This window comes from Phycobacter sedimenti, from assembly GCF_038148855.1.
In the GTDB taxonomy this organism is placed as follows: Bacteria; Pseudomonadota; Alphaproteobacteria; order Rhodobacterales; family Rhodobacteraceae; genus Phycobacter; species Phycobacter sedimenti.
On the sequence record NZ_JBBVGR010000004.1, the window covers coordinates 1 to 55392 of the forward strand.

A 55392-nucleotide genomic window follows, 5' to 3' on the forward strand; every position below is an offset into this window, starting at 1 on the left:
GTCTTGATCTCCATCGCCGCATCCGAGGAGCGCTGCGCCAGCGCCCGCACTTCGGAGGCCACCACCGCAAACCCGCGGCCCGCTTCGCCGGCACGGGCGGCCTCGACGCCTGCGTTCAGCGCCAGAAGGTTCGTCTGGAAGGCGATGTCGTCGATCACGCTGATGATCTGGGCGATATGGGTCGAGGACTGCTCGATCTCGGTCATCGCCGAAACCGCGCTCTGCACCACGACGCCGCTGTTTTCGGCCTCCTGTTTGGCCTCTTCCATGATGTTCTCGACGCTGCGCGCGCCTTCAGCGGCGGATTTCACGCTTGCGGTGAGTTCATCGAGAGCGGCGGCGGTTTCCTCGAGCGTGGCCGCCTGGCTTTCGGTGCGGTGTGACAGGTCGTCCGAAGACTGGCTGATCTCGGCCGCGCCGTTGCGGATGCTCTGCGCCGATTCGACAACCTGAGCGACGGTGCCGTTGAGGTTTTCGACCGTCTTGTTGAAGTCGATCCGCAGCTGTTCGTAATCCTCCGGGAAGGTACTGTCGATGCGCACGGTCAGATCGCCACCGGCGAGAACCGACAGACGGCTCGTCAGGGTCTGCACCACCTCGGCCTGAGCGCGGTCACGCTCTTGCTGAGAGGCCTCGAGTTCCTTCTGACGGATCAGTGATTTGCGGAAAACATCCAAGGTCCGGGACATATCGCCGATCTCGCTGTGGCTCTTGATGCCCGGGATTTCGGATTCGGTGTCGCCGTCGGCCATGGATTTCATGCGCTGCTTCAGATTTTCGATCGGCTTGATCACGCTGCGCGCAATGAAAAACGCGGCCACACTCATCGCGGCAAGGCCAATAGCAAGCGCCGCCAGGGCTGCGTTGCGGAAGGCTGCAATATCCGCATCAATATGAGCCACATAGTCACCGGTACCGACAACCCAGCCCCAGGGTTCGAAGACCTTCACATAACCCATCTTGGCTTCGGGCTCTTCAGAGTCGGGCTTGTTGAAATGGTAGATCACGGCGCCTGCACCGTCTGCCTTGATGACTTTCTGGAATTCCTGGAAGACCTTCACGCCATTGACATCTTCAAAGTCGGTTTGGTCATTGCCAATCAATTGCTTGGCAACAGCATGGGCAACCATCAAGTTGTTGCTGTCAAAGGCAAAGAAATAGCCTGCTGTTCCAAATCGCGGTCTCTCTACCGCCTGGATACCGAGTTCACGGGCTTCATCCCGGCTGAGGGTCCCCGCCTAGACCTGGGCTTCAAGGTCGGCCAGGATGCTGATCACAGAGTCGGTCAGGCTGTCGAGCTTGTCAGCGCGCAAATCATATGATTTTTGCACCGACCGTGCGAGCATTGCAAAGGTCAAAACGGCGGCAAGCACGATGGCCAACCCCGCCAAGGCATAGATACGAGCCGGTAACCGGTACAGGAACGTGGGCATGTTTAACAGATCCTCAGATGGAGCGATTTGACATGCAGGGATACGCATCTTTTCCTAAGATTCCCTTAGAGTGACCATTATAGTTTTATTGTTCGCCAATGCCTTTGATTGACCAGAATCTGCCAAAAAAGTCTCAAACTGACGCTTTAAGCAACGGATGTTTTCACTATCTTGACACCGCAGCATTGAAGAGGCGCGCCTCATCAAGGCGACAAATCACTGTAAAATAAGAAAAACAGTCACCGAGCACACGCCGCATCAAGACGTTCGACGTCGTGCAATCGTCGTGAGGGCTCCCGCTTGCGCGCCGGAGATATTCGGGGTTCCAGCCATCAGGTGCCAGTGGCCCATAGGCACACCAGACGTCAGGCGACCTTACTGAAGCTCGATTAAGATACGAATCTTTGAGGATGCTGCCACATACATCCACCGGCCTTTGTCCCAGAAATGCGGCGGCGCACCACCTTGGGATGTGCGGCGAGCAACGAAATCGGCACGTTCGCCGCGGGCCGCAGGATCCATGGGAGGAGCTTCGAAATCTGCCGGGATCTCCTCGTAGATGCTGGGTCTGCTGGATGCCAAAGCAATGCCCGTCACTGCCCAGCTCGCGGATCGCTTCCGGAGCGATATCTTCATGACCTGTGACGCAAATCTGTAACTGCATGCAGCGCTGGATATGCTGCAGGACTTCGCAATCCATGATGATCTTTCCATGCTGGCGATCAGCCTGCCCTTTTCGGACCATGCGCAGGCAGCCATCGATCATCGGAACAACATGCTTCAGCGGCGGAGTCGAGTTGATGTTGGTGTATACATGCGGCGGGGTCTCGCATTGCGCATAGCTCAACCCTCCGGGGATGCGCAGCATTTCCATCCCAAAATCTGCGGTCCATACGAACCAGATCGCCCTCGCCCCTGCAGCCCGACTGTTAGAAGAACTGGATGGCTTCGGGGTTGAGAAAGACCTCTCCAAACACTTGGTGAATGCGCATGGCGCCATCATGGAGCGCCGCTGCCCATACGTATGGCTGCACCTGCCCTGCCACCGCCGCAGACCTTGGGCCAAAGGCGCCCCTGATCCAAAGGAGGGTGAAGGATCAGATGGTCTGGCGGTCCAGCCAGTCCGGGATGTGGCCAATGTTTGGCAGAACAGCGTCAGCATGCGGGTGAAGATCCTGATAGCAGGCCAAACCTGTCAGGACCCCGATCCGGCGCATTCCCGCGGCTGCCCCCGCTTGAAGATCGTGCAGACTGTCCCCGACCATCGCCGCACGCCCGGGGTCTACACCGCACTGCTCGCAGAAGGCCAGCAGGGGCGCAGGATCCGGTTTGGCGCCATGGCCGCTGTCGAACCCCGCCACAAAGGCAAAGCGATCCAGCACCCCTGACCGTTCAAGTTGGCTGACGGCAGACACTTCGGCGTCATTGGTCATAACGCCCAGGACCTTCCCTCGCGCCAGGAGCCCATCGAGAAACTCTGCCAGAGGCACGGCTTCAGCTAGGTCGGCCTCAGCCGCGTTTTGTGCCAGGTAGCGCTCAAGCTCGGGTTCCGGCATATGTGGCACATGCCGCGCGAGAGCGCTGGCGACCTCGGCATTGGTGCCTGCAATCACGAAACTTTCGGGATGAAAGGTTTCATTGGCAAGGTCAAAGCGAAGGGTCTGCGCCATTGCGGCTGCCAAGGCATCGTCCCCTGCCGAAAGCGACCTCAGCATTTTCGCGGCCCACCCGTTCCAGGTGGCTGCAAAATCGAACAGCGTTCCGTCCTTGTCGAACAGAAAGGCATCTACCGGCATGGGCATGTCCTGCGCAAAAGTTTCATCATCAGTCTGCCTGTGGTGTATCAGGTCCAGTGGATCTGCGCACCACCCGGAAGCGCCATCCGCGCCTGCAGGGGTGATTCATATTTCAGCCCGACGCAATCGCAGAATTCGATGACCCAGGCATCGTCCATCGTTAAGAAATCGAGCACGGAGCCCAAAAACTCAGGATCCGCAGCCCGGCTTTTCAAATCGTCAACACTTGCGCCAGTTGCACCCATAAACACTGGAAAAAGCTCATCATTTCCAGACAGCCAGGCGAGCGCCTGCAGTGCGATTGTCTCGGCTTGATCGGCGGAAACCTGCATATGGGCACCTTCCTGACACCTTGCGGCCATTTTAGTAAAAATACGAAACAGTTTATTAACCAGTGACTGAGAAAACTACCAGTCATCGAAATCCATGCGTTGAAAGGTTTGTGCGTGCAGGGAACCATTCTGGTCATCGACGGTGTTTCCACCAACCGGATCATGATGAAGGTCCAGCTGTCGGCGGCGTATTACGACGTCGTGCTGGCGACCAGCGTGTCTGACGTGCTTGAGATTGCCCGCAGCTGCCGCCCCGATCTGGTGCTCACCGCGAATGTCCTGCCCGATGGCAGCGCCGCCGACGTCAAGAAAGAGCTGAAACGCGACGACACGCTCGCAGATGTGCCGATCATCGCCGTCAGCCGCACCGAAAACCCCATGCGCCGCCTCGAAGCCCTGTCGGCGGGCATTGATGACGTTCTGCCTCAGCCGCTGGACGATGTCATTCTGCAGGCGCGCATCCGCAGCCTCTTGCGGGCCCGCAGCGCGAATGAAGAGCTGAACATGCAGCGCGACGCCTCGCACGGGTTTGTCTTGCCGCTCACTGATCGGACCGCCTCTGCCCAGCCTCCGCACGCCAGCATCGCCCTGGTCGCCGAAGACATCCAGACCGCGCGGGATTGGAAGAAACGCCTGTCGGGCCATGTGCACCGCGACATCCGCACCCATCAGATCGGCGACATCCAGCCCCTGATGAGCGAACCGGTCGCCGATGTCTTTATCATCGAGCTGAACGAAACCACCGCGGGAGCAGGTTTGCGCCTTTTGGCCGATCTGCGCGCGCGTGCTGCAACCCGTCAATCGGTCGTCATTGCGGTGCCCAATCCCGGCGATCCGCATGTGGCTGCCGAAGCCTTGGACCGGGGCGCCCATGATGTTCTGCAAACCGGCTTTGACGTCGCAGAACTGGCCCTGCGCCTCAACACCCAGCTGCAGTACAAGCATCGCCACGATCTGCTGCGGGCCAGTGTGCGCAATGGCCTGCGCGCGGCCGTCGAAGATCCGATGACCGGGCTCTACAACCGGCGCTATGCGAAACCATTCCTTGACCGCACCGCGCGCAGCGCAACCGAAACAGGTGACAAGTTCGCTTTGATGCTTGCTGACCTCGATCATTTCAAACAGATCAACGACCGCTACGGCCACCCGGCCGGGGATGCCGTCCTGATCGAAGCGGCACGCCGCCTGCAACAGCATCTGCGCCCGGTGGATCTGCTGGCCCGTGTCGGCGGCGAGGAGTTCATGATCGTTCTGCCCGGCGCTGACGAATTGGAGGCCGGTCAGGCCGCAGTCGCGCTGTGCAATGCCATCAACAGCAAGCCCTTCACGGTTCCGGGCATCCAGGACTCCATTGCCGTGACCATCAGCATCGGCGCAGTGATTGGCGGGGGCACCAAGGCTGACTCCATTCAGGTCAGCGATCTGATCGCCAACGCGGATCAGGCTCTTTACAACGCCAAAAACGCGGGGCGAAACCGGGCCAAACTGTCACCCCCCGGCACGGCGGCTGCCTGACCAAAGGCGGCAACAGGCTGAAAAGGCTTCTCAGCGTGTGGCTTACTCCCAAGACTTGAGAGAAAGGGCGATCCGTCAACGTCCCGGCTGATGACGCTTTTCCCAATCCCCGCGATGGTACAGCTTCGACTGAAGCCGCCGTGCATAGGTCTGGCGTTGCTCCGTCGGCATCGCCGTGACCTGAGCGATCCAGGCATCTTGAACGGACAGATGGAAGGCATGGCGGGTCTCGGCCTGACGCTGCAGGAGACCGGCCAACGCAGGTGCATCAAAGGGGTCCGCCAACAGCAGGGTTATCACGGCATCTCCTTCGGCACGCCGACGCGCAAGATAGCTGCCATGCTCACCTTCGGCGCGGCGGCGCAGATCGCGGCGGGTATCCCCGTCCAGATCCCGGTAGATCATGGAACCCACGGATGGTGGCCGACGATCGGGATGCCCCCCATCCTGCCAGCGCAGGGCCGCACCGACAGCCAGGCCCGCCACCGCCAGATTCGCCGCCAACGAGACCGCGAGAACAACCTTCAGCCAAGGCCGCATGCCCGTCTTCTGCTCTGGTTTGGACGCTGGCGCATCGGGTTGCTCAGTCGGCCCCTTGCCTCCGTTTTCGTTTTCAGTGGTCATTCGATATCCTCATCCAGGAGCACAGCCAGATCATAGCTTTCATAAGGCAAAGACTCTGTCTGAGCCGACGCCTGCACGATCTCGATCGGGTCCGGTACAAAGTCTGGCGGCGCAAGGCCGATCCAGAGCCCGGCACCGCAGGCCGTCGCCATGCCAGCCATCGCAGGCCAGCCACCGACTGCGCGCCAGAACTGATGCCACAGGCGCAAGGCAGCCGCGCGCGGCGCCTGCCCCATCGGGCCCCGCTGCACCGCCATTGCACCTTGGTGTGCGGCCTGCACCGACGCCGCATCCGCCAGGATTCTGGCGGTCAGGTTATCTGGCATCTCGGGCCGGTTCTGCCGCGCCTCGGCAAACAGGGCGTCGAGCCCGTTCAGATCATCCTCGGTATCAGCCATCGTCATACCCCAGTTCTTCGCGGCGTTCGGCGAGGATGCCCGCCAGTGCCCGTTTGCCTCGGGCGGTCAGACTTTCGACCGCCTCGACGCTGATGTCCATAATTGCAGCAATGTCAGGGTTTGCCAGTTCTTCCAGATGCCGCAGGATCACCGCCTGCCGCTGCCGCTCGGGCAATTGCATCAAGGCCGCCTGCAGAGCGTCGTGACGAGCATCCTCCTGAAGGCGCTCCGGGGCGCCCTTGGCCGGATCCGGCGGATCGGGCACCGCATCAAGATCAAGATGTCCGCGACGCTGGCGTCGCTTCTGATCGATGCAGAGGTTCATCACCACCCGATAGAGCCAGGTCGACACACGGGCCTGCCCCGGCTGCCAGTCCGGAGCCATACGCCACAGACGCAGCATGGCTTCTTGTGTGACATCCTCGGCCTCGGCCCGGTTGCCAAGAACCCGCAGGGCCACGCCAAAGGCCCGTGGACCAAGACGATCGGTCAGCAATGCGGCCGCACGCCCATCGCCCTCGGCAAACTGCGCAAGCAACGCCTCCTCATCCGGCGTCTGGCCGGTCATGGTCACCTTGGGCAGGCCTTCCGCAGAAGCCCCGCCCGGCGGTATGCTCGTGTGTTGCAGCACGCCTGATAGATCAGTTCTGCTCCATGTCCTGTTCCTGCTTCTGGCCCGGTTCTTGGCCCGGTTTCTGGCCGCACTCCCGGCCCTTGTGGTGTTTGCCGCGCATCTTGGCACGCGCGTTTTCAAACTCCTCGTTCGAAATCCCACCGCTGCCATCGCTGTCCATGCGTGCGAACATATCACCACGCTTCAAAGGTCTGGGCAACTCTTCCTGGCTCAGCACACCATCGCCATCAGTGTCATGACGTTTGATCATCCGCGCCGCGCGCTCTGCGGCGCGCCTTGCGCCTTCTGCTTCGATCTCGGCCGCCGACAGTTTTCCGTCCCCGTCAGTATCCGTCGCGGCAAAGCGGACCGCGCGGTGCGCCTCTATCTCGGCCTTGGAGATCTCGCCATTTCCGTCGGTGTCCAACTCTTCGAAAGACACCCGCGGCCCATGGTGCCCCATGCCCGGCTTGGCCAGAGCGACCGATGCGCTGGCAAGGGCTGCCACGGCCACGATCGCACCGATGAATTGCGTATGTTTCATGCCTTTGTTCCTTCTGCCCGCAGCACCCGTGTGCTGCCTGATACACAGAAGAAACGCCCCGGCCCCGGCTTTCCGTCGCAAAAAAGTGAATTAACTATTGGCTGCTAATGTTGCGGCATGCCGCCGCAGAGCTTGTGCGCCCCCCTTTTCCTCGGGCAAGAAGCGCGAGAACATGGGCACGCAACACAGGATTTTCCATGACCGAGTCTCAAGCCGTACCGGCCCCCGATATTGAAAACGATCGCCCCACCAAACCGGCCCTCATCAAGGGCTGGCGCCGCAAATGCCCCGACTGCGGGAAGGGAGATCTGCTGCATTCCTACCTCAAGGTGAATGATCGCTGCGGCAATTGTGGCCTCGACCTGTCCGGGCACCGCGCCGACGATGGTCCCGCCTATCTGACCATTCTGATCGTCGGGCACCTGATGGCCCCGATCCTGCATGTGGTCTATTTTGCTTACAGACCGGAACCTCTTGTCACCTTTACGGTTTTCTCGATTGGCTGTCTGGCCTCCTCCTTGTATCTTCTGCCCAGACTGAAGGGAATTGTCGTGGCCTACCAATGGGCCCGGCGCATGCACGGGTTCGACGACAGGGCCTGATCCCTTTGCAATAACAACAAGGGAAGAGGCAGATGAACAACGCAGAGGTTCAGGGGGTCACGAGCCAGGACAAATCGGCCATCCGCAACGCGGCCACAGTCATCGCCGTGCGCGACAGGATGTCCGACGATCCGCAGGTCCTGATGGGTCAGCGGGGTGCCAAGGCGGCCTTCATGCCAAACAAGTTTGTCTTTCCCGGCGGCGCCGTCGACCCGGCAGATGCATCGGTTCCCCTCGCCGCACCCCTGCCAGAGCTCTGCCGAAACCGCCTTTCAGAGCAGGCCCCGGAAGATCTGCACCACGCCCTTGCCGCCGCTGCGATCCGTGAATTGTGGGAAGAGACCGGCCTGCTGCTCGGCACCCCCGGCACGTGGTCCGGCAGCGTTCCCGAGGATTGGCAAGCCTTTGCCCAAAGCGGGCATCTGCCTTCGGCGCGCGCCTTGCAATTCGTATTTCGCGCCCTCACGCCTCCGGGGCGGCCGCGCCGGTTTGATGCACGTTTCTTCCTGATCGACGCGGCCGAAATCACCGGCGATCTGGATGATTTCTCCAGCGCATCGGATGAACTGTCACATCTTCAGTGGATCCCGCTGAGCGAGGTACGCACCTTCGATCTGCCCTTCATCACCGAAGTGGTACTGGCCGAGGTGACGGGCCGCATCCGCGACACCAGCCCGCCGGGCAGCGTTCCCTATTTCCGCAACGACGATGAAACCAGCCTGTTCCTGCGCCTAAAGGGCTACCCGATGCCCGAGAGCAACTGAGGCGCCCCCTCAGAGCGCCAGAACCAGAGCCAGGATCGACAGGCCCAGCAGCGCCATACCGATGATCTCGCGGGCCGAGATCTTTTCCTTGAAAAACAGGACTGAAGCCAGAAGTGACAACACCAGTTCGATCTGGCCCAGCGCCTTTACGTAAGCGGCGTTCTGCAAGGTAAAGGCCCAGAACCAACAGAAAGAGCCGGCCATACTGGTCAGCCCCACCCAGACCGCCACCCGGCGCGCCTGCCAGACGCGGGTGATCTCACCCTTTTCACGCAAAGTGAGCCACACCAGCATGAACAGCGTCTGCAGGGAAACAACGGCAGACAGGGTAATCCCCGCGCGCAGCATCGGATCCAGGTCTCCCAGTTGCAAGGATGCCCCGCGATAGCTGACGGCGGAAAAGGCAAAGAGCACGCCCGATCCGAGGCCAAGCACTGATGCCCTGTTGGTCAGATGCTGCCACCAGGCGCCCTGCACATCGGGAGTTTTCGACAGGACCATAACCGCCGAAAGACCGATCAGGATCGCCGCCCACCCCCAGGGGCTGATCCCGTCCCCGAGCACGATGAGGCCAACTATGGCGGTCTGGATCACCTCGGTCTTTTTGAACGTGATGCCAACCGCAAAATTGCGTTGCTTGAACAGCGCAACCACGCAGACCGTTGCAAGGATCTGAGCGGTGCCGCCGATGGATGCAAAGGCCCAGAACCGGGCGGACAGCGCGGGAAGGCTCTGCCCCGTAACCGCCAGATAGGTCGCCAGAGTCGCCAGAATGATAGGTGCCGAATAGGCAAATCGCGCAAAGGTTGCCCCACCCGGCGACAGGGTGACGCTGCTCAGCACCTTCTGCAGCATGAAGCGCACGGTCTGAAAGCTCGCGGCGGCGATGGAGACGGGTATCCAGGTCAACATGTGCCCGGTTATGAGCGCTAATCCTTCCCTGTGCCAGAGCGGATGCGGCACCGGATCCTTGGTTCTCACCAGATAGTGACGAAAAACCTGCAGGCAGGAGCCATCGACATGCGACTTGCTGACCTGCCTGAAGGCAGGTTCGTTGCAGCGATAAAGACGCGGCAACGCATGCAAGGGCACGCCCGGATGCACGTGATGCAAGACATGCAGGTTGTTGCTCAGCAGGAGGAAGACCAGCCGAACACGATCCTCAACCAGGACTGTTCAGGCATGAATCTCGTCATGGGCGCGGTGTTCCAGAAAGGTGCGGATCTTCAGCAGCGAAAGAGCCGGATAGACCGCCACACCACAGGCCCTGACCGGCAGGGGCGATCGCCCGAGCAGCCAGATCACCGGGCCCGCACCCGCGAGGTGCAACAGCCAGTCCGTGATCACCTGTCGGCCAACCGCCCGGATCAGGCGCCACTCCCCGGTCAGGAAACAGATCTGTGCTATCGGCGGGCCAAGGATCATCCGCCCCAGCGTTGTCTTGTTTGCCGGCAGCAGCAGTCTTTGCCATTTGGGCAGCCCAGGCTGGCGGTGCCCGTGCCGGAAACCCGACAACCGTCATCACCGAGAACCCAATTGCATTCCAGATCGCGGCTTTGACTACCGGCAGCCTGCACGTCTCCATTCTGCCCCCTTTTCAAGGGTATCCTGGCTCTTTTTGGGTGCTGCGCATGGGGATGGCAGCCGCTTACGGGGAGAATAGGTGTTCGTTCTGCTGTTCGAAATTCAGAATGCTGTTAACAAACTGCAGCACCTGTGATAATTATCACCAATGAATGTGAAGATCGACAAGCGGCTGCGCGCCCGGCAGTTCAGAGAGCGCCTGAACCGGGCGATGAGCACCCGCGGGATCAGCCAAAGCGCCCTTGCCCGCCAGGCCTGTGTGGATCGTTCGACCATCTCGCAGCTCTTGACCGATCAGGGTGCGCGGCTGCCCAACGCCCATGTGGTCGGGGCCTGCGCCACTGCGCTGGGGGTATCGGCGGATTGGCTGCTGAGCCTGTCAGAACGCCCCGAAAACGCGGCCGAGCTGCTGGCCTCCGGCATGGCGGGGAGCAAAGCGTCGCGCGCTCTGGTGGATGATCAGATCTTCGACTGGCACCGTGAGGCTGCAGGTTACAAGATCCGCCATGTGCCTGTGTCCCTGCCCGACATGCTGAAGACCCGCGCCCTGCTCGAATGGGAATATGCGCCGCATCTGGGACGCTCTGCCGATCAGGCCATCGGCGCCTCAGAAGATCGCCTGACCTGGATGCGGCAGGCCCAGTCCGATTACGAAATCGCCATGCCCACCTACGAGCTGGAGAGCTTTGCCCAGGCGACCGGCTATTACGAAGGCCTGCCGCTGGAGATCCGCCTTGAGCAACTCGATCACTTCGAGCAGATCTGCACCCAGCTCTATCCGCGGCTGCGGGTCTATCTTTTTGACGCAAAAAGGCTGTTTTCATCGCCGCTGACCATTTTTGGCCCGCTGCTCTGTGTCTTCTACGCTGGCAGTCACTACATGGCCTTTCGCGACCGCGAGCGGGTCGAAACCTTCACGAACCATTTCGACCGGCTGGTGCGCGAGGCAGACCTTACCGCCCGGCAGTTTCCCGAAAAACTGCGCGCCTACAAGGACTACACGCCTTAAACCTTGGGATCGGGGTTCTCGGTGTGGCCATCGACGGCAATCACCTGCCCCGACACCATCCGCGCCGCGTCAGACCCCAGGAACACCGCCATATTCGCGACATCCTCAGCCCGAACCCAGGACCGCATGGAGGTGCCCGCCGCGTAGCCCTCATAGACCGCATCGCGGCTCATGCCTTTCAGCATCGCTTCACGCTCCAGCACGCCTTCCATGCGCGGCCCTTCGACGGCGCCGGGACAGATCGCATTGGCGCGGATGCCATGGGGCCCCAGCTCCATCGCCAGCGTCTTCATCAAGCCGATGACAGCCCATTTCGCCGCCGAATAGGGCGCGCGGTTCGGATAGCCATAAATACCGGCAGTGGAGGACGTGAGGATAATCGCCCCCCGCCCCGCCGATTTCAACAGGGGAGCCGCGTATTTTGCCGCCAGAAAGGCGCCCTCCAGATTGACGCTGACGCAGGCACGCCAGTCATCGAGGTCGATTTCCTCGACCTTGGCGGTTGGCCCGGCAATCCCCGCATTGGCGCAGAGCACATCCAGCCCGCCCGCCGCTGCGATCTCGTCAAAGACCGAGCGCATCGCGCCTTCATCCGCCGCATTGGCCACGCGGGTGCGCCAGCGATCCGGCAGGCCCTTCAGCGCCGCAGCGTCCAGATCCGTGACCCAGACCTCTGCCCCGGCCGAATCGAATGCCTTGCCCATGGCCAGCCCGATGCCAGAGGCGCCTGCCGTGATCAGAACCCGCATCAAAGCCCCCCTAACGCGGTGCGCCAATGGCGCGGCCCAACCCTTCGGGTGCGGGCAAATCCGCATGGGCGCGCGCCAAGGTGGCAAGGTTTTGCGCAAGATGCGGCGCAGGCGGCGCGGAGCGGCGCGTCGCCAGATCCACATGCAACAGCATATGTTCCCCGGTCGCAAGCAGCCGCTCACCCTCATACATCTCATGCCAGAGGTGCATCTTCTTGCCCTCGGCCATGATCACGCGCGTTTTCACCTGAATGGGATGACCAGCGTGCACCTCATCGATGTGGCGGATGTGGGTTTCGGCGGTGAAGAAGCTGCCACCAGATGCAATATACTCCGCATCGCAGCCGATGATCGCCATCAGCCGGTCGGTGGACTGGGCAAAGGCATCCAGGTAACGGCTTTCGGTCATATGGCCGTTGTAATCGGTCCAATCCAGCGGCACCACGCGGTTCAGCGTCAGCACCGGCTGCGAGGGATCCGTGATCTCAGTCATGGTATTGGCAAGCCCCATGGCACCTTCGCGCGCCTTGTCATGAGCGTTCTGCAAGGCGCCCGCGCCCCAGTTGGTGTTGCCCAGCGCCCGCATCATGCCGACAAGGTTGTCATCGCGGATTCGCTCCAGCTCGCGGATGGAGTATGCGCCCGACTGCGCATCGGACTGGCCTGCGATCAGATCGACCAGCTCGTCGTTGAACTCGGGCACATCCATCAGCTTGGTCCAGGGCCAGGTGAGGCAGGGGCCAAACTGCGCCAGGAAGTGCTTCATGCCTGCCTCGCCGCCCGCCACGCGGTAGGTCTCGAACAGACCCATCTGCGCCCAGCGGATGCCAAAGCCATAGCGGATCGCGTTGTCGATCTCCTCGGTGGTGGCGATGCCGTCCTTGACCAGCCAAAGCGCCTCGCGCCAGACCGCCTCAAGGAAGCGATCCGCCACATGGGCGTCGATCTCCTTTTTCAGGTGCAGGGGGTACATGCCGATCTCGGAGATGATCTCTTTGGCCTTGTCGATCACCTCGGGGGTGTTCGCCTCGGTGCTGACCACTTCGACCAGCGGCAGCAGGTAGACCGGGTTGAAGGGATGGGCAACCACGATCTGCGCTGCGTTGTCGAACCCCTCCTGCAGCTGCGACGGCTTGTAGCCCGAGGTGGAGGAGCCGATCACTGCGCCGCGCGCCACGTGCTTTTGCAGCTCGGCGTAGACCTTCTGCTTCAGATCCAGGCGTTCTGGCACGCTTTCCTGTACCCAAGAGGCCCCCGCAACCGCCTCGCCAATGGTGGGATGGAAAGACAGCGCACCTTCGTCAGGCAGCGCCACATTGCCCAGCCCCGGCAGGGCGCGGCGGGCATTTTCCAGAACCTCGGCGATCTTGCGCTCGGCCTCGGGGTCCGGATCAAAGACGCGCACGTTCCAGCCGTTCAACAGGAACCGCGCGGCCCATCCGCCCCCAATGACCCCACCACCGATGATTGCTGCTGTTTTCACTGTCCGATCTCTCCGAATTCATCAGGTTTATTTGCTTGGCTGGGCCACATCGTAGAGGCGCGAAACGTCATAGCCATTACGCGCCAGCGCCGCTTCGGCATCCTTGCGATCTGTCGCACTGACCTGAGGCGTGCGCGCCAGGATCCAGCCTGTTTTACCTTTCGGGTTGCCAATGGCCGCGATGCTGTAATCAGCATCGATCCAAAGCACCCAGTAGTCTCCCCGTGCGAACGGCAACCAGGGAACGAAACTCACCGAGAGCTGACCCGGGGCGACAATCCTGGCCTCACCTTCGGCGGTGCTCACGGGACCATCCACAGCCCCTTCACGGCAGGTATTCAAGACCGAAAGCCTGCCATCGTCGCGCAGACCATACTCTGCCGTCACCCCTTCGCAGCCCCTCTCGAACCGATTGGGAAACCGCGCGATTTCATACCAGAGCCCGAGGTACCGCTGCACGTCCAACTGCGGAACGGAGGCAATCGGAACCGACCGGTCCCGATAGCGCTCCGCAGCGACTTGCGAAGCCCCCCAGAATCCAACAACCGCCGCGACCACAATTGCGGCACCCACGCGTTTTAGCATGTCACCTCACCCCTTTGCCCCAGTCGCACCAGTGCGCAAATGATCACTTTGCCACCGGCGCGCGTTTCACGAGGGCCAGCTTTTCGCGCACCTCGGCAGCGCCGATCACGCGGGCGCCCATGTTCTCGATGATGGTGCCTGCGCGTTCCACCAACTGCCAGTTTTCGGCCAGAACGCCCTTCTCCAGCCAGAGGTTATCCTCAAGCCCGACGCGCACATTGCCGCCCGCCAGCACCGAGGCCGCCACATAGGCCATCTGATCGCGCCCCAATGAGAAGGCCGACCAGTCCCAGTCACCGGGCACGTTATTGACCATCGCCATGAAGGTGTTGAGGTCATTGGGCGCGCCCCAGGGCACCCCCATGCACAGCTGCACCAAGGCGGGGCTGGTCAGAATGCCTTCAGTCACCAGTTGCTTGGCGAACCACAGATGGCCGGTGTCAAAGGCTTCGATCTCGGGCTTGACGCCCAGGTCGGTCATCATCTGCCCCATGGCGCGCAGCATGCCGGGGGTGTTGGTCATCACGTAGTCGGCTTCGGCAAAATTCATCGTACCGCAGTCGAGCGTGCAGATTTCCGGCAGGCAGTCTGCCACATGGGCCATGCGCGCGGTGGCGCCGATCATGTCGGTGCCCGCTTCCTTGACCGGCAGCGGGTTTTCAACGTCGCCAAAGACGATGTCCCCGCCCATGCCCGCCGTCAGGTTCAGCACCACATCGGTGTCGCTGTCGCGGATGCGGTCGGTCACTTCACGGTAGAGCCCCAGATCGCGGCTGGGCGCGCCTGTTTCGGGGTCGCGCACGTGGCAATGGACCACGGCGGCGCCTGCCTTGGCCGCTGCAATGGCGCTGTCGGCGATCTGTTTGGGTGAACGGGGCACATGCGGGCTGCGGTCCTGGGTGCCGCCCGATCCGGTGACGGCGCAGGTGATGAAGACGTCGCGGTTCATGGTCAGAGGCATGTTTTTGTTTTCCCCTCGATGTACAGGGTTTTGCCATGGGTTATCCCCAGACTCCCCCCCAGATTCCTGTTTGCTTTGCCGCCTACTGTGCCTCAGCCTTGGCCTGAACAGTTGACGCAAAGCGAATCTCACTTGACGAAATCCGTGAAAAACATCCTGCAACCCGAGCATCGCCCGCTGAAATGTGCGGTTCTGGTGCTGGACGAATGCAACACGCTCTCCTTTGCGGCGGCGGTCGATCCGATGCGCGCGGCCAACCGGCTGGCGGGGCGCTGCGCCTTTGACTGGGACTATATTGGCGCAACGGGTGAAGCGCCGATGTTGACCAGCGGCCTGACCGTTCCGACAACGCCCCTGTCACGGCTGGAGGGCTGCGATCTGCTGATCGTCGTCGCGGGGTTCCAGCTGGCGCGCCACGCCACCCCCAGCCTTTTGGCCGGGCTGCGCCGGATCGCGGCCACCGGCGCCACCATTGCGGGCATCGATGGCGGCCCCTGGCTGATGGCCGAGGCGGGCCTTCTGAACGATCACCCCGCGACCACCCATTGGGAGGATCTCGAGAATTTCTCGGCCCGCTTCCCCGATGTGGATTGCCGCAGCGACCGGTTCACTGTCTCTGACGGGCGACTGACCTCGGGCGGGGCAACCCCGGCGATCGAGATGATGCTGCACATTATCAGCGCCCGCCACGGCGCAGGGTTCGCCGCACGTGTGGCCGGGCTGTTCCTCTACGATGGCCCCACCAGCACGCCGCGCCCGCAAAGCCGTCTGGGCGGGCACAAGCACAATGCGCTGACCGCCAAGGCCAATGCCCTGATGGAAGCCGCGCTGGATGATCCGATGCCGCTGGCGCAGATTGCCGAAACGCTCGGCACCAGCCCGCGCAGCCTGCAGCAGCAATTCCGCCTGCGCCTCAACACCACACCGCAGGACCATTACCTGCAACTGCGCCTGGCCGAAGCACGGCGCCTGGTGACGGATACCGACCTGCCGCTGATGGATGTGGCGATGGCGACGGGGTTCACTTCGCAATCGAGCTTTGCCCGCGCCTTCCGGCTGGCCCATGGCACCTCGGCCCGCGATCTGAGGATGGCGCGAAACGATGGGCCGTCCGCCAACTACTCTGCGCAAGGGACTGGTGGGGAAAGTCATCGCCCGATCACACACTAAGGATGACAGGTTCATTCGCCTTTGAGGGACGCATCGCCTGAAAAAATGTGTCATCAGGCCGGTCTCGTTGCACTCCCGCGCAGCCTTGGCACATGTTCCATGTGACATCGGCCCCTTGGGCGAGGGGTATCGGCAACAGCCGATGCACCTGCGGGCGCGGGAGCTCCACCCGGCTTGCTTGGCGCCAGATCAGTAAGGCATCGGATGCGCACGATGGGCCGCGTCGATCTCGGCCAGCACGTCATCAGTGAGCGTCACCTCGACAGACCTCAGCGCATGTTCGAGTTGCGGCACCGTTGTCGCACCAAAGATGGCCGAAGCCATGAACGGACGTGTGCGACACCAGGCCAGCGCCATATGCACGGGATCCAGCCCATGCTTGCGCGCAATCTCAAGGTAAGCGTCCACCGCCGCATAGACGCGCGGCGAATGACGCCCCCCCAGCTCCGGGTTCAGCGTCTTGCGGGAGCCCTCAGGCACTGCCCCGTTCTGGTATTTTCCCGTCAGCAGTCCTGTTCCGAGTGGTGAGAACGCCATCAGGCCCACATCCTCGTTCATGCTGAGTTCGGCCAGGTCGGTGTCATACATCCGGCACAGGAGCGAGTATTCGTTCTGGATCGAGGCCACCCGCGGGTAGCCCTTGCCCTCGGACAGGCGCAGCCACTGCGCAGTGCCCCAGGCGCTTTCGTTGCTGAGGCCAAAGGCGCGGATGTTTCCCTTCTCGACCTGTGCCTGAAGCGCCTCAAGGCAGTCTTCCATATTGGCAAGGGTCTCTTCCCGGTTCTGCCCCGAAGGGTCAAAGGTCCAGTTCTTGCGGAACATGTAACTGCCCCGGTTGGGCCAGTGGAACTGGTAAAGATCGATGTAGTCGGTCTTGAGGCGGCGCAAGGAGCCTTCAATCGTCGGCGCGATGGTCTTGGATGAGATCGGCTCCCCGTCCCGCACTGCGGCAAGCCCCTCGCCCGAGTGTTTGGTGGCAAGGATGTAATCGCCACGCCGCCCGCTCTTTGCATTCCAGTTGCCGATGATCGCCTCGCTGTCGCCCACCGTTTCCTTGCTGACAGGGTTCACCGGATACATCTCGGCGGTGTCGACAAAATTCACGCCCGCCGCCAGCGCCATGTCGATCTGGGCATGGGCATCCGCCTCACTGGTCTGGGTTCCAAAGGTCATCGTGCCCAGGCACAGTTCGGACACCACCATGCCCGTGCGGCCCAAAGGGTTCATTTTCATATCGCGCAGTCCCTGTCTGAATTGTACCGAAAGTATCTACTCCTGCCCTAAAGGAGTGCAACCCTATGCGGCAGCGTCCTTTACTCATGCCCGTGATTGCGGCCAATATGGTGACGCTAACATAGTGAAAAAGTCCCGAACCGAAGTCACAGAAAGGACACGCTTAAGGACCCCGAGAACTGCATCATAAGCACTGAAGGAGCCCGTTATGACATTCACCACAAAAAAGAGTTTCAAGGACCTTGTCGCCGAATCCAATGCCGTGGTCCAGCACGTCTGCACAGAGGAAGCGCAAGTCCTCCTGAGCCAGAGCCACACGCAATTCGTGGACCTGCGTGACATTCGCGAACTTTATCGGACCGGCGTCATTCCCGGCGCATTCTCCTGCCCACGCGGCATGCTCGAATTCTGGATCGACCCCGAAAGCCCCTATTACAAGGAAGTCTTCGGCAGCGAGAAACTGTTTGTCTTCTACTGCGACAACGGCTGGCGCTCCTCCTTGGCGGCCAAGGCAGCGCTCGATATTGGCCTGCCCGAAGTGCGGCACCTGGAGGGCGGCTTGGACGCCTGGATGCAAGCCGGCGGCGCCTTGTCTCCTGTGAAGTGGTGACAACGTCCAGAGCGATCCGGAACCTGACATCTTTTCGCCCCGGCCTTGTTGGAAGGTCGGGGCTTTTGGTGCGCCCCTGTTGTCTCGCAACGTCTCCTGTGCCGGGGGGGGGGCTTGCCGAGGCACCCGAAATGCAAGAGCCTCCAACGGAGCTGACAAAGGAGAGCCTCATGCCACAGATCATCACCAAGGGCATCAAAGACCTTCTGGCCGAAGCGAATGCCCTGGTCGCCACCATGTCCATCGAAGAGGCCATGAAGAAGGCGCAGGATGACGCCTATGTCTTCGTCGATCTGCGCGATATCCGGGAGCTGCAACGTTCGGGCATGATCCCCGGCGCCTTTTCCTGTCCGCGCGGCATGCTGGAATTCTGGATCGATCCCGCAAGCCCCTATCACAAGCCGGTTTTCAATCAGGACAAGACCTATGTGTTCTATTGCGCCAGCGCCTGGCGATCAGCGCTGAGCGCCCGTGTAGCACAGGAGATGGGACTGTCCCCCGTTCTGCATCTGGAAGGCGGCTTTACCAAATGGGTCGAAAAGGGCGGCCCCGTGGTCCCGCGCGAGAGCTGATCCTTTTGAGAATTTCCCGGCTGTGCACGGGCCGGGTGGGATGGCGCCGCAGCCCATCGCCCCATTGAGAACAAAAGATGAACATGCTAGTATTTTCAACATGTCGATTCATCCCAGCGCCTCTCGCCTGCTGGCCGCCAGCCACGCCTTGCCTCAACCACACCAAACGCGACCGGAGGGCAGCCTCACCCTGCTGAAAGACGCCGTCCTGCTGCGGGGGCGCGCGCATGAAGCCTGCGGGGGCGCCAGATGCAGTTTTGCTTTATGGCTGGCAGGAGCGACCTATGGCCCGGTCGTGTGGATTTCAGCCCCACAGGAAAATGCTCATCTGAACCCGGACGGAATCTGCGAGTTTGCGGATCCGGCCCGGTTTCTGTGGGTCAGCCCCTCCCGACAGGATGATATCCTCTGGGTCATGGAGGAGGCCCTGCGCTGCGGCGGTGCTCCGCTGGTGGTGGCGGAGCTGCCCAGCCCCCCGGCCATCACCCCGGTGCGCCGCCTGCACATGGCCGCAGCCTCCGGTGCCACAGCAGCCCCGGACGGGCTGCCGCCACTGGGCCTGTTGCTGACACCAGGCGCGGGGGGCGCCCAGGGCATCGAAAGCCGCTGGTCCATGCAACCTGCCCATCATGCGAGGCAGCGCTGCTGGCAGCTTGAACTCCTGCGGGCCCGTGCCCAGCCTCCGCGCCAATGGAAGATCACGCAAGCCGCGCCGCGCAGGCCCCTGGTCGAGCCCCCCGGAGGGAAAGAATCGCACCAACTTGCAAATCCCCCCGCCCAGCAAAAAGCGGCAGCTCTCCCGCGTCTGCGGGGGGCCTCGGCTGCGCCGCTGCCCCCCTGACCGACTTGGGCCCAGCGCCGGGCTGCGCCCGGCGCTGGGCCCAAGGGGCGAAGGACATCGCAAAAGGACCGCCGCTGCGCGGGAGCGCCACCAGACGGAAAAGAAATGACACCCATCGCTCGAATGCGACTGCAAATGCCGAAAATCACTAGGCATCTTGAAAAAATGCCGTCACAGTCCGACCCGTCATGCACCTCATCCTGTCTTTTGCCGCCCTTTTCATGTCCGTCATTCTGCTGCAGCTCTCAGCCGGGGGTGTCGGACCGCTTGATGCCATTTCAGGGCTTACGCTGGGGTTCAGCAAAGAAGAGATCGGCCTCCTCGGCTCAGCGCATTTCTTCGGGTTTTTCCTCGGCTGCTGGTGGGCGCCCAGGCTGATGGGCGCGGTCGGGCATTCGCGTGCCTTTGCTGTCTGCACCGCCCTTGGCGCGATGGGTTTGATCGGTCACACTCTGACCGAAGCCCCCCTGGCCTGGGCCGCCATGCGGATTGCCTCGGGTCTGTCCGTTGCCGGGTGCTACACGGTGATCGAGGCCTGGATGAACGCCAAGGTCACCAATGAAAGCCGCGGCCGGGCCATGGGCAGCTACCGGCTGGCAGACCTTATCGCCTCGCTTGCCGCGCAGCTGATGATCGCGGTTCTGCCACCCGCCTCTTATGTGTCCTACAACCTCCTGGCCCTTCTGTGCTGCGCCGCCCTGCTGCCGCTGACCCTGACCCGCGCCAGTCAGCCCGCGATGCCAGCGGCCCCGCGCCTGCGCCCCGGCCTTGCCTGGCGTTGCTCGCCACTGGCGGTCGTCGGTGTGATCGTCGCAGCCATTGGCGCTGCCTCGTTCCGCATGGTCGGACCGATCTATGGCACCGAAGTGGGGCTGAAACTGAACCAGATCGCCTTTTTCCTGGCTGCCTTCGTACTCGGCGGAGCCCTGGCGCAATATCCGGTCGGGTGGCTTGCGGACAAATTCGACCGCCGCTGGATACTGATCTGGCTCTCGGTCGGCGCCATCCTGTCCTGCGGCCTGACCGTCTTGATCTCGGGCCACAGCACCGAAGCCACGATGCTGATGGCGGGCCTCTTCGGTCTCGCAGCCTTTCCGGTATTCTCCGTTTCATCAGCCCATGCCAACGACTTTGCCACATCCGATGAACGGGTCGAGCTGGCCGCGGCGCTGATGTTCTTCTATGCGCTGGGCGCGATTGCCGCGCCCTATATCTCATCGGTGCTGATCGGAAGTTTCGGCCCAAAGGCCCTGTTCGCCTTCATCGCGCTTGGCCACCTGGCTTTGATCGTCTTTGGCCTCTCCCGCATGCGCTCGCGCCCGACACCGGACGAACGCACGAACTACGTCTATGCGCCGCGCACCTCCTTCACCATCGGGCGCCTCACCAAGGGGGAGCGGGAAAACCGGTAAAGGACAAATACGATAAGGGCCGGACAAGACCGGCCCTTTGCGCATTCTGGAAGGGGCTTACCCCTTGCCTGTCTCGAGCTGGCCTGCCGCTTCCGACACCCCCGCCTCGCCCTCGATCGCCTCACCGGTGGGTTCAGGAGAAACACCAAGAGCACCACTGGCGATCCCGGCCACGCCGTCCTCCATCGACAGACCCAGCTCTTCGCCCAGTTTCTTGAGTGCGGGCATCTGCACGGCCATGCCCATGATGGAATCGAGCGCCTGGTTGACGACGGGCTTGTCACCGCCCCCCGAAGAGGCCGCCACGAAGCCAGCACCACCTGCGCCAGTTCCCATGCCGCCCACCTGATGGATCTTGATCGAGTCGATCTTTTCCGCAGGTTTGACCATTTCGGCGACGATAGCAGGCATCGCCTCGATCCGGGCCAGATCCACCTTGAAACGGATCTGCGCGTCCGAGAGGACATTGTCCGCCTCAACAATGGCGCGCTTGCCTTCGGCCTCGGCCAGCATGTCGTTCTTCTTGGCCTCCGCGCGAATGTTGAGCGCATCGGCTTCGGCCTGGGCCTCTTCGCGGCGCGCTTGGGCGCGGTCGGCGGCGGCTTCCTTTTCCGCCTGCGCGGCCAGACGAATGGCGGTCGCCTGCCGCTCCGCTTCGCGTGTGGCCTCGATCAGCACGATCTGCTTTTGACGCTCGGCCTCTGCCACCTGACGGGCCGTGGTCACAGCTTCGGTCGCCTTGGTCGCTTCGGCGCGGGCAAGGTCAGCCGAGGCGCGGGCGCGGCTTTCCTCTTCGGATTTCTGCGCGATGATGATCTGGCGCTCCTGTTCGGCCACTTCCAGTTCACGCTCCTTCGAGATTTCGGCCTCGCGGATCTTGCGCTCGCGCTCGATGTCGGCGGCGCGAATGGCCTCTTCCCGCGCGATGCGGGCGCGTTCGGTTTCGCGCACACTGTCCTCGGTGCGGGCTGCGATCTCGGCCTCTTGCGCAACGCGCAGGGTTTCAACCTTCTGCTTCTGCTCGATCCGGGCCTGTTCCTCGTCCTGTTCGATCAACAGCTTCTGACGCTGGGCCTCCATCGCGGCGCGGCGCACGGCCACATCCGCCTCCGCATCGATCTGGGCGCGTTCCTTTTTCGAGGTGGCAATCACCTCGGCGAGCCTGCGCATACCCACCGCGTTAAAGGCGTTGTTTTCATCAAGCGCCTCGAACGGGGTCTGATCCAGCGCCGTCAGAGAGACGGATTCCAGCGACAGGCCGTTCTTCAAGAGATCCTCGGAGACCGCATTCTGCACCTCCTGCACGAAGTCGGCGCGGTTTTCGTGTAGCCCGTCCATGGTCATCTGCGCCGCCACGGCGCGCAGACCGTCGATCAGCTTGCCTTCGATCATCTCACGCAGCTGCTCCACATCGAAGGTGCGGTTGCCAAGGGTCTGAGCCGCGCGAGCGATCCCTTCTTCAGTGGCATTGACCGAGACATAGAATTCGACGCCCACATCGACGCGCATCCGGTCCTGGGTGATTAGCGCCGCCTCGCCGTCGCGCTTCACCTCAAGGCGCAGGGTCTTCATGTTGACCGGGCTGACCTCATGCAGCAGCGGAAGCACAAAAACACCGCCATCCATGATGACCAATTTCCCGCGCAGCCCTGTTCTGATGAGACTTATTTCGCGGGTTGAGCGTCTGTATATGCGCCCAATGCTGAGCGAAATCAAAGCAAACAAAACCAGAATACCAACTACAACAATCAGCAGAAACTCAAACTCCATTGAGAAACCTCCCTTTGGGACAAAAGTTAGAATTTTATCGTCAAGCTTATTCGGAGACGGCAACAAGCACGTAACTCCCTTTGCGCCGATCCCGGATCACCAGAACCTCGGTGCCCTGGGCGATGGTCTCCCCCTCTTTCAGGGGTTCGGCGCGCAGGTAGTGGGCATTGCCGTAGCCATCGATGACGCGCACTTCGGCAGGGCGGCCCCTGGCGGCGGTGCCTTGGGTGACAATGCCGCGGCGGCGCCCCAGGTTGCGCTCTGACAGAACCTCGGTTTCGGTCTGGGGCAGGAGCCGTGCAAAACCCGCGCCAAAGACCCGCGCGAACCAGAAGGCAAACGCCCCTGCGGGAATGGCCGCGACCCAAGCCGGAGCCAAAAGGCCAAAGGTCGAGGACAGCACCACCTGCAGGCCCATGCCCGACAGGCCAAAGCCCAGCAGAACAGTGCCGAGCCAGATCACCGTCGGCATGCGCCCCAGCCCCAGCCAACCGGCCAAACCCGTCGGTGCCGAAACAGCTGCGTCCGCCGATGTATCCGGGGCAAGCTCCAGATCGAGATCTGCATCCGGCAGATCCAGATCAGCGGCGTCAATGCCCTCAATCCCGCCCAGATTCGCGCCATCGAGGTCAAGATCGATGTCACCGACCTCCCCCGCGCCGAGATCCAGATCCGCATCCCCATCAGAGCCGATCAGACTGCCCCCCAGGAGCAGCGCGACCAGTTCCAGCACCATCAGGCCGGTCAGCAGCGCAAGCGCGAGGGTAAAGGGGGCAAAGGCGCCCTCAAGCAGAAAGTCCAGCATTCGTGTGACAAACCTTTCAACGCGGATTCGAATAAGTATGCGATGGTATACAATGCATATGGAAAGGCTTTGCGCCCGTTTCAACCCCCGCACCCATACAACCTATGGGAAAGATGGCCGGGAGAGCATTGATAGACAAGAAAAAAAGCACCCCTTCACTTAACAGCCGGGTTTTCCGCGGAAAGGCACAGGCGGGGTTCCCGCCGCCCCCGCCATGCGATAGACGGTCAGGCAAAGCGACATGTGGATGGATGGTATGGAACGCATTCTGATTACCTCGGCGATCCCGTACATCAACGGGATCAAGCATCTGGGCAACCTTGTGGGCAGCCAACTGCCGGCCGACCTTTACGCGCGCTATCAGCGCGGGCGCGGTAACGAGGTGATGTTCCTCTGCGCCACCGACGAACACGGCACCCCGGCCGAGCTGGCCGCCGCCAAGGCGGGCAAGCCGGTCGCGGAATACTGCGCCGAAATGCACGAGGTTCAGGCCGAGATCGCCAAGGGCTTCTGCCTCAGCTTCGATCACTTCGGGCGCTCTTCCAGCCCGCAGAACCACGCCCTCACCCAGCATTTCGCGGGCAAGCTGGCCGAGGCCGGTCTGATCCGCGAAGTGGTGGAAAAGCAGGTCTACTCCAACGCCGATGGCCGTTTCCTGCCCGATCGCTATATCGAGGGCACCTGCCCCAACTGCGGGTTTGAGAAGGCCCGAGGCGATCAGTGCGAGGAATGCACCAAACAGCTGGATCCCACCGACCTGATCAACCCGCGTTCCGCCATTTCAGGCTCCACCGATCTGGAAGTGCGCGAGACCAAGCACCTGTATCTGTGCCAATCGGCCATGAAAGATCAGCTCGACGCCTGGATCGACAGCAAGGCCGACTGGCCCGTCCTGACCACCTCCATCGCCAAGAAATGGCTGCACGATGGTGACGGCTTGCAGGACCGGGGCATCACCCGTGATCTCGACTGGGGTATCCCGGTCAAGAAGGGCGCGGAAGACTGGCCCGGCATGGAAGGCAAGGTCTTCTATGTCTGGTTCGACGCCCCCATCGAATACATCGCCTGCGCCAAGGAATGGGCCGATGCCCATGGCAAACCGGACGCCGAATGGGAACGTTGGTGGCGCACCGACAAGGGCGCCGAGGATGTGAAATACGTCCAGTTCATGGGCAAGGACAACGTGCCTTTCCATACCCTGTCCTTCCCGGCGACGATCCTTGGATCGGGTGAGCCCTGGAAACTGGTCGATCACCTCAAGTCCTTCAACTACCTGAACTATGACGGCGGTCAGTTCTCCACCAGCCAGGGGCGCGGCGTCTTCATGGATCAGGCGCTTGAGATCCTCCCCGCCGACTACTGGCGCTGGTGGCTGTTAAGCCATGCGCCCGAAAGCAGCGATTCCGAGTTTACCTGGGAGAACTTCCAGCAGTCGGTGAACAAGGATCTAGCCGATGTTCTGGGCAATTTCGTCAGCCGTATCACCAAGTTCTGCCGCTCCAAGTTCGGCGAAGCGGTGCCCACGGGCGGCGCCTACGGTGAACAGGAAACGGCCCTGATCGAAGAGCTGACCACACGTCTGCGCGCCTATGAGCAGCACATGGAAAACATGGAGGTGCGCAAATCGGCGCAGGAGCTGCGGGCCATCTGGGTTGCGGGTAACGAATACCTGCAATCGGCGGCTCCTTGGTCGGTCTTCAAAGAAGACCCCGAGCGTGCCGCCGCTCAGGTGCGCCTGGGCCTGAACCTGATCCGCTTCTACGCCGTGCTGAGCGCACCCTTCATTCCAGAGGCGAGTGCCAAGCTGATGGAGGCATTGAACAGCTCGGACACCGATTGGCCCAGCGACGTGGCGGCAGCCCTGTCCGCCCTGCCCGCCGGGCATGGTTTCACCGTGCCAGAGGTTCTGTTTGCCAAGATCACCGACGAGCAGCGCGAAGACTGGCAGACGCGTTTTTCAGGCACGCGCGACTGATCCACTTTCATTATGAACGATGCAAAGGCCGCCTTCGGGTGGCCTTTTCTTTTGTGCGGCAGCGCCTCATCCGGTCGCACGAGACGACTCACCGATCAAGCGCCGGTGGACCGCGCGACAAATCAATGCGCACGGCGCAGAAACGGGACCTGCGATAACGGCGCTTTATCCCGAAACCGGGAACAGTTGGCGTGGAAATTCAATTTCCGACTAAAAAACTCAGATTGACAAAACTGAGTAATTAAATCAGGTATTGATCAATCCAGCCAACCTGGCGCATGTCAGGCCAGCCCGAAAGAACCGAGACAATCAAAATGCGTCATCATGCCGAATCCTGCCCCGAACCAGATAGTGCGCGCGCCCGGACCTGATTGCCAGGACAGCCTGTCCCGGATCTGGCCGGACGTCTTTGCGCGCTCTGGCACGCTCTCTGGCTTTTGCCTTGAGTGGCTGTTGGACCGGGCAGAATTCGACAGGACGGATTTCAAGAATGGGCCTTCCTCATGAACCAGATCACTCCTGAACCGGTGGCTGCAACCGCCGCCACCGAAGCCTTTCCGACCTATCATGCCGAGGATCTGACCCGCGGCGGCATCCAGGCGCGGATTCTGCTGAACGGGCAGATCTACAGCCTGCGCATCACCCGCGCCGGCAAGCTGATCCTGACCAAATAGTCCCGCATCGACCAGTCAACGCAGACCGGGCCGAAGTCGGGCCACATCTCATACACCCCAAACTTTTGAAGACCAGACAAGGATCACACCGATGAAGTCTCTGTTTCGCACCGGAACCGCCCTGGCAAGCCTCGCCATGGCGGGCAGCACCGCATTCGCCGCAGGCGCAGCGCCGGAAAAGGGAACCGTCCTGACCACCTATGCGAATATCGCGCAGGCCACCTATGAGGACAGTTTGACCACGGCGCAAAAACTGCAGGAGGCCGTAGAGACGCTGATCGCAACCCCTTCGGCCGAGGCCCTGCAGGCCGCCCGTGCCGCCTGGCTGGCCGCGCGCGTGCCCTACCAGCAGTCCGAGGTGTTCCGGTTCGGTAATGCGATCGTCGATGACTGGGAAGGAAAAGTGAACGCCTGGCCGCTGGACGAAGGGCTGATCGACTATGTGGATGCCTCCTACGGTGGCCCATCCGATGAAAACACCCTGGCCGCGCTCAACGTGATTGCGAACCCAGCCTTTGAGCTTTCAGGCAAGACCATCGACACCAGCAGCATTACCCCCGCTCTGCTGGAAGAAACCCTACACGAGGCAGACGGGGTCGAGGCCAACGTGGCAACCGGCTATCACGCCATTGAATTCCTGCTTTGGGGCCAGGATCTGAACGGCACCGATCATGGCGCGGGCAACCGCCCCTGGACCGACTACGCCGCAGGCGAGGCCTGCACCGGCGGCAACTGCGACCGTCGCGGTGCCTATCTCAAGGCGGCCACCGATCTGCTCGTCTCTGATCTGGAATGGATGGCTGCGCAATGGGCCGACGGCGGGAATGCCCGGGCCGAGCTGATGGCGGACGAAGGCGCCGGGATTGTCGCGATGCTGACCGGCATGGGCTCGCTCTCTTATGGCGAACAGGCCGGTGAACGGATGCGCCTTGGCCTGATGCTGAATGACCCCGAAGAAGAGCATGACTGTTTCTCCGACAACACCCACAACAGCCACTACTATGACGGCCTTGGCGTGCAGAACGTCTACCTGGGCGAATACATCCGCGTGAATGGTGAGCTGGTGTCCGGAGACTCGCTTTCGGATCTGGTGGCCGCCTCGGATGCGGGCCTGGACGCCGAACTGCGCGGCAAGCTGGCTGACACCATGCGGGCCCTTGGCCGGATCAAGACCGCAGCCGAAGCGGGCTTCTCCTATGATCAGATGCTGGAGCAGGGCAACGCCGCAGGCGAAGCGTTGATCATGGGCGGCGTCAACGGATTGATCGACCAGACCCGCTCGATCGAGCGCGCGGTCGCCGTGCTGAAACTGAGCGATGTCGCCTTCGAAGGTTCTGACAGCCTTGACAATCCTGCAGCAGTCTTCGAATAAGACAATGTTATGTGATAACATAACTCATCCAAGCAACAAGTCATCCTGATCGCCGCGGGCTATTGGGATGCGCTCTCCTGAAAGAAAAACCCAATGAAAACAAAGACATCCTTGGCGCTGGCTTTCGGCGCCCCTTTTATGCTGTGCGCAACAACCGCACAGGCGGAGTTCACCTGGGAAGGTGAAATCGAGATTGGCAACGAACAAGTCGTTTCCTCGGACGCGCCCGCGAATGAAATCCGCGACACCTATCTGATGATCACCGCCACCGGCACCTATACCTTCGGCAATGGCGTTGCGCTGTTTTCGACGCTGACCGCGGAAAGCGTGACGGATGCCACCGTTGACCGGACCTTCGACGACATGGGCCTCTATGTCGAGGAACTGGGCCTCAGCTTTGGCATCGGCCAGGCGACGACGGTTTCGGTCGGTAAACTGCACCCCGTCTTTGGCACCGCCTGGGATGATGCCGCTGGCTTTTTTGGCAGCACCCTGGCCGAAGACTATGAACTGTCCGAACAGATCGGCGTACTGGCGGATGTCGAGCTGAATGGCGCAGGCACGCTCTCCTTTGGCATCTTCTTTGCCGACGACACCGGCCTCAGCCGCTCCTGGGGCGAGGATCGCGGCCGCAATCGCGCGTCGGATGGCGGTGCGGGCAACACAGGGGAGCTCGACAACTTTGCGATCCAGTGGGCCCATAGCGTCGGAGACACCCGTTTTCACGTCGGCGCGCGGCACCTCAGTGCCAGCGCGGGCGACGTGGATGACGAGCAGGGTTTCGTGATCGGCATCGGCCACTCTTTCGCGGGCGGTCTCGACCTCTTTGCCGAAGCAGCCTCCTTCTCGCACTTCGGCGGCGGCGCGGATGACGCCACCTTTGCCACGCTGAATGCCGCCTACGCGGTGGGTCAGTGGACCTTCTCGGGCACCCTGGCGCGCCGTGATCTTGACAGCGCAGGCGACACCGACCTGGCCTCGATTGCCGCCGACTACGAATTCTCAAACGGCATGACGCTGTCAGCGGCGCTGGCCCAGATCGACGACTCGGGCGTCGAGGACACCACGCTGGGCCTTAGCCTCGTCATTCCGCTGGGTGGCTGATTTTCCCTCGGTTTTGGTTGGAGACCTCCAGCTTGACCGTACTGGGCCGCAGATCTTGCGGCCCATTTTTTTGCCATGGGACGACCCAATAAAAGGTGATAGAAAAAATCAAGAATACAGCTTGCTTGACGACTGTTTTTGTCAGATATTCCCGGCACCGACCATGGATCACCGCATGACCAGCGCCCGGAACCGCAAGATGATAGTCTGCCACTGCACTCAGATCACCGATCATGACATCCACGCCGCGATCGACTGGATGCGAGCCGCTGATCCGGAAACCATTATTACACCGGGAAAAATCTACCACGCCTTGGGTAAATCCGCTGATTGTGGTGGATGCATGCCGCTCTTCCTCGACACCATGCGAAGCAATGATAAGCTGAACGTACCTGCGCAGCTGCGAAACTTGCGCGCGCCACACAGACAGGAGATGAGCCATGAAGGGCGACCCAACCGTCATCGAGTATCTCAACAAGGCCTTGCGCCATGAGTTGACCGCCGTCAGCCAGTACTGGCTGCACTACCGGATGCAGGACGACTGGGGCCTTGGGAGCATGGCCAAGAAAAGCCGCGAAGAAAGCATCGAGGAAATGGAGCACGCCGACAAGCTGATCGCGCGGATTCTCTTCCTTGGCGGTCATCCCAACCTGCAAAAACTGGATCCCTTGCGCATTGGCCAGACCCCGAAGGAAACGCTGGAATGCGATCTGGCCGCGGAACACAGTGCCCGGGCCCTCTACAAGGAAGCCCGCGAGGTCTGTGACAGCGCAGGCGACTACGTAACCATGAAACTGTTCGAAGAATTGATGGCCGATGAGGAAGGGCATATCGATTTCCTCGAAACCCAGCTCGAGCTGCATGACCGGATCGGTGCCGAAAACTATGCGCAACTCAACGCCACCAAGATGGAAGAGGTCGAAGAGTAACCTCTGCCTGGCTGCGGCCCTGACCGCAGCCAGCTTTGCCGAACCTGCCGGTGCGATGGATCTCGGCTTCCTGTCCCTGGGTGATCCGCATCTGAACGTGATCCCCCGCAGCGAAGAGGAAGCCACTCGCATAGGTCAGATCACGGCCCCTGCGACAGCCTTCAGTACTCCCGAACCCTATGAGGCCCTGCCTGCGGGCGCTGCCACCGTTCGGGCCCTCCGCGATGACGAGGCGTTCTCGCAGCACTCGGCGAACCTTTCGTTCGAGCAGGAGCTGGAGTTCAAGCTCGGCAACGGATTGTTCAAGAAGATCTGGGTCTTCTCGCCCTCCTCCACCCGTGCATCGGACGGTCTGGGCCCGCTCTACAACGCGCGCTCCTGCCAGCGCTGCCATATCAAGGACGGTCGCGGCCATGTGCCGGAGGGGCCGGATTACACCTCGGCCAGCATGTTCCTGCGCATCTCGGTCCCCGGTCCCGTCCCGGTCGGGCTGGCGGCGATCCACGATTACATCGGCACCCTGCCCGACCCGTCATATGGCGATCAGCTCCAAGATTTCTCCGCACCCGGCCTTGCACCGGAATACCGGCTCGACATCCGATACGAAGAAGTCCCGATCGCACTGAACGGCGGCGAAACCGTTTCCTTGCGCAAACCCACCTACAGCGCGACGGACCTGGGCTATGGCCCCCTGCACCCGCAGGCGATGCTGTCCCCACGCGTGGCTCCCGCAATGATCGGTCTTGGCCTTCTTGAGGCGATCCCGGCGGCTGACATCCTTGCCACAGCCGACCCTGACGATACTGACGGGGACGGCATCTCGGGCCGCGCCAACCTTGTCTGGTCAAGCGAGTTTCAACAGATCATGCTTGGCCGCTTTGGCCTCAAGGCAGGAATGCCCACGGTGCACGAGCAATCTGCGGCCGCCTTTTCCAGCGACATCGGCATTTCCACGCCTCTCTTTCCTGCGGCATGGGGGGATTGCTCGCCCGCCCAAAGCGCTTGTCGCGCAGCGCCGCACGGGGATGCAGACGCACGCGAAACAGAGATCGACCAGCCCAACATGGATCTGGTCACGTTTTATGCCCGCAACCTGGCCGTGCCCGCGCGCCGCGAGGCGGGCTCCCCGGCGGTTCTGCGAGGGAAAGAGATCTTCTACACGGCAGGCTGCGCCTCCTGCCACAGGCCGAAGTTCGTGACGCATCGACTGAAGGACCGCCCCGAGCACAGTTTCCAACTCATCTGGCCTTACACCGACCTTCTGCTGCATGACATGGGAGACGACCTTGCGGATCACCGCCCCGAGGGGCGTGCAACGGGCCGCGAATGGCGCACCGCTCCGCTGTGGGGGATCGGGCTGACGCAGCAGGTATCGCCCCGCGCCACCTTCCTGCACGATGGCCGCGCCCGCACGCTTTTGGAGGCGATCCTCTGGCACGGCGGCGAGGCGAAACCCGCCCGCGATCATGTGATCGCCCTGTCGCCCAAGGACCGTGCCGACCTTATCCTCTTTCTGGAGAGCCTATGACACGTTTCAACCTGCCCCACCTTCTGGCCCCGGCCCTTTCGCTGACCATGGCTCTGGCGCCATCTGCCTTGCGCGCCGATATGGTGGGCGCAGCGATTGATGGGCACATCCTGCCGGGTTTTCACGCTTTGGCTGAAACCTCCACTGCGCTCAGCGAAGCTGCCGAAAACGACTGCAATCCGGAATCCGCAGCATTGCGCGCCGCCTATGGCGCGGGCTTTGACGCCTGGGTCCAGGTCAGCCACCTGCGGTTTGGCCCTACCGAAGCCGATAACCGCGCCTTTGCCCTGGCCTTCTGGCCCGACAGCCGGGGCAAGACGCCAAAGGCCCTGCAGGCGCTGATCAGGAACGGCGATCCGATCGTGACAGATCCGGACGCCTATTCCACGGTCTCGATCGCAGCGCGTGGGTTCTATGCCCTCGAGTTCCTGCTGTACGATACCGACCTGCAGCAGGCCGGAACCGCCGCCTATCGCTGCGCGCTAACGCGCGCGATCACCCGCGATATTGCCGCAACCAGCGCGGCCATCGACCGAGACTGGACCGAGACTTTTGCAGATGAAATGCGACAGCCGGGTGATCGCTATCATAGCGACGCCGAAATCAAGCAGGAGCTGTTCAAGGCGCTGGATACCGGCCTGCAGATCCTGATCGATATGCGGCTGGGCCGCCCCCTTGGAACATACGACAAACCGCGCCCGAACCGGGCCGAGGCCTATCGATCCGGCCGTTCTTTGCGCCATGTGGTCCTGTCGCTTGAGGCGCTGGAGGATCTTGCCCTCATCCTGTCTGCCGACATCCCCGATCTGAAGGAAGCGCTGGCCAAAACCTTTGCAACCGTGCGCGCCCATGCAGAGCGTCTGGAGGATCCCGTGCTTGCGGGCGTCGCCGCGCCGGGACCGCGCCTGCGTATCGAAGCCCTGCAACAGGACCTTCGCAACCTGCGTGAAGAGATCGGCACCACCCTTGGCCCCGCCTTGGGCGTCGAGGTTGGCTTCAATGCGCTGGATGGCGACTAACACCAGGAGAGACTGCCATGCCCTCAAGACGTGGATTTCTGGCGGGCCTACTGGCCGCAGGCATGGCCCCTGCTGCAAGCTGGGCCGATCTTGGCACCCCGGCTTTCTTGTCGGCGGGGAAAGCGGCCGATGGCCGTTATCTGCTGGCCGGGCTCACTGAAGCCGGTGAGATCCTCTTCACCCGCGACATCCCCGCGCGCGGCCACGCGGCAGCGGCCCATCCCAGCCGCCCCGAGGCCGTCGCCTTTGCCCGGCGCCCCGGACGGTTCGCAGATGTCATCGACTGCCGCAGCGGCGCCCGGCTGGTCCGACTCACGCCCCCAGAGGCGCATCATTTCTATGGGCACGGTGTCTTTACCCCCGACGGCGGACTGCTGATGACCACCGAGAATGACTTTGAGGCGGGGCGCGGCATCATTGGCCTGTGGGATGCGGCCGCAGGCTACCGGCGCATTGGCAGCTTTTCATCGGGCGGGGTTGGACCGCATGACATCATGCTGCGCATGGATGGGCCAGGCGTGGTCGTCGCCAATGGCGGCATCGAAACCCATCCCGACAGCGGGCGGGCCAAGCTGAACACCCCGACCATGCGGCCCAATCTCAGCTACCTCGGCTTTGACGGCACGGTGGAGGAACAGATCGAACTCGGGCGAGACCTGCACAAGAACTCGATCCGCCACCTTGCGATGCGCGCCGATGGCACCGTGGCCTTTGCCATGCAGTGGCAGGGAGATCAGGGCGCGGATGTTCCGATTGTCGGGTTGCACCGATTTGGCAGCGCCCCCTGCCTGATGGCAGAGGACGACCCGCGACTGCGCAATCTCGCAGGCTATGGCGGATCGGTCGCCTTTTCCGGGGATGGCAGACAGGTTGCCGTGACCTCCCCCCGTGGCGGTATCGTGCAGGTGATGGACACCGAAAGCGGCAGGATCAGTGCAGAACTCCGTCTGGCGGATGTCTGCGGTCTGGCTCAGGGATCGGGCGGCCTGATTTCCAGTTCGGGGACCGGCCGGATCGTGCAGATTGGCTCCGACAGCGTGACCCCGCTGGCACAGGCGCCAATCGCCTGGGATAACCACCTGATACGGCTCGCCTGACCAACCCTGAAGCACCCCTTTCGGGCACAGGGTGAGGTCCGCCCCCTCTGCGGGGCGGGGGCAATGGCTATCCGCGTGCGAAGCGGGGAAAAATGCGCCGAAAGGCTCAAAGCGCGTATTTTCGAAATTAAAACGATGACAAACCGAAAGACATTTACTATGTGAGATTCAGAAAAGGAAAGCTCATGGATGCCCCAACGCGCCAAAACGAAATCGTTGAACTGCTGAACGCGCAGGACCGTGTCGAGGTCGATGACCTGGCGAGACGCTTTGGCGTGTCGCTTCAGACCGTCCGCGCTGATCTGCGGGATCTGTCCGAGCGTGGCGCCCTGTCGCGCGTTCATGGCGGTGCGGTGCGCATCAGCGCAGGCGCCAGCCGCGCCTATGAGGATCGGCGCAGGCTCAATGCCGATGGAAAACAGGCCATGGCCGCCCTTGCAGCCGAGGTCATCCCGGAGAACTGCTCGATCACGCTCAATATCGGCACCTCGACCGAGCAGGTGGCGCGTGCCCTGTCCGGCCATCGCGGCCTGACCGTTATTTCCAACAATATCAACATCATAAACATGATGATGGGCGGCGAAAGCCGTGAATTGGTGCTGGTGGGCGGCGCAGTGCGGCAAAGCGACGGCGCCATCGTTGGCGAAGACGCGGTCGAATTCATCTCGCGCTACAAGGTGGATTTTGCGGTGATCGGCGCCTCAGCCCTGGACGAAGACGGCGCTGTGCTGGATCACGACGGCCGTGAAGTCTCGGTCGCCCGCGCGATCCTGAAAAACGCCCGCACCCGGATTCTGGTCTGCGATCACAGCAAATTCCAGCGGTCCGCCCCGGTGCGGATCTGCAATGTGGCAGATCTGGATCTGGTGATCACCGACGCCCCTGTCCCTGACCCTTTCGCCGAGGCCGCCCGCACGGCCGGAACACGCATTCTGGTCGCAGGCGAAAACGAAACTCAAAACGAAAGCAGCGAAAACGATGGATGAGAACATCACCGACCTCTTCATTATCGGCGGCGGCATCAACGGCTGCGGAATTGCCCGCGATGCGGCCGGGCGCGGCCTGTCGGTCAGCCTTGCGGAAATGAACGACCTTGCCTCGGCTACCTCCTCTGCCTCCACCAAGCTGTTTCACGGCGGCCTGCGCTATCTGGAGTATTTCGAGTTCCGTCTTGTGCGCGAAGCGCTGATCGAGCGCGAAGTCCTGCTCAAGGCGATGCCGCATATTTCCTGGCCGATGCGTTTTGTACTGCCGTTTCACAAGGATATGCGGTTTGACAGCGAAACACCCACCTCGCGCCTGCTGACCCTGGTGATGCCCTGGATGAAGGGCCGTCGCCCGGCCTGGCTGATCCGTCTGGGCCTGTTCCTCTACGACACCCTGGGCAAGCGCGGGATCCTGCCCGGAACGCGCAAGCTGGACCTCACGCAGGATGAAGCCGGCGCGCCCCTGCAGGACAAGTTCAAGACCGCATTCGAATACTCCGACTGCTGGGTCGAGGATGCGCGCCTTGTGGTGCTGAACGCCCGCGACGCTCAGGCGCGCGGGGCCGAGATCATGACCCGTACCGAGGTTCTGGTGGCCGAACGCGCCGAGGATCACTGGCTGATCCACCTCAAGGACCGCGCCACCGGCGAGGTCTTCATGCGCCGCGCCCGGATGGTGGTCAATGCAGGCGGCCCCTGGGTCGCCGACGTGCTGCGCCAGAAACTGGGCCAGAACAGCCGCGAAGGCGTGCGCCTTGTGCGGGGCAGTCATATCGTTGTGCCCAGGCTGTACGACCACGACCGGTGCTATTTCTTCCAGGGCACGGACGGGCGGATCATCTTTGCAATCCCCTATGAGGAAGACTTCACCCTGATCGGCACCACCGATGCCGATCACCCCGATCCGCAGACAGCCCCGACCTGCACGCCCGAAGAGCAGGACTACCTTGTGAAATTCGCTTCGCAGTACTTTGAAAAACCGATCCAGCGCGAGGATATCGTCTGGACCTACTCCGGCGTGCGCCCGCTGTATGATGACGGGGCCAGCTCGGCCACGGCCGCCACGCGCGAATACGTGCTGACACTGGAAAAAGGTGCGGCGCCGCTGCTGAATATCTTTGGCGGCAAGATCACCACCTACCGCAAACTGGCCGAGGCCGCACTGGCCAAGATTGCCGAAGCGCTGCCCGGTGTCGGGCAAGACTGGACGGCGGGAGTGGCCCTGCCCGGCGGTGATTTCCCGGTTGCCGACGTCACGAAACTGCAGGACCGGCTGGCGGCGGACTATCCCTTCCTGTCGCCCTATGCTGTGCGCCGCCTGATCCGCGCCTATGGCACCGAGGCCTGGGACGTTCTGGGCAAGGCAGGCAGCACCGAGGACCTGGGGCAGGATTTCGGCGCCACCATCACCGCACGAGAGCTGGACTGGACCATTTCACACGAATGGGTGCGCAGCGGAGACGACTTCCTGTGGCGGCGCACCAAGCTGGGCCTGCGTCTGAACGAGGCCCAGCGCGAGGCTGTGGACACCTATATCCGCGACAAATCTGCCGCCTGATGCAGCTTAAAACTCCACCCCCTTCTGCGCCTTGATCCCGGCGCGGAAGGGATGCTTGATCTGGCCCATTTCGGTCACGAGATCCGCGATCTCGATCAGCTCTTCCTTGGCGTTGCGGCCTGTCAGCACGACATGGGTCATCGGGGGTTTGTGCTCCACCAGGAACTCGAGCACTTCCTCAAGGTCGAGGTATTCATAGCGCAGCGCGATATTGATCTCATCGAGCAGAACCATTGTGTTCTTCTCGTCGAGGATCATTTCCTTGGCCTTTTCCCAGCCAGCGCGGGCCGCGGCGATGTCGCGCGCCTTGTCCTGCGTTTCCCAGGTAAAGCCCTCGCCCATGGCGTAGAACTGGCACAGGTCGCTGAAATTCTCTTCGATCAACGTCCGCTCGCCAGTTTGCCAGGCGCCCTTGATGAACTGCACCACCGCGCAGGGCATCTTGTGGGCGATGCAGCGCATGATCATGCCGAATCCCGAACTCGATTTGCCCTTGCCGGGGCCGGTGTGGACGATGATCAGCCCCTTTTCGCCATCCTTGTTGGCCATCATGCGATCGCGGGCGGCCTTCTTCTTGGCCATTTTGGAGGCGTGACGTGCCGCTTCCTCTTCTGAAATGCCGTTCTCGGACTTTTCGCTCACCGGGTCCACTCCTGCTGCTTGCGCGGTTAGGTCCCATGTCTTGACAAGGAAGCCCCCAATAGCGCAAGGGGATTTTGTTGGTTCCTGCGACAGCAGGCGAAGAGGGAATGTGACAGGGCCGCGCGCGACCCCAAGCACAGCCGCCCCCGCGACCGTGACCGGAGAGGTCTCCACGCCACTGGGTGAAACCGGGAAGGCAGGAGGACCGAAAAGGCCCCGCGCCCTGCGCACAGGCCTTGAAATCCGCAAGCCGGGAGACCTGCCAACGGATAAGATCAACGGGCGGACGGGGTGTTTCCGCGACCGGATGAGAGCCGATGCAGCAAGGCGGCTCCCCTCTGGCTCTTCCCCGCCTGTCCAAAGGAACGCGAAGGAGTCGCCGGATCATGGCGAAAGACACGTCAGACAGCCAGACCCTGGCCAAGGCACCGGTTCTTTTGACCGTCTGCACGACCTGCAAGCGCGAGGGTGTTGACCCGGAGGCCACCCGCCCCGGCACCCTTCTGCTTGAGGCCCTAAAAGGCGCCGATCTGCCCGATGGCGTTTCCGTGCGCGGCGTCGAGTGCCTGTCGGCCTGCAAGCGCGGCTGCTCGATGGTGCTGAGCGGCGGCGCGGACCGCTGGAGCTATATCTACGGCGACCTTGACCCGGACCAGCACGTTGCGGAAATCCTCGAAGGCGCCGCCGCCTATGCCGCCACCGAGGATGGCCTTGTGCCCTGGCGCGAACGCCCGCAGGTTTTCCGCAAACAGTCCATTGCCCGCATCCCCCCGGCCCCTGTGCCGGATGACAGCCCATCTCAGGAGTAACCGATGAGCGATCTGAACAAAATTCCCGTCACCGTGATCACCGGCTTTCTGGGCGCGGGCAAGACCACGCTGATCCGCCACCTGATGCAGAACCCGCAAGGCAAGCGTCTGGCGGTTCTCGTGAACGAGTTTGGCACCGCCGGTGTGGACGGCGATATCCTGAAATCCTGCGCCGATGAAAACTGCCCGGAAAACAACATCGTGGAACTGGCAAACGGCTGCATCTGCTGCACCGTGGCCGATGATTTCATCCCCACGATCGAGGCGCTGATGGCCCTGCCGGAAACGCCCGAGCATATCCTGATCGAAACCTCGGGCCTCGCGCTGCCCAAGCCGCTGCTCAAGGCCTTTGATTGGCCCGCGATCCGCTCGCGCATCACCGTGGACGGTGTGATTGCACTCGCAGATGCCGAAGCTGTTGCCGCTGGCCAGTTCGCCCCCGATCTGGACGCCGTGCAGGCCCAGCGCGAGGCGGATGACAGCCTCGACCATGAAACGCCGCTCTCCGAGGTGTTCGAGGATCAGATCTCCTGCGCCGATATCGTGCTCCTGTCCAAGGCGGATCTGGCCGGTGAAGAGGGCCTTGCGAAGGCGCGCGCCGTGATCGAGGCCGAAGCCCCCCGCAAACTGCCGATCCTGCCGATGACCGAAGGCGTGATCGATCCCCGTGTCGTTCTGGGAATCGGTGCCGCTGCCGAGGATGATCTCGACGCGCGCCCCAGCCATCACGACGGGCACCATGACCACGAACATGACGATTTTGACTCCATCGTGGTCGAAATGGGCGAAGTCTCTGACCCGCAAGACCTGCAAGATCGCATCATCAAGATGGCCCGCAACCGCAAGATCCTGCGCGTGAAGGGCTATGTCGCGGTGGAAGGAAAACCGATGCGCATGCTGGTGCAGGCCGTAGGCGAACGCCTGCGCGCCCAGTACGATCAACCCTGGGGCGCCCAGCCGCGCAAGACCCAGCTGGTGGTCATTGCCGAGCATGACGATATCGATGTGGCCGGTATCCACGCGGATCTGGGAGCCTGAGAACACATGTGGGAACGCCGCACACCCAATCGGGATATGTCCCGGCTGATAGGCCGGGACGCGCCCGACCTCCCCCCCGGGAGGGCGCATGACGCCCCCCCGAGGCCGGTCGCGTCCCTAAGTGCGCTGTTGCGGAGCTGACCCATGCATGTCGTCTTTCGCGAAAGTCACGGGCTGGAAGAAACCGATACGCCCTTTGACGTCGGGCAGGATCCGGCGGATCTGATCGTACTGTCCTTTTCCGACAGCGATCTTGGTGCCTTTGCGGCGGGATGGCACAGGGCCAAGGGCAATCTGCCCACCTGCCGTCTTGCCAATCTGGTGGCGCTGAAACACCCGCTGTCTGTGGATACCTATGCGGAAGCAACGCTGGAGGGCGCAAAGGGCGTCCTGGTGCGCCTCATCGGCGGAGAAAGCTACTGGTCCTACGGCCTTGCCACCCTGCAGGATCTGGCCCGCCGCAAGGGGATTGCCCTGGCCATTCTGCCCGCCGACGGGCGCGAGGATCCGCGCCTTGATGAGCTGTCGACCTTGCCAGTCTCGACCCTGCGCCGTTTGCAGGCGCTCTGCGATGCGGGTGGCGCCGTCGCCGCGCAGGCAGCCCTCGCACAACTGGCGCTTGCGGCGGGACTATATGCGGGCCCGGTTCCCGGTCTCAAGACCACGCCGGAATTCGGATTTTATGACCCCGAGCGCGGAGTGATCGCCGACCTGCCACAGGATGACAAACCGCTGGTCCTTGTCAGTTTCTACCGCTCTTACCTGACGGCAGCCGATACAGCGCCTGTGGATGCGCTGATCGCCGAGCTGCGCGGGCGCGGCTATGCGGCCTATGGCGCCTTTGCCGCCAGTCTCAAGGCACCCGCCGCAGCGGACTGGCTGGGCACCCAACTCCCCCGCCTCGCCCCTGCCGCGATCATCAACGCCACCGCCTTTTCCGCACAAGGGTCGGACGGACGACCCTCTCCGCTCAGCGTGACGGGCTGCCCGGTGTTTCAGGTCGCGCTGTCCACCGCCCGCCGCAAGGACTGGGCCGAAGCCGCACGTGGCCTGTCGCCTGCCGATCTTGCCATGCATGTGGTGTTGCCCGAGGTGGACGGTCGCATCATGGCCGGTGTTGTCAGCTTCAAGGCTCCGGCCAAGAAGGACCCGGACCTTCAGTATTCCCGGTTTGCCCATCGCGCGGATCCGGGCCGGGTCAGCGCCGCCGTCGACCGGGTCGAGGGCTGGCTGCGCCTTGCAACACTCGAGAACCCGAACAAACGTCTCGCGCTGGTCCTCTCTACCTATCCCGGGCGTGACTACAATATCGCCCATGCGGTCGGACTGGATGCGCTCGCCTCCTGCGAGCAATTGCTGAGCGGGCTGGCCGGTCAAGGTTTTGATGTCTGCCCCCAAGGCAACCTTGGCGCCCGTCTTGGGCAGGAACGTCTCACCCTGCCGCTGGAAGACTACAAAGCGGCCCTGACAACGCTTCCGGAAAAGTTGCAGCAGGACCTGAATGACGCCTGGGGCGCCCCCGAGGATGACGCCGATGTGCGTAACGGAGCCTTTCATCTCAAGGCTCTCACCGCGGGCAAGGCCATCATCGCCCTGCAACCCGAGCGGGGTGAGGTGAAGACCCGCGTCAATGACTATCATGATCTCGACCGCACGCCGCGCCATGCCTATGTGGCCTTCTACCTCTGGCTTCAGACACAGGTCGATGCCGTTCTCCACATCGGCGCTCATGGTACGCTCGAATGGCTGCCCGGCAAGGCGGTTGCCCTTTCGGGTGCTTGCTGGCCCGAGGCGCTGATCGGCGCCCTGCCGGTGATCTATCCCTTTATTGTCAACGACCCGGGCGAGGCGGCACAGGCCAAGCGGCGCATCAGCGGCGTGACGATCGGCCATCTTCCTCCGCCGCTGGCACAGACCACCCTGCCGGACGGTATGGCGCGGCTCGAAAGCCTGCTGGATGAATACTCTACCGCCGACGGCCTGGACCCGGCCCGCCGCGACCGCCTGATCGAGGATATCCGCGCCGAGGCCCAGGGCAACGGCGTCGAGGCGGATCTGGGCCTCACGCCCGATTGCTCTGCCGCCGAGGCGATCACCCGCATCGATGCCTTTGTCTGCGACATCAAGGAAAGCCAGTACGGCGAGGGCCTTCACGTCTTCGGTACTGGCCAATGCGGGTCGCAGGAAATCGCCGGGGTCATGGATGCGCTCTCGGGGCGGCTTGTCGCGCCCGGCCCCTCCGGCTCTCCGTTTCGCGGGCGCACGGACGTGATCCCCACGGGGCGCAACCTCTTCACCACCGATCCACGGGCGGTGCCCTCGCGGGCGGCGCATGCGCAAGGGGTCAAGCTGGCGGAAGAGCTGCTGCGCCGCCATCTTCAGGATCACGGCGACTGGCCGCAGGGGCTGGTGATCGATCTGTGGGGCTCTGCCACCATGCGCACTGCGGGCGAGGAATTCGCGATGGCGCTGCATCTGGCGGGTCTAGCCCCGAAATGGGACGACGGCTCTGAACGCGTCTCCGGATTCGAGGTGCTGCCGCTTTCCATGCTGAACCGGCCCCGCATCGACGTGACTCTGCGCGTCTCGGGACTGTTCCGCGATGTGTTTCCCGGCCTTGCCCAGATGTTCGAATCCGCTGCCGCCGCCCTTGCGGACCGGGACGAGGCTGAGGCCGACAACCCCTACCGCGCCGCAGCGCCGCGCGTTTTTGGCCCCAAACCCGGCCAATACGGCCTGTCGATGGGTGCGCATCTTGAGGACTACTCGGAGGAGGCCCGCGCCGCAGCCGGTGAGGCCTGGCTGAGCGCCTCCTCCCATGCCATCGACGCCAAGGGCGACATTGCCGAGGCGCGCGAGGCGCTGGAGGAGCGCCTGAGGGGTGCCGACAGTTTCGTGCACCTTCAGGATCTGCCCGAAACGGACATCCTCATCGCCTCGGATTATGCGGCGCATGAGGCCGGTTTCGCGGCCGCCATGGCCCGCATCGGGCAAAAGGCACCCGCACTCTATCACCTCGACGCGACCCGCCCCGACGCGCCACAGGCGCGCTCCCTGGGCGAGGAAATCGCCCGCGTCACCCGCGCCCGCGCCGCCAACCCGGATTGGGCCACTTCGATGATGCGCCACGGCTTTCGCGGCGGCGCCGAGATTGCCGCAACGCTGGATCACATGGCGGCCTTTGCCCATCTGGCCCAGGCGGTGCCGCCACACCTGTTCGACCTCTACTTCGAGGCCACGCTGGGTCGCGAAGATCTCGTGGAGTTCCTGGAGCGCGAAAACCCCGACGCGCTCGCTGCGATGCGGGACCGGTTCCGTGCCCTGGCTGAGGCCGGTCTCTGGGTCACCCGCCGCAACTCGATCATCGCCGCGCTGGAGAGCGGCGCTGCATGAGGGGTGTACCAAAGGTGTACGGGTGGTGCCCCGGCGCCCTGCGCCCGATGATGTCCGGCGACGGGCTGGTGGTTCGCATCCGCGCGCCGCTGGGACGGCTTACGCCCGAGCAGGCGCGCGGTGTGGCCGACCTCTCCGAAACCCACGGCAATGGCCTCTTGGACCTCTCCGCCCGCGCCAACCTGCAGATGCGCGGCATTCGGGAAGAAGGCCACGCAGCCCTTCTCTCTGGCCTGCGCGACCTTGGCCTGCTGGACACGGACGAAGCCGCGGAAGCGCGCCGCAACATCATGCTCACCCCGTTCTGGACCGAGGGGGACGACAGCGCCGCGATCGCGGGTGATCTGGCCAAGGCGCTGACAGCGGCGACAGATCTGAAATTGCCCGGAAAATTCGGCTTTGCCGCGGATTGCGGTCCGGTGCCCGTGCTGCAAGGCGCCTCCGCCGACATTCGAATTGAGCGCGGGCCTTCCGGCCTGATCCTGCGCGCCGATGGTGCCACGCATGGCCTGCCCGTGACCCGCGACACCGCCGCCGCCGAGGCTTTGAAACTGGCCCACTGGTTTATTGAAACCGGGGGCGCATCGGGCGGGCGCGGGCGCATGAAAACGCATCTCGCCAAAGGCACGCCGCTTCCCAGCGGCTATCGCGAGACATGCCTTGCGCCGGAACCGCCCGCAAAGCCCGGTCCCGTCGCAGTCGGCCAACTGGTCGCGTTGGAGTTCGGCCAGATGCGCGCGACAACCCTGCAAACCCTTGCAGATCAAGGTACATTGCGCCTCACCCCCTGGCGGATGCTGCTGATCGAAGACGCCAGCCAGATCGCGCCCCTGCCCGGCCTGATCCTGGATGGGGCGGATCCGCGCCTGCGGGTCAGCGCCTGCACCGGAGCGCCCGGCTGCCTGCAGGCGCTTTCCTCCACCCGCGACCTGGCCCGCGATCTGGCGCCCCATGTGCCAGAGGGCGCGCATCTCCACGTCTCGGGCTGCGCCAAGGGGTGCGCCCATCCCGGCGCGGCGCCGCTGACCCTGACTGCCACCGCCCGCGACACATTCGCCCTGATCCGCCATGGCACCGCCGCGGATCAGACGCTAGAACCCCACCTGAGCGCGCGCGACCTGCGTGCCGCTCCCGAACGTCTGACAGAGGGCAGCTGAAATGCTCCACACCTATGAAACTGACGGCGCCAAGATCTACGCCGAGAGCTTTGCCACCATCCGCGCCGAGGCCGATCTTGACCGCTTCACCCGCGATGAGGAAAGCGTCGCCGTGCGCATGATCCACGCCGCCGGCATGGTGGGCCTTGAAGAGCACATCCGCTTTTCGCCCGGCATGGCCGAAACCGCCCGCGCGGCGCTGGCGGCCGGTGCGCCGATCCTCTGTGACGCCTATATGGTCAGCGAAGGCATCACCCGCCCCCGCCTGCCCGCGAACAATGAGGTAATCTGCACCCTGCGTGATCCAAAGGTGCCCGAGGTGGCCAAAGAGATGGGCAACACCCGCTCTGCTGCCGCGCTGGAACTGTGGCGGCCCAACCTTGAGGGCGCCCTGGTCGCCATCGGCAATGCCCCGACCGCGCTGTTCCACCTTCTCAACATGCTGAAAGACCCTGCCTGTCCGCGCCCTGCCGCCATCATCGGATGCCCGGTAGGTTTTGTCGGCGCCATGGAATCCAAGGAGGCGCTGATGGAGGATCTTCCCGTGCCCTCGATGATCGTGAAGGGGCGTCTTGGCGGCTCCGCCATCACCGTGGCAGCAGTCAACGCGCTGGCCAGCTGGAAAGAGTGATCATGGGCAAAGTCATCTGCGCAGGGCTCGGCCCCGGCGACCCCGACCTGATGAGCGTGAAATCGCACCGGGCCATCACCAGCGCGCGCCACATCGCCTATTTCCGCAAGGCTGGCCGCAAGGGACAGGCCCGTGCCATCGTGGAGGGTCTGTTGCCGGATGGCGTTCAGGAACACGCGATGGAGTACCCGGTCACGACCGAGATCCATTTTTCAGACCCCGAGTACAACCGCATCCTGTCTGCTTTTTACGATGACTGGGCTGACCGGCTGGAAGAGATCGCCCGCAGCAATGACGTTGTCGTCCTGTGTGAGGGTGACCCCTTCCTTTACGGCTCTTTCATGCATCTCCACAGCCGTCTGCAGGGCCGCGCCGAGGTGGAGATCATTCCCGGCATCACCGGCATGTCCGGCTGCTGGACCGCCACCGATCAGCCGATCACCTGGGGTGATGATGTACTGACCGTCGCCATGGCCACCCTCAGCGAGGAGGAACTGACCGAGCGGGCACGAAGCACGGATGCACTGGTGGTGATGAAGATCGGCCGCAACCTGCCGAAACTGCGCCGCGCCCTTGAGGCAGCGGGCAAGCTCGACGCCGCCTGGCTGGTGGAGCGTGGCACCATGCCCGGCCAGACCGTGCAGAAACTCACGGACGTGACAGGTGATGTGCCCTACTTCTCGATCGTGCTGGTTCATGGACAGGGGCGCCGCCCATGACACTTACGGCAAAAGCGGGATGGGTGGTCATTGCAGGCCTCGGCCCCGGCGACGAGGCACTGGTCACGCAGGAAGTGCGTGACGCCATCGAGACTGCCACGGATATCGTCGGCTACATTCCTTACGTCAAACGCATCGCCCCGCGCGACGGCCTGACCCTTCATGCCTCCGACAACCGGGTCGAACTGGACCGCGCCACCCATGCGCTGGAGATGGCCGCCGCGGGGCGGCGCGTTGTCGTCGTGTCCTCAGGCGATCCCGGCGTCTTTGCGATGGCCTCCGCCGTGTTCGAGGCACTGGAGGCGGGTCCGAAAGGCTGGCTCGACCTCGATATCCGCGTGCTGCCCGGCATCACCGCGATGCTGGCCGCCGCCGCGCAGATCGGCGCGCCGCTGGGGCATGATTTTGCGGCGATCAACCTGTCTGACAACCTGAAACCCTGGTCGCTGATCGAAACCCGCCTGCGCGCGGCAGGTGAAGCGGGCTTTGCGATGGCCTTCTACAATCCAAGGTCCAAGTCCCGCCCGCATCAGTTTGCCCGCGCGCTGGACATCCTGCGCGAGGCCTGCGGCAGCGACACGCTGATCAGCTTTGCCCGCGACGTGACCAAACCGACGCAGGAGATCACAACCGTGGCCCTGAAGGACGCAACGCCCGAAATGGCGGATATGCGCACCATGGTGATCGTCGGCAACCGTGACACGCGGGCCATAGGACGCTTTGTCTACACGCCCCGTTCTGCAGGGGATGCCGCCCCGTGATCAGCGCCGCCCTGAAGCCAGTCCATGACCTCTTCGACCGTGGCCAGAACCTTGCGTTCCGGCACCTTGGGGCGTGCGATCATGATCACCGGCAAGCCCAGGTCGCGCGCCGCTTGCAGTTTGGCTTCGGCGCCGCTGCCGCCCGCGTTCTTGGAGACCACATGCGTGATGCCATGGGCCTGCATCAGCGCTCTGTCTCCCGCCGCATCGAACGGTCCGCGCGCAATTTCCACGCTTGTACTCGGCAGGGGCAAAGGCGCGTCGGGCGGATCTACCAAGCGCAGAAGGTAGTGGTTCGCAGGCTTGCCCGCAAAGGCCGCGAGGTTCTGCTTTCCAATTGCGAGGAACACCCGCGCGCCCTGATCGGGGAGTGCCGCAACGGCCTCTTCAAGTCCGACAACATGGGTCCATCTGTCGCCAGAGCTTGCCTGCCATGGAGCACGCTCCGACGCGCACAGGGCAACACCCTCGCGCGCGCAGGCCTCTACCGCATTGGTGCTCATCTGCGCCGCGAAGGGGTGCGTCGCATCGACCACATGGGTGATGCCCTCCTTACGAAGAAAACCGGCAAGCCCATCAACGCCCCCGAACCCGCCTACCCGCAGGGGCAGCGGCTGGGGCACGGGGCGGGCCGTTCGGCCCGCATAAGAGAACACCGCATCAAGCCCGGCCTCGGCCAGCGCCACCGCAAGGCGAGACGCTTCGGTTGTGCCGCCCAAAAGCAGGATGCGCATGATGTCTGATCCTCAAGTAACCCCATGGTTGACCCTCGTCGGCCTTGGCGAAGATGGACTGGCTGGGCTTGGGGATGCAAGCCGGAAAGCCCTGGCAGAGGCAGAGGTCATTATCGGTGGCCCACGTCATCTTGATCTTGTGCAGGCGGGATCGCGCGGCCAGCCCTGGCCTGTTCCTTTTTCCACCGCCCCGGTTCTGGCGGCGCGGGGGCGGCGCGTGGTGGTTCTCGCCTCGGGCGACCCCTTCTGGCACGGTGCGGGCGGCTCTCTGCTGTCGCATATGCGCCCCGGCGAATGGGTCTCCCACCCTGCGCCTTCCTGCTTTTCGCTGTCCGCGAATGCCCTTGGCTGGAAACTGGAAGAAACACTCTGCCTCGGCCTTCATGCGGCCCCCTTCGAGCGGCTGACGCCGCTACTGAACAGGGGCAGGCGTATCATCTGCACCCTGCGCGATGGCGCGGCCCCGGCAGCACTGGCAAGATGGCTGGCAGAACAGGGCTTTGGCGCGACCGAGATTACGGTGATGGAGGCCATGGGCGGCCCTCGCCAACGGCTGCGCAGCCAGAGCGCAGATGTCTTTGACCTGGCCGATATAACAGCGCCCGTCATCGCCGCGCTGACCGTTGCTGGCGCAAAGGGGCTGCCCCTTGCCAGCGGCATGCCCGACGATCTGTTCCACAACGACGGGCAGATAACCAAGCGCCCCATCCGGGCCCTGACGCTGTCAGTCCTCGCCCCCCGCGCCGGAGAGGTCCTGTGGGATATCGGCGGCGGGTCCGGCTCGGTTTCGGTTGAGTGGTGCCTTGCCGCGCCCGGCGCGCGCGCCATCACCTTCGAGCCGCGCGCAGACCGGATCGCCAATATCCGCGCCAATGCCGAACGGTTCGGGATCGAACACCGGATGAAACCGGTTCTGGGCCGCGCGCCGGATGCGCTGGACGGATTCGATCTGCCCGATTGCGTCTTTATCGGCGGGGGCGGCACGCAGGCGCTGCTGGACCATCTCTGGGACACGCTGCCGGAGGGCACCCGCATCGTGGCCAACGGCGTCACCCTCGAAACCGAGACGCTTTTGATGCAGGCTCAGGCAACGCACGGCGGTCACCTTCTCAAGGCCGAGATTGCCGAAGCCGGGCCGCTCGGCTCCATGCGCGGCTGGGAACGCGCACGCCCCGTCATCCAATGGAGCGTGACCCGATGAAAGTGGCAGGCTTCGGATTTCGCCAAGGAGCTACCGCAGGCGATCTTGCCGCAGCGCTGGCGCTGACCGGCCACCGCCCGGATGCCTTGGCTTCGGTCGCGACCAAGGCAGACGCGCCAGCCTTCCGCACCCTGGCAGCCGAAATGAACCTGCCCGTGATCGCCCTGCCGAAAGAGGCGCTGCGCGGCATGCAAACCCTGACCTCATCCCCCCGCATCCAGGCCCGGTTTGGCACCGGATCGCTGGCCGAAGCTGCTGCCCTGAAGGGCGCGTGCCACGGCAGCACCACCGCCACAGCCCGCCTGCTGGAACCCCGTGTTGTCACCGCAGACGGTCTTGCCACTGCGGCCATAGCTGAAAGACTGACCCCATGACCGTTCACTTCATTGGCGCCGGCCCGGGCGCTGCCGACCTGATCACCCTGCGCGGGCGCGACCTGATTGCGGCCTGCCCTGTCTGCCTTTATGCCGGATCGCTGGTGCCCGAGGCGCTGCTGCAGCACTGCCCGGAAGGTGCCAAGATCGTCAACACGGCGTCCATGTCGCTGGACGAGATCATGGCCGAGATCACAGCCGCCCATGCTGCCGGTCACGATGTGGCGCGACTGCATTCCGGGGATCTGTCGGTCTGGTCCGCCATGGGGGAGCAGCTGCGCCGCCTGCGCGATCTGGGCATCCCCTATGACGTGACGCCGGGCGTGCCTGCCTTTGCCGCCAGCGCCGCCGCCCTTGGCGCCGAGCTGACCCTGCCGGGCGTTGCCCAGTCGCTGGTGCTGACGCGGACCTCGGGGCGGGCATCGTCCATGCCGGAGGGTGAAACGCTTGAGAATTTCGCCCGCACCGGCGCGACACTGGCCATTCACCTGTCGGTTCATGTGCTCGACGATGTTGTAGCGCGACTGACCCCCGCCTACGGCGCCGATTGCCCCGTCGCCATTGTCTGGCGTGCCTCCTGGCCGGATCAGAAGATCGTCAAGGCCACCCTCGGCACCCTGATCGACGCTACAGATGGCGCGCGCGGGCGCACGGCGCTGATCCTGGTGGGCCACGCCCTTGGCGCCGAAGATTTTGACGAAAGCTGTCTTTACGCGCAGGATTATGACCGGCGCTACCGCCCCCAAAGCGCCGACAGCCAATGGGCAGGTTGGAGCGAAGGCGATGACTGAGAGACGGACAACCGGATCCTTTCCCCCGGGGCTGATGATCTCGGCACCCGCCTCGGGCACGGGAAAGACCACCGTGATGCTGGGCCTTCTGCGGGCACTGGCCGAGGATGGCCTCGTGGTGCAGCCCTACAAAAGCGGCCCCGATTACATCGACCCTGCCTTTCACCTTGCCGCAGCGGGGCGCGCCTCTTTCAATCTTGATACATGGGCGATGGATAGCGATCTGCTGGACGCGGTCGCGGGTAAGGCAAGCGATGCGCAGATCTGTGTCGGCGAAGGCTCCATGGGGCTTTACGACGGTGTGGCAACACGCGGTCAAAGCGGTTTTGGCTCTTCTGCAGAAACCGCCAAACGCATGGGCTGGCCGGTGGTGCTGGTCGTGGATGTCGGCGGTCAGGCGCAGTCTGCCGCCGCGACAGCGCTGGGGTTTCGCGCCTATGATTCCGATCTGCCCTTTGCAGGCGTCATCCTTAACCGCGTCGCCAGCCCGCGACACGAGAGGCTGACCCGGCTGGGGATGGAGCGCGCAGGCATCCCGGTCCTCGGCTCCCTGCCCCGGCGCGGCGATCTGGCCCTGCCCGAACGCCATCTTGGCCTCATACAGGCGGTAGAGCACCCTGATCTGGAAGCCGCCATCGCGGGCTACGCGGCCTTTCTGCGCGAGAACGTGGACCTTGAGGCGATCAAATCCGCCGCCCGCGCCGGTGCAGCGCCCGCCTCAGCGCCCCTACCTGATCCGCCTGCTCAGCGCATCGCACTGGCCCGCGATGCTGCGTTCTCCTTTACCTATCCGCATCTTCTGGAAGGCTGGCGGGCGGCGGGGGCCGAGATCCTGCCGTTTTCGCCGCTCGCGGATGAGGCCCCCGCCGCGGATGCCGATCTTGTCTGGCTGCCGGGTGGTTACCCCGAATTGCATGGCGGTCGGCTGGCGGCGGCCGAAACCTTCCGCACGGCCCTGCGCAAACACGCCGAAACACGGCCCATCCATGGCGAGTGCGGCGGCTACATGGCCCTCGGCGAAGCCCTGATCGACAAGGAGGGCAACCGCCACCAGATGGCCGGGCTGCTGGGGCTGGTCACATCTTACGAGAAACGCAAGTTTCACCTCGGCTACCGCCGCGCCGTCCTTCAGGCGCCGATGCCGGGGTTTGCGACCGGAACCGCCCTGCGCGGACATGAGTTCCATTATTCGACCATTCTGGATGAGCCCGACGCGCCGCTCGCCAATGTGATGGACGCAGACGGCAACCCGGTGCCCGAAACCGGCTCGGTGCGCGGCCATGTCACCGGCACCTTCTTCCACCTGATCACCGGAGAGCAGCCATGAGCGGGTTTGTCAGCTTTGTCTCTTCCGGTCCGGGCGATCCCGAGCTTCTGACCGTCAAGGCTGTGAAACGACTGGAGGCGGCAGATGCAGTGCTGTTCGACGATCTGTCCTCGGGGCCGATCCTGACCCATGCCCGCAAGGACGCCGATCTGGTGGGTGTTGGCAAACGTGCCGGGCGCCCCTCACCGCGGCAGGATCACGTGAGCCAGCTTCTGGTCGAATATGCCTCGACAGGTGCCCATGTGGTGCGGCTTAAATCGGGCGATTCGGGCGTTTTTGGACGCCTTGAGGAAGAGATTACCGCCCTGCGCGCGGCAGGCATAGGGTTCGAGATCGTGCCCGGCGTGACCGCGGCCTCGGCTGCAGCGGCTGCCGCGAACATCCCCCTCACCCGCCGCCTGACCGCGCGGAGATTGCAGTTCATTACCGGACATGACGTCACCGGCGGCCTGCCAGAGGACCTCAACATGGCCGCCCTTGCAGACCCCGAGGCCACGACGGTCGTCTACATGGGAAAACGCACATTTGCCGCTCTGGCCGAACGCCTGCTGGAGGCCGGATTGCCGCCTGAGACGCACGCGTTGATTGCCCTTGGCGTGTCTACCCCCGATCAGGCGCTGTCCTGCCACACGGTCGGCGAATTGCCAAATGTGCTCCGTTCGATGGAAACCAAGGCGCCGGTGCTGATCCTCTATGGTCCGCTCGCAGATGAGGATCTGCCCCACTGAACGCTCCGGATGCCGCAAATAGCACGAGGATGACGCCGATGGCGCGTTGACAGCTTCCGGGCCCTTGTGCCATCTCTGAAAGACCAAGGGTTCCGACGGGTCCAAGATCCAAGGATGAAAAGGGAACACGGTGCGGTGTAGCCAAAAGGCGCCAAATCCGTGACTGCCCCCGCAACTGTGAGCGGCGAGCTACCGGGCATTGCCACTGGTCCCATCAGGACTGGGAAGGCCCCGGACCGGCACCGACCCGCGAGTCAGGAGACCTGCCATTGGGTATAAGCGGCCAGTACGGCCCGACGAAATTTCACATAGTGCCGCCGGGTGAGGCGGCAAGGAGATAGAATATGCATATCGAACCCGGGATCGTGAACGGCGTCAAAATCGCCCTGTCCTATGCCACCGCCGCGGGAGCGCTTGGCTTTGCCGCCAAGAAGACCATGGCCGACCTGGCATCCTCCGGCATCGCCTCTTTCGCGGCGCGCTCGGCCATTGCAACCGTCGGCGTCTTTGCCTTCTTCGAAATTCTGCCGCACTTCCCGGTCGGCGTGTCCGAAGTTCACTTCATCCTCGGCTCGACCCTGTTCCTGCTGCTGGGCGCTGCGCCTGCCGCCTTTGGTCTGGCGATGGGCCTGCTGATCCAGGGCGTGTTCTTTGCCCCGATCGATCTGCCCCAGTACTTCATCAACCTGACCACGCTTCTGGTGCCGCTGTTTGCGATGCAGGCGCTGGCCAAGAAGATCATCGCCCCGAACACCGCCTATGTGGACCTGAAGTATTCCCAGGCTCTGGCGCTCTCGACCGCTTATCAGGCGGGCGTCGTGGGTTGGGTCGCCTTCTGGGCCTTCTACGGTCAGGGCATCGGCGCCGAGACCATGGCGTCTGTCTTCACCTTTGGTGCGGCCTACATGATGGTCATCCTGATCGAGCCGCTCGTCGATCTGGCCGTTCTCGCCGCCGCCAAGAGCCTGCGTGGTCTTGAGCGCAGCGGTCTTGTGACCCCGCGTCTGTACGCGGCGGCCTGAAGGCGACAGCCCACCACATGACAGTCAGCGCGGCCCCAATTCGGGGCCGTGTTTCTTTTCCAAGGCTTACCGTCCCGAGGCTCCCACGTGATGATTGACCTGACCCTTGTCGGTATAGGCACCGGCAACCCCCAGCATCTGACCCTTGAGGCCATTGAAGCACTGAACGGGCTGGACCTGATCCTGATCCCCAACAAGGGGGCGGGAAAGGACGATCTGGCGGGGCTGCGTCACGAGATCTGCGAGCGGGTGATCCGCAAACCCGGGCCGCGGATCGTGGAATTCGACCTGCCCAAGCGCGATGCGGCGACCCCCAGCTACCGGCAGGGCGTGGACGACTGGCACGATGCCATCGCCGAGGTCTGGGAGCAGACGATCCAGACCCATTTGCCCGAGGGCGGCAAGGTGGGCTTCCTCGTCTGGGGCGACCCCTCGCTTTACGACAGCACCATGCGCATCGCCGAGCGGCTGAAGACGCGCACCCAGGTTGCCCTGCACGTCATTCCCGGCATCACATCGATCCAGGCGCTGACCGCCGCCCATGCCATTCCGCTGAACGAGATCGGCGCGCCCGTGACCATCACCACCGGGCGACAGCTGCGCGAGGCGGGCTGGCCGGACAGCGCCGACACCCTGGTCATCATGCTGGACGGCGATTGCAGTTTTCAAAGCGTCGCCCCCGAAGGGATACAGATCTGGTGGTGCGCATACGCAGGGATGGAGAACGAAATCTCCATCTCGGGCGATCTTGCAGACACGACCGCGCGGATCATCGAGACACGCGCCAGGGCCCGCGCCGATCATGGCTGGATTATGGATATCTACATCCTGCGGCGCACCCGCACCTAAAGGGTCCGGGCGATGGCCTCGCTGGCGGCAACTGCATCCCAACTGAAAGAAGGGATCAGATAGTCGGGCCAGCTGGACAGTTTCACGATCACCAGATCGGCGCTGCGATCGACGAATATCATCTGACCAAAGACACCCCGCGCCATGAAGACCTCGCGCGCGGGGTCGTGCACCCACCAGAACCTCCGATAGGCGCCCTGCGGCGACAGCTGATCGTATGGCGCGCCGAACTTCGACGGATCCGCGCCGGCGCAGATGTCATTGATCCAGGCCGCCGGAACGATCTGCTCCCCCCCTGCCCGGCCACCATCCCGAACCATTTTACCAAACCGGGCATAGTCGCGCAGAGTCGCGTTGAAGCCTCCATCCGCCAAGGCGGTTCCCGCATCGTCCACGGTGAAGAACCCGTCCCTTTCACAGCCGAGCTTGCGCCAGATCCTGTCCGACAGGAGCGTGGCAAGGTCCGCACCAGCCACCCGTTCCAGTGCCCAGGCGATCACATCAGTCTCGATCGAGCGGTAGGAGAAGCCGAGACCATGGGCACGCTCCTGCGGCAGGGTCAGAATGACATCGCGAATTGTGGGCTTGATCTCGCCCGCGCGCACCGGACGCCAGCCCGAGGCCACATCAATGCGCGTCATGTCACTGTCCGGCAGGCCGTAATCCTCGGAAAAGCGCGCACCCGACAGCATATCGAGCGCCTGATCTACGGTGCATCCCTCATAGCCGGTGCCGGTCAGTTCCGGGATGATATCTTCCAAGGGCGCGGCCAGATCCAAAAGGCCCTCACCGTGCAGCACGCCCGCCAGGATCCCCACCACGGATTTCGACACCGATTGCCCCAGATGCGCGGCCTCCGGGTGAAAGTCGTTGGCGTAGACCTCGGTGACAACCGTGCCGCCCTTCAGGACCAGAAACCCATCCGTGTAGCTTTCGCCCAGCCAATCTCCGACAGAGAGTTGACGCCCATCACAACTGGGAAACACGATACCGGACAGAACCCGCGGAGCACTGCCCAAGGCTCGGGCTGGACCGTTCCCGGCGCGCACATCCACCGTGGGAAAGAGGCTGCGCATGTTCTGGAAGGACCAGCGGTTGAAGGGCGCGAGATCCCAGTTCTCCAGCGTCGGACGCTTTTCCGGCGGCGGCGGAAAGCCTTGCATGATGCCGATGTCCCGCGCCGTCTTGGGTTTCGGATTCTGTAGTCTGCGCTGCATTCGGACATGCTCCCTCAGTGCGGTCCCCCGTTGCTCTTGGGTACGGACCGCAGTCAAATATCCTTGTGTGGTGGCCCCGCAGAGCCACCACGAAACGGCCAGGGCTGTTACTGCTTCAGGCGGGTCCAGACCTTGTTGTACATCTCGACCACCTTCTGATCGCAGGGTTTGACGAAATCCGGCACCGGCGCGTCTGTCGGCATCACGATCTCGGGCGCGTCCAGCATTTCGGCATCCATAAATTCCTCGGAGCCCAGCACACCATTTGCATAACGGGCAAAGTTGGAGGTCATCGCAGCGTTTTCAGGATCCATCATGAAGTTCACGAACAGCTTGGCGTTCTCCATGTTGGGCGCATCGGCCAGCACCGCCACATTGTCCATCCAGCCGGTAAAGCCTTCCTTGGGGTAGGCATAGGTCAGCGTGGGGCGGTCGGCGCGAGCGCGCATCGCGGCGCCGTTCCAGCTTTGCGACAGGTCAACGTCCTTCGAGGTCAGCTTTTCGATCACCGCGTAGTCCATCGTGCGCCAGTTTTCCTTGGCCGACAGCAGCAGTTCCATCAGCTCTTTCATCTGTTCCGGGTTTGAATTGCAGCGCGGATAGTCGAGATAACGCAGACCGGCGTTGATCACATCGTTCATGTCATTGAGCATGTTGATGCGGCCCTTCAGTTCCTCGGGCGGGTTGAAGACGATCTCAAGCGTGTTGATGTCGCCGCCGTAGACCGCGCTGTCCACGGTAAAGCTGGTGGTGCCCCACTGGTACGGCACCGAATACTTGCGGCCCGGATCCCAGTAGACATCGACCCAGTTGGGATCGAGGTTCTTGAAATTCTCCATCTCGGCGGCGTTGATCTCGGCCAGAAGGCCCTCTTCGATCATGATGGCAACCATATAGTCGCCGGGCACCACGATGTCGTAGCCACTGCCGCCTTCCTTGACCTTGGCCAGCATGGTTTCATTGCTGTCATAGCCGTCGATATTGACTTCGATATTGTACTGTTTTTCGAACTTCTCGATCATCTCGGGGTTGGTGTAGTTCCCCCAGTTGTAGATGTTCAGGGTGCCTTCGGCCTGGGCCGAGGCCGCAGTCAGGGCAATGGCGGAAGTGACCGCCGCCGTCAGGGTCGTCAGTTTCATCAGTTTTCCTCTTGTTGGTTGGGTCTGTCCCGCCGCGTGCGGGCTTCTGGTTATTTTCGTTTGCGTTGCAGGGCGAAGGTCAGCGCGACCATGGCCACGGTCAGCAGGATCAGGATGGTCGAGACCGCGTTCACCTCGGGAGTCACGCCCCGCCGGATCTGGCCAAGGATGTACAGCGGCAGGGTGGTCTCTCCGGGGCCGGCAATCAGCAGGGTGATGATCACGTCGTCCAGCGACACCACGAAGGCCAGCATCGCCCCGGATAGGATCCCCGGCATCAACAGCGGCAGGGTCACGTGGCGAAAGGCCTGCCAGGGCGTTGCATAAAGATCGGCAGCGGCAAGTTCGAAGGTGTCGGACATATCCGAAAGCCGCGCGCGGATCGGCATGAAGGCAAAGGGGATACAGAACACCGTATGCGCCAGCATCAGCCAGCCGATGCCCGACACTCCGGTCAGCTTGCGCAGGATCGAAAAGAACGACAGGGTGGCGATGGCGGTGACGATCTCGGGGATCATCAGGGGCTGGTTGATCAGGGCAATCGCCGCCGATTTCCCTCGGAAATCACCGCCACGGGTGGTGGCCAGGGCTGCCATCGTGGCAATGATTGTCGAGACACCCGTGGCCGTCAGCGCCACCTGGATCGAGATCCAAGCCGCATTGCGCACGTTTTCATTGCCAAGGGCCGTTTCGTACCAGCGCAGGCTGGCCTCGGTCCAGACCACAACCGAGCGGTTGTCGTTGAAGGAGAACACGATCAGCACGGCAATCGGCGCATAAAGCAAAAGAAGTACGAACCAGGAGAGACCGGTGAACAGCGGCTGACGTCGCAGCTCTCGGGTGCCTGTCGCTCGCCACAGGAAGGACGGCTTTCTGGGCGGAACCTTATCCATGGCGGCTCTCCTTTTCTGCGCCGACCCGCAGCGAGATCATCATCGCGATCAACACCACAGCCATCAGGATCAGGGCCGCAGCCGATCCAAAGGGCCAGTTGCGCCCAGAGCCGAACTGCATGGCAATCAGGTTGCCGATCATCAGCTTCTTGCCGCCACCCAACAGCTCGGGCGTGATATATGCCCCCAGCGAGGGGATCAGCACCAGCGCACATCCCCCGACGATCCCCGGACGGCTGATCGGAATGACGATATGGCGGAACACCTGCACACGAGAGGCATAGAGATCGTGCCCGGCCTCCAGCAGCGAAAAATCGAAC

Annotated in this window: 58 protein-coding genes and 2 riboswitches (1 of these 60 only partly in view); of the genes, 34 read left to right on the plus strand and 24 right to left on the minus strand. The window is 63.0% G+C overall.

Going from position 1 to position 55392, the window contains the following annotated elements:
• The 5 genes from AADA15_RS07950 to AADA15_RS07970 form a co-directional block, all read right to left on the minus strand.
• On the minus strand, nt 1-1199 hold a 1199-nt coding region (locus AADA15_RS07950), incomplete at its 3' end, for a methyl-accepting chemotaxis protein (RefSeq protein ID WP_341641370.1).
• Nucleotides 1200-1238: 39 nt separating this feature from the next.
• Nucleotides 1239-1433, minus strand: coding sequence for a hypothetical protein (locus AADA15_RS07955; RefSeq protein ID WP_341641025.1), 195 nt, complete (start codon nt 1431-1433; stop codon nt 1239-1241).
• A gap of 166 nt (nt 1434-1599) precedes the next feature.
• Nucleotides 1600-2307: a trimethylamine methyltransferase family protein gene (locus AADA15_RS07960; protein ID WP_341641026.1), complete on the minus strand. Its 708-nt coding sequence runs from the start codon at nt 2305-2307 to the stop codon at nt 1600-1602.
• Between the two features lie 223 nt (nt 2308-2530).
• A complete protein-coding gene (locus AADA15_RS07965; protein ID WP_341641027.1) occupies nt 2531-3229 on the minus strand; it encodes an HAD family hydrolase in 699 nt (232 codons plus the stop codon).
• Between the two features lie 47 nt (nt 3230-3276).
• On the minus strand, nt 3277-3561 hold the full coding sequence (locus AADA15_RS07970; protein WP_341641028.1) for a DUF3572 domain-containing protein: 285 nt from the start codon (nt 3559-3561) through the stop codon (nt 3277-3279).
• A gap of 114 nt (nt 3562-3675) precedes the next feature.
• Here AADA15_RS07970 and AADA15_RS07975 point away from each other — a divergent pair, with 114 nt between their 5' ends.
• A complete protein-coding gene (locus AADA15_RS07975; protein WP_341641029.1) occupies nt 3676-5076 on the plus strand; it encodes a diguanylate cyclase in 1401 nt (466 codons plus the stop codon).
• A gap of 75 nt (nt 5077-5151) precedes the next feature.
• Here AADA15_RS07975 and AADA15_RS07980 read toward each other — a convergent pair whose 3' ends face one another.
• The 4 genes from AADA15_RS07980 to AADA15_RS07995 form a co-directional block, all read right to left on the minus strand.
• On the minus strand, nt 5152-5700 hold the full coding sequence (locus AADA15_RS07980; protein WP_341641030.1) for a periplasmic heavy metal sensor: 549 nt from the start codon (nt 5698-5700) through the stop codon (nt 5152-5154).
• Nucleotides 5697-6104 (minus strand): hypothetical protein, encoded by a 408-nt coding sequence (locus AADA15_RS07985; RefSeq protein WP_341641031.1) that lies wholly within the window; start codon nt 6102-6104, stop codon nt 5697-5699. Before AADA15_RS07985 ends, AADA15_RS07980 begins: the two co-directional genes overlap by 4 nt.
• On the minus strand, nt 6091-6666 hold the full coding sequence (locus AADA15_RS07990; protein WP_341641371.1) for an RNA polymerase sigma factor: 576 nt from the start codon (nt 6664-6666) through the stop codon (nt 6091-6093). Before AADA15_RS07990 ends, AADA15_RS07985 begins: the two co-directional genes overlap by 14 nt.
• Before the next feature lie 73 nt (nt 6667-6739).
• Nucleotides 6740-7255: an EF-hand domain-containing protein gene (locus AADA15_RS07995; RefSeq protein ID WP_341641032.1), complete on the minus strand. Its 516-nt coding sequence runs from the start codon at nt 7253-7255 to the stop codon at nt 6740-6742.
• Nucleotides 7256-7452: 197 nt separating this feature from the next.
• Between AADA15_RS07995 and AADA15_RS08000 the strand changes: the two genes are divergently transcribed.
• Together AADA15_RS08000 and AADA15_RS08005 are read left to right on the plus strand one after the other, a co-directional pair.
• Entirely contained in the window at nt 7453-7857 is a 405-nt protein-coding gene (locus tag AADA15_RS08000) for a DUF983 domain-containing protein (protein ID WP_341641033.1), read from the plus strand.
• 32 nt (nt 7858-7889) lie between these two features.
• On the plus strand, nt 7890-8621 hold the full coding sequence (locus tag AADA15_RS08005; RefSeq protein ID WP_341641034.1) for an NUDIX hydrolase: 732 nt from the start codon (nt 7890-7892) through the stop codon (nt 8619-8621).
• Nucleotides 8622-8630: 9 nt separating this feature from the next.
• Here AADA15_RS08005 and AADA15_RS08010 read toward each other — a convergent pair whose 3' ends face one another.
• A complete protein-coding gene (locus AADA15_RS08010) occupies nt 8631-9533 on the minus strand; it encodes an EamA family transporter (RefSeq protein ID WP_341641035.1) in 903 nt (300 codons plus the stop codon).
• 264 nt (nt 9534-9797) lie between these two features.
• Nucleotides 9798-10046, minus strand: a complete 249-nt coding sequence (locus AADA15_RS08015) for a fatty acid desaturase family protein (protein ID WP_341641036.1) — start codon at nt 10044-10046, stop codon at nt 9798-9800.
• 307 nt (nt 10047-10353) lie between these two features.
• Between AADA15_RS08015 and AADA15_RS08020 the strand changes: the two genes are divergently transcribed.
• Nucleotides 10354-11214: a helix-turn-helix domain-containing protein gene (locus tag AADA15_RS08020; RefSeq protein ID WP_341641037.1), complete on the plus strand. Its 861-nt coding sequence runs from the start codon at nt 10354-10356 to the stop codon at nt 11212-11214.
• Here the strand turns inward: AADA15_RS08020 and AADA15_RS08025 are convergent.
• The 4 genes from AADA15_RS08025 to bcoG are packed head-to-tail and all read right to left on the minus strand — an operon-like array spanning nt 11211 to nt 14992.
• On the minus strand, nt 11211-11963 hold the full coding sequence (locus AADA15_RS08025) for an SDR family oxidoreductase (protein ID WP_341641038.1): 753 nt from the start codon (nt 11961-11963) through the stop codon (nt 11211-11213). The genes AADA15_RS08020 and AADA15_RS08025 overlap by 4 nt on opposite strands.
• Before the next feature lie 10 nt (nt 11964-11973).
• Nucleotides 11974-13446 (minus strand): carnitine 3-dehydrogenase, encoded by a 1473-nt coding sequence (locus tag AADA15_RS08030; RefSeq protein WP_341641039.1) that lies wholly within the window; start codon nt 13444-13446, stop codon nt 11974-11976.
• 27 nt (nt 13447-13473) lie between these two features.
• Nucleotides 13474-14031 carry a lipocalin family protein gene (locus AADA15_RS08035; protein WP_341641040.1) on the minus strand — a complete coding sequence of 186 codons (558 nt, stop codon included), beginning with the start codon at nt 14029-14031 and terminating at the stop codon, nt 13474-13476.
• Nucleotides 14032-14074: 43 nt separating this feature from the next.
• Nucleotides 14075-14992, minus strand: a complete 918-nt coding sequence (gene bcoG, locus AADA15_RS08040; protein WP_341641041.1) for a 3-dehydrocarnitine:acetyl-CoA trimethylamine transferase BcoG — start codon at nt 14990-14992, stop codon at nt 14075-14077.
• A 144-nt stretch (nt 14993-15136) separates the two neighbouring features.
• On the opposite strand from bcoG, the gene AADA15_RS08045 reads away from it, so the two are divergent.
• Nucleotides 15137-16162, plus strand: a complete 1026-nt coding sequence (locus tag AADA15_RS08045) for a GlxA family transcriptional regulator (protein WP_341641042.1) — start codon at nt 15137-15139, stop codon at nt 16160-16162.
• A 189-nt stretch (nt 16163-16351) separates the two neighbouring features.
• Here the strand turns inward: AADA15_RS08045 and AADA15_RS08050 are convergent, their stop codons facing one another.
• Nucleotides 16352-17395, minus strand: a complete 1044-nt coding sequence (locus AADA15_RS08050; RefSeq protein ID WP_341641043.1) for an aldo/keto reductase — start codon at nt 17393-17395, stop codon at nt 16352-16354.
• Between the two features lie 208 nt (nt 17396-17603).
• On the opposite strand from AADA15_RS08050, the gene AADA15_RS08055 reads away from it, so the two are divergent.
• The 4 genes from AADA15_RS08055 (at nt 17604) to AADA15_RS08070 (ending at nt 20830) form a co-directional block, all read left to right on the plus strand.
• Nucleotides 17604-18005, plus strand: coding sequence for a rhodanese-like domain-containing protein (locus AADA15_RS08055; RefSeq protein ID WP_341641044.1), 402 nt, complete (start codon nt 17604-17606; stop codon nt 18003-18005).
• Between the two features lie 170 nt (nt 18006-18175).
• A complete protein-coding gene (locus tag AADA15_RS08060) occupies nt 18176-18577 on the plus strand; it encodes a rhodanese-like domain-containing protein (RefSeq protein WP_341641045.1) in 402 nt (133 codons plus the stop codon).
• A 100-nt stretch (nt 18578-18677) separates the two neighbouring features.
• Nucleotides 18678-19418 carry a hypothetical protein gene (locus AADA15_RS08065; RefSeq protein ID WP_341641046.1) on the plus strand — a complete coding sequence of 247 codons (741 nt, stop codon included), beginning with the start codon at nt 18678-18680 and terminating at the stop codon, nt 19416-19418.
• A gap of 188 nt (nt 19419-19606) precedes the next feature.
• The gene (locus tag AADA15_RS08070) at nt 19607-20830 is read left to right on the plus strand and encodes an MFS transporter (RefSeq protein WP_341641047.1); all 1224 of its coding nucleotides are present in this window, start codon (nt 19607-19609) and stop codon (nt 20828-20830) included.
• A gap of 57 nt (nt 20831-20887) precedes the next feature.
• Here AADA15_RS08070 and AADA15_RS08075 read toward each other — a convergent pair whose 3' ends face one another.
• Together AADA15_RS08075 and AADA15_RS08080 are read right to left on the minus strand one after the other, a co-directional pair.
• A complete protein-coding gene (locus tag AADA15_RS08075; protein ID WP_341641048.1) occupies nt 20888-22600 on the minus strand; it encodes a flotillin family protein in 1713 nt (570 codons plus the stop codon).
• Nucleotides 22601-22646: 46 nt separating this feature from the next.
• Nucleotides 22647-23405: an OB-fold-containig protein gene (locus AADA15_RS08080; protein ID WP_341641049.1), complete on the minus strand. Its 759-nt coding sequence runs from the start codon at nt 23403-23405 to the stop codon at nt 22647-22649.
• 256 nt (nt 23406-23661) lie between these two features.
• Between AADA15_RS08080 and metG the strand changes: the two genes are divergently transcribed.
• From metG to glpD, 11 genes are all read left to right on the plus strand, one after another.
• The gene (metG, locus tag AADA15_RS08085) at nt 23662-25380 is read left to right on the plus strand and encodes a methionine--tRNA ligase (RefSeq protein ID WP_341641050.1); all 1719 of its coding nucleotides are present in this window, start codon (nt 23662-23664) and stop codon (nt 25378-25380) included.
• A gap of 503 nt (nt 25381-25883) precedes the next feature.
• Nucleotides 25884-26054, plus strand: coding sequence for a hemin uptake protein HemP (gene hemP, locus AADA15_RS08090; RefSeq protein ID WP_341641051.1), 171 nt, complete (start codon nt 25884-25886; stop codon nt 26052-26054).
• A 91-nt stretch (nt 26055-26145) separates the two neighbouring features.
• Nucleotides 26146-27426, plus strand: coding sequence for an imelysin family protein (locus AADA15_RS08095; protein ID WP_341641052.1), 1281 nt, complete (start codon nt 26146-26148; stop codon nt 27424-27426).
• A gap of 93 nt (nt 27427-27519) precedes the next feature.
• Complete coding sequence (locus tag AADA15_RS08100) at nt 27520-28530, plus strand: porin (RefSeq protein WP_341641053.1); 1011 nt, start codon at nt 27520-27522, stop codon at nt 28528-28530.
• A gap of 199 nt (nt 28531-28729) precedes the next feature.
• Nucleotides 28730-29023 (plus strand): (2Fe-2S)-binding protein, encoded by a 294-nt coding sequence (locus AADA15_RS08105; RefSeq protein WP_341641372.1) that lies wholly within the window; start codon nt 28730-28732, stop codon nt 29021-29023.
• On the plus strand, nt 28971-29459 hold the full coding sequence (gene bfr / locus AADA15_RS08110; RefSeq protein WP_341641054.1) for a bacterioferritin: 489 nt from the start codon (nt 28971-28973) through the stop codon (nt 29457-29459). The genes AADA15_RS08105 and bfr overlap by 53 nt, the downstream gene beginning before the upstream one ends.
• A 55-nt stretch (nt 29460-29514) precedes the next feature.
• Nucleotides 29515-30987 carry a di-heme oxidoreductase family protein gene (locus tag AADA15_RS08115; protein ID WP_341641055.1) on the plus strand — a complete coding sequence of 491 codons (1473 nt, stop codon included), beginning with the start codon at nt 29515-29517 and terminating at the stop codon, nt 30985-30987.
• Complete coding sequence (locus AADA15_RS08120; protein WP_341641056.1) at nt 30984-32006, plus strand: imelysin family protein; 1023 nt, start codon at nt 30984-30986, stop codon at nt 32004-32006. Before AADA15_RS08115 ends, AADA15_RS08120 begins: the two co-directional genes overlap by 4 nt.
• Before the next feature lie 17 nt (nt 32007-32023).
• Complete coding sequence (locus AADA15_RS08125; RefSeq protein WP_341641057.1) at nt 32024-33103, plus strand: DUF1513 domain-containing protein; 1080 nt, start codon at nt 32024-32026, stop codon at nt 33101-33103.
• 185 nt (nt 33104-33288) lie between these two features.
• Complete coding sequence (locus AADA15_RS08130) at nt 33289-34089, plus strand: DeoR/GlpR family DNA-binding transcription regulator (RefSeq protein ID WP_341641058.1); 801 nt, start codon at nt 33289-33291, stop codon at nt 34087-34089.
• Nucleotides 34082-35647 (plus strand): glycerol-3-phosphate dehydrogenase, encoded by a 1566-nt coding sequence (glpD, locus tag AADA15_RS08135; RefSeq protein ID WP_341641059.1) that lies wholly within the window; start codon nt 34082-34084, stop codon nt 35645-35647. The genes AADA15_RS08130 and glpD overlap by 8 nt, the downstream gene beginning before the upstream one ends.
• Nucleotides 35648-35653: 6 nt before the next feature.
• On the opposite strand, the gene cobO is transcribed toward glpD, so the two are convergent.
• Nucleotides 35654-36289: a cob(I)yrinic acid a,c-diamide adenosyltransferase gene (gene cobO, locus AADA15_RS08140; protein ID WP_192964159.1), complete on the minus strand. Its 636-nt coding sequence runs from the start codon at nt 36287-36289 to the stop codon at nt 35654-35656.
• 61 nt (nt 36290-36350) lie between these two features.
• Nucleotides 36351-36570, plus strand: a riboswitch (cobalamin riboswitch).
• A 105-nt stretch (nt 36571-36675) separates the two neighbouring features.
• On the opposite strand from cobO, the gene AADA15_RS08145 reads away from it, so the two are divergent.
• The 7 genes from AADA15_RS08145 (at nt 36676) to cobJ (ending at nt 44797) form a co-directional block, all read left to right on the plus strand.
• The gene (locus tag AADA15_RS08145; RefSeq protein WP_341641060.1) at nt 36676-37098 is read left to right on the plus strand and encodes a DUF1636 family protein; all 423 of its coding nucleotides are present in this window, start codon (nt 36676-36678) and stop codon (nt 37096-37098) included.
• Between the two features lie 3 nt (nt 37099-37101).
• Nucleotides 37102-38136, plus strand: a complete 1035-nt coding sequence (gene cobW, locus AADA15_RS08150; RefSeq protein WP_341641061.1) for a cobalamin biosynthesis protein CobW — start codon at nt 37102-37104, stop codon at nt 38134-38136.
• A gap of 144 nt (nt 38137-38280) precedes the next feature.
• Complete coding sequence (gene cobN, locus AADA15_RS08155; protein ID WP_341641062.1) at nt 38281-41529, plus strand: cobaltochelatase subunit CobN; 3249 nt, start codon at nt 38281-38283, stop codon at nt 41527-41529.
• Nucleotides 41526-42686, plus strand: coding sequence for a precorrin-3B synthase (gene cobG, locus AADA15_RS08160; protein ID WP_341641063.1), 1161 nt, complete (start codon nt 41526-41528; stop codon nt 42684-42686). The genes cobN and cobG overlap by 4 nt, the downstream gene beginning before the upstream one ends.
• Nucleotide 42687: 1 nt before the next feature.
• Complete coding sequence (locus AADA15_RS08165) at nt 42688-43317, plus strand: precorrin-8X methylmutase (RefSeq protein ID WP_341641064.1); 630 nt, start codon at nt 42688-42690, stop codon at nt 43315-43317.
• Nucleotides 43318-43319: 2 nt separating this feature from the next.
• Entirely contained in the window at nt 43320-44036 is a 717-nt protein-coding gene (cobI, locus tag AADA15_RS08170; RefSeq protein ID WP_341641065.1) for a precorrin-2 C(20)-methyltransferase, read from the plus strand.
• Nucleotides 44033-44797: a precorrin-3B C(17)-methyltransferase gene (gene cobJ, locus AADA15_RS08175; protein ID WP_341641066.1), complete on the plus strand. Its 765-nt coding sequence runs from the start codon at nt 44033-44035 to the stop codon at nt 44795-44797. The genes cobI and cobJ overlap by 4 nt, the downstream gene beginning before the upstream one ends.
• On the opposite strand, the gene AADA15_RS08180 is transcribed toward cobJ, so the two are convergent.
• Nucleotides 44761-45531 carry a cobalt-precorrin-6A reductase gene (locus AADA15_RS08180; protein WP_341641067.1) on the minus strand — a complete coding sequence of 257 codons (771 nt, stop codon included), beginning with the start codon at nt 45529-45531 and terminating at the stop codon, nt 44761-44763. The genes cobJ and AADA15_RS08180 overlap by 37 nt on opposite strands.
• Nucleotide 45532: 1 nt before the next feature.
• On the opposite strand from AADA15_RS08180, the gene cbiE reads away from it, so the two are divergent.
• The 7 genes from cbiE to cobF all read left to right on the plus strand — a co-directional run bounded on the left by cbiE (nt 45533) and on the right by cobF (nt 51823).
• Complete coding sequence (gene cbiE / locus AADA15_RS08185; RefSeq protein ID WP_341641068.1) at nt 45533-46732, plus strand: precorrin-6y C5,15-methyltransferase (decarboxylating) subunit CbiE; 1200 nt, start codon at nt 45533-45535, stop codon at nt 46730-46732.
• Nucleotides 46729-47106: a cobalamin biosynthesis protein gene (locus tag AADA15_RS08190; RefSeq protein ID WP_341641069.1), complete on the plus strand. Its 378-nt coding sequence runs from the start codon at nt 46729-46731 to the stop codon at nt 47104-47106. The genes cbiE and AADA15_RS08190 overlap by 4 nt, the downstream gene beginning before the upstream one ends.
• A complete protein-coding gene (gene cobM, locus AADA15_RS08195) occupies nt 47103-47897 on the plus strand; it encodes a precorrin-4 C(11)-methyltransferase (RefSeq protein ID WP_341641070.1) in 795 nt (264 codons plus the stop codon). The genes AADA15_RS08190 and cobM overlap by 4 nt, the downstream gene beginning before the upstream one ends.
• Complete coding sequence (locus tag AADA15_RS08200; protein ID WP_341641071.1) at nt 47890-49224, plus strand: cobyrinic acid a,c-diamide synthase CobB; 1335 nt, start codon at nt 47890-47892, stop codon at nt 49222-49224. The genes cobM and AADA15_RS08200 overlap by 8 nt, the downstream gene beginning before the upstream one ends.
• Complete coding sequence (gene cobA / locus AADA15_RS08205) at nt 49221-49952, plus strand: uroporphyrinogen-III C-methyltransferase (protein ID WP_341641072.1); 732 nt, start codon at nt 49221-49223, stop codon at nt 49950-49952. Before AADA15_RS08200 ends, cobA begins: the two co-directional genes overlap by 4 nt.
• Before the next feature lie 70 nt (nt 49953-50022).
• Nucleotides 50023-50237, plus strand: a riboswitch (cobalamin riboswitch).
• A 59-nt stretch (nt 50238-50296) separates the two neighbouring features.
• Nucleotides 50297-50974 (plus strand): energy-coupling factor ABC transporter permease, encoded by a 678-nt coding sequence (locus AADA15_RS08210; RefSeq protein ID WP_341641073.1) that lies wholly within the window; start codon nt 50297-50299, stop codon nt 50972-50974.
• 90 nt (nt 50975-51064) lie between these two features.
• Entirely contained in the window at nt 51065-51823 is a 759-nt protein-coding gene (gene cobF / locus AADA15_RS08215) for a precorrin-6A synthase (deacetylating) (protein WP_341641074.1), read from the plus strand.
• On the opposite strand, the gene AADA15_RS08220 is transcribed toward cobF, so the two are convergent.
• The 4 genes from AADA15_RS08220 to AADA15_RS08235 form a co-directional block, all read right to left on the minus strand.
• Nucleotides 51820-53040: a serine hydrolase domain-containing protein gene (locus AADA15_RS08220; RefSeq protein WP_341641075.1), complete on the minus strand. Its 1221-nt coding sequence runs from the start codon at nt 53038-53040 to the stop codon at nt 51820-51822. The genes cobF and AADA15_RS08220 overlap by 4 nt on opposite strands.
• 107 nt (nt 53041-53147) lie before the next feature.
• On the minus strand, nt 53148-54179 hold the full coding sequence (locus tag AADA15_RS08225; RefSeq protein ID WP_341641076.1) for an extracellular solute-binding protein: 1032 nt from the start codon (nt 54177-54179) through the stop codon (nt 53148-53150).
• A gap of 50 nt (nt 54180-54229) precedes the next feature.
• Nucleotides 54230-55072, minus strand: a complete 843-nt coding sequence (locus tag AADA15_RS08230) for an ABC transporter permease (RefSeq protein WP_341641077.1) — start codon at nt 55070-55072, stop codon at nt 54230-54232.
• Nucleotides 55065-55392 carry the final stretch of an ABC transporter permease gene (locus tag AADA15_RS08235; RefSeq protein WP_341641078.1) on the minus strand. It continues 626 nt past the right edge of the window, so the window shows 328 of its 954 coding nt (coding positions 627-954); the start codon falls outside the window, past its right edge — the gene reads right to left on this strand; the stop codon is at nt 55065-55067. The genes AADA15_RS08230 and AADA15_RS08235 overlap by 8 nt, the downstream gene beginning before the upstream one ends.

Bases quoted from the DNA above. Each gene is read 5' to 3' on its own strand.
- AADA15_RS07955 (WP_341641025.1), bottom strand. From the start codon at position 1,433: ATGCCCACGTTCCTGTACCGGTTACCGGCTCGTATCTATGCCTTGGCG.
- AADA15_RS07960 (WP_341641026.1), bottom strand. From the start codon at position 2,307: ATGGAAATGCTGCGCATCCCCGGAGGGTTGAGCTATGCGCAATGCGAG.
- AADA15_RS07965 (WP_341641027.1), bottom strand. From the start codon at position 3,229: ATGCCGGTAGATGCCTTTCTGTTCGACAAGGACGGAACGCTGTTCGAT.
- AADA15_RS07970 (WP_341641028.1), bottom strand. From the start codon at position 3,561: ATGCAGGTTTCCGCCGATCAAGCCGAGACAATCGCACTGCAGGCGCTC.
- AADA15_RS07980 (WP_341641030.1), bottom strand. From the start codon at position 5,700: ATGACCACTGAAAACGAAAACGGAGGCAAGGGGCCGACTGAGCAACCC.
- AADA15_RS07985 (WP_341641031.1), bottom strand. From the start codon at position 6,104: ATGACGATGGCTGATACCGAGGATGATCTGAACGGGCTCGACGCCCTG.
- AADA15_RS07990 (WP_341641371.1), bottom strand. From the start codon at position 6,666: ATGACCGGCCAGACGCCGGATGAGGAGGCGTTGCTTGCGCAGTTTGCC.
- AADA15_RS07995 (WP_341641032.1), bottom strand. From the start codon at position 7,255: ATGAAACATACGCAATTCATCGGTGCGATCGTGGCCGTGGCAGCCCTT.
- AADA15_RS08000 (WP_341641033.1), top strand. From the start codon at position 7,453: ATGACCGAGTCTCAAGCCGTACCGGCCCCCGATATTGAAAACGATCGC.
- AADA15_RS08005 (WP_341641034.1), top strand. From the start codon at position 7,890: ATGAACAACGCAGAGGTTCAGGGGGTCACGAGCCAGGACAAATCGGCC.
- AADA15_RS08010 (WP_341641035.1), bottom strand. From the start codon at position 9,533: ATGTTGACCTGGATACCCGTCTCCATCGCCGCCGCGAGCTTTCAGACC.
- AADA15_RS08015 (WP_341641036.1), bottom strand. From the start codon at position 10,046: ATGATCCTTGGCCCGCCGATAGCACAGATCTGTTTCCTGACCGGGGAG.
- AADA15_RS08020 (WP_341641037.1), top strand. From the start codon at position 10,354: ATGAATGTGAAGATCGACAAGCGGCTGCGCGCCCGGCAGTTCAGAGAG.
- AADA15_RS08025 (WP_341641038.1), bottom strand. From the start codon at position 11,963: ATGCGGGTTCTGATCACGGCAGGCGCCTCTGGCATCGGGCTGGCCATG.
- AADA15_RS08035 (WP_341641040.1), bottom strand. From the start codon at position 14,031: ATGCTAAAACGCGTGGGTGCCGCAATTGTGGTCGCGGCGGTTGTTGGA.
- bcoG (WP_341641041.1), bottom strand. From the start codon at position 14,992: ATGCCTCTGACCATGAACCGCGACGTCTTCATCACCTGCGCCGTCACC.
- AADA15_RS08050 (WP_341641043.1), bottom strand. From the start codon at position 17,395: ATGAAAATGAACCCTTTGGGCCGCACGGGCATGGTGGTGTCCGAACTG.
- AADA15_RS08055 (WP_341641044.1), top strand. From the start codon at position 17,604: ATGACATTCACCACAAAAAAGAGTTTCAAGGACCTTGTCGCCGAATCC.
- AADA15_RS08060 (WP_341641045.1), top strand. From the start codon at position 18,176: ATGCCACAGATCATCACCAAGGGCATCAAAGACCTTCTGGCCGAAGCG.
- AADA15_RS08065 (WP_341641046.1), top strand. From the start codon at position 18,678: ATGTCGATTCATCCCAGCGCCTCTCGCCTGCTGGCCGCCAGCCACGCC.
- AADA15_RS08070 (WP_341641047.1), top strand. From the start codon at position 19,607: ATGCACCTCATCCTGTCTTTTGCCGCCCTTTTCATGTCCGTCATTCTG.
- AADA15_RS08075 (WP_341641048.1), bottom strand. From the start codon at position 22,600: ATGGAGTTTGAGTTTCTGCTGATTGTTGTAGTTGGTATTCTGGTTTTG.
- AADA15_RS08080 (WP_341641049.1), bottom strand. From the start codon at position 23,405: ATGCTGGACTTTCTGCTTGAGGGCGCCTTTGCCCCCTTTACCCTCGCG.
- metG (WP_341641050.1), top strand. From the start codon at position 23,662: ATGGAACGCATTCTGATTACCTCGGCGATCCCGTACATCAACGGGATC.
- hemP (WP_341641051.1), top strand. From the start codon at position 25,884: ATGAACCAGATCACTCCTGAACCGGTGGCTGCAACCGCCGCCACCGAA.
- AADA15_RS08095 (WP_341641052.1), top strand. From the start codon at position 26,146: ATGAAGTCTCTGTTTCGCACCGGAACCGCCCTGGCAAGCCTCGCCATG.
- AADA15_RS08100 (WP_341641053.1), top strand. From the start codon at position 27,520: ATGAAAACAAAGACATCCTTGGCGCTGGCTTTCGGCGCCCCTTTTATG.
- AADA15_RS08105 (WP_341641372.1), top strand. From the start codon at position 28,730: ATGATAGTCTGCCACTGCACTCAGATCACCGATCATGACATCCACGCC.
- bfr (WP_341641054.1), top strand. From the start codon at position 28,971: ATGAAGGGCGACCCAACCGTCATCGAGTATCTCAACAAGGCCTTGCGC.
- AADA15_RS08115 (WP_341641055.1), top strand. From the start codon at position 29,515: ATGGATCTCGGCTTCCTGTCCCTGGGTGATCCGCATCTGAACGTGATC.
- AADA15_RS08120 (WP_341641056.1), top strand. From the start codon at position 30,984: ATGACACGTTTCAACCTGCCCCACCTTCTGGCCCCGGCCCTTTCGCTG.
- AADA15_RS08125 (WP_341641057.1), top strand. From the start codon at position 32,024: ATGCCCTCAAGACGTGGATTTCTGGCGGGCCTACTGGCCGCAGGCATG.
- AADA15_RS08130 (WP_341641058.1), top strand. From the start codon at position 33,289: ATGGATGCCCCAACGCGCCAAAACGAAATCGTTGAACTGCTGAACGCG.
- glpD (WP_341641059.1), top strand. From the start codon at position 34,082: ATGGATGAGAACATCACCGACCTCTTCATTATCGGCGGCGGCATCAAC.
- AADA15_RS08145 (WP_341641060.1), top strand. From the start codon at position 36,676: ATGGCGAAAGACACGTCAGACAGCCAGACCCTGGCCAAGGCACCGGTT.
- cobW (WP_341641061.1), top strand. From the start codon at position 37,102: ATGAGCGATCTGAACAAAATTCCCGTCACCGTGATCACCGGCTTTCTG.
- cobN (WP_341641062.1), top strand. From the start codon at position 38,281: ATGCATGTCGTCTTTCGCGAAAGTCACGGGCTGGAAGAAACCGATACG.
- cobG (WP_341641063.1), top strand. From the start codon at position 41,526: ATGAGGGGTGTACCAAAGGTGTACGGGTGGTGCCCCGGCGCCCTGCGC.
- AADA15_RS08165 (WP_341641064.1), top strand. From the start codon at position 42,688: ATGCTCCACACCTATGAAACTGACGGCGCCAAGATCTACGCCGAGAGC.
- cobI (WP_341641065.1), top strand. From the start codon at position 43,320: ATGGGCAAAGTCATCTGCGCAGGGCTCGGCCCCGGCGACCCCGACCTG.
- cobJ (WP_341641066.1), top strand. From the start codon at position 44,033: ATGACACTTACGGCAAAAGCGGGATGGGTGGTCATTGCAGGCCTCGGC.
- AADA15_RS08180 (WP_341641067.1), bottom strand. From the start codon at position 45,531: ATGCGCATCCTGCTTTTGGGCGGCACAACCGAAGCGTCTCGCCTTGCG.
- cbiE (WP_341641068.1), top strand. From the start codon at position 45,533: ATGTCTGATCCTCAAGTAACCCCATGGTTGACCCTCGTCGGCCTTGGC.
- AADA15_RS08190 (WP_341641069.1), top strand. From the start codon at position 46,729: ATGAAAGTGGCAGGCTTCGGATTTCGCCAAGGAGCTACCGCAGGCGAT.
- cobM (WP_341641070.1), top strand. From the start codon at position 47,103: ATGACCGTTCACTTCATTGGCGCCGGCCCGGGCGCTGCCGACCTGATC.
- AADA15_RS08200 (WP_341641071.1), top strand. From the start codon at position 47,890: ATGACTGAGAGACGGACAACCGGATCCTTTCCCCCGGGGCTGATGATC.
- cobA (WP_341641072.1), top strand. From the start codon at position 49,221: ATGAGCGGGTTTGTCAGCTTTGTCTCTTCCGGTCCGGGCGATCCCGAG.
- AADA15_RS08210 (WP_341641073.1), top strand. From the start codon at position 50,297: ATGCATATCGAACCCGGGATCGTGAACGGCGTCAAAATCGCCCTGTCC.
- cobF (WP_341641074.1), top strand. From the start codon at position 51,065: ATGATTGACCTGACCCTTGTCGGTATAGGCACCGGCAACCCCCAGCAT.
- AADA15_RS08220 (WP_341641075.1), bottom strand. From the start codon at position 53,040: ATGCAGCGCAGACTACAGAATCCGAAACCCAAGACGGCGCGGGACATC.
- AADA15_RS08225 (WP_341641076.1), bottom strand. From the start codon at position 54,179: ATGAAACTGACGACCCTGACGGCGGCGGTCACTTCCGCCATTGCCCTG.
- AADA15_RS08230 (WP_341641077.1), bottom strand. From the start codon at position 55,072: ATGGATAAGGTTCCGCCCAGAAAGCCGTCCTTCCTGTGGCGAGCGACA.